Origin of the sequence: Moorella mulderi DSM 14980, from assembly GCF_001594015.1 — a bacterium.
Lineage (GTDB): Bacteria > Bacillota > DSM-521 > Neomoorellales > Neomoorellaceae > Neomoorella > Neomoorella mulderi.
Genome location: NZ_LTBC01000001.1, coordinates 565887 through 612036, shown reverse-complemented (window position 1 = coordinate 612036; position 46150 = coordinate 565887). Strand labels below are relative to the sequence as shown.

The 46150-nt window shown below is 52.3% G+C and carries 49 protein-coding genes, 1 rRNA gene and 1 pseudogene (1 of these 51 running past the window's edge); 2 read left to right on the top strand and 49 right to left on the bottom strand.

Annotated features, from left to right (window positions below; genetic code table 11):
• The 18 genes from MOMUL_RS03245 to MOMUL_RS16055 form a co-directional block, all read right to left on the bottom strand.
• Positions 1-91: ribosomal RNA gene (locus MOMUL_RS03245) — 16S ribosomal RNA — on the bottom strand; the annotation flags it as partial.
• A gap of 148 nt (positions 92-239) precedes the next feature.
• Complete coding sequence (locus MOMUL_RS16515; protein ID WP_062281369.1) at positions 240-431, bottom strand: hypothetical protein; 192 nt, start codon at positions 429-431, stop codon at positions 240-242.
• A 92-nt stretch (positions 432-523) separates the two neighbouring features.
• Positions 524-1987: a lysine--tRNA ligase gene (lysS, locus tag MOMUL_RS03235; protein WP_153018207.1), complete on the bottom strand. Its 1464-nt coding sequence runs from the start codon at positions 1985-1987 to the stop codon at positions 524-526.
• A gap of 13 nt (positions 1988-2000) precedes the next feature.
• Positions 2001-2483, bottom strand: a complete 483-nt coding sequence (greA, locus tag MOMUL_RS03230; RefSeq protein WP_062281363.1) for a transcription elongation factor GreA — start codon at positions 2481-2483, stop codon at positions 2001-2003.
• A 213-nt stretch (positions 2484-2696) separates the two neighbouring features.
• A complete protein-coding gene (locus MOMUL_RS03225) occupies positions 2697-3779 on the bottom strand; it encodes a polysaccharide biosynthesis protein (protein ID WP_062281360.1) in 1083 nt (360 codons plus the stop codon).
• Between the two features lie 95 nt (positions 3780-3874).
• Complete coding sequence (locus tag MOMUL_RS03220; RefSeq protein WP_062281358.1) at positions 3875-4777, bottom strand: DUF8754 domain-containing protein; 903 nt, start codon at positions 4775-4777, stop codon at positions 3875-3877.
• Positions 4774-5334 carry a helix-turn-helix domain-containing protein gene (locus MOMUL_RS03215; RefSeq protein WP_062281355.1) on the bottom strand — a complete coding sequence of 187 codons (561 nt, stop codon included), beginning with the start codon at positions 5332-5334 and terminating at the stop codon, positions 4774-4776. The genes MOMUL_RS03220 and MOMUL_RS03215 overlap by 4 nt, the downstream gene beginning before the upstream one ends.
• Before the next feature lie 108 nt (positions 5335-5442).
• Positions 5443-6438, bottom strand: a complete 996-nt coding sequence (gene dusB, locus MOMUL_RS03210) for a tRNA dihydrouridine synthase DusB (RefSeq protein ID WP_062281352.1) — start codon at positions 6436-6438, stop codon at positions 5443-5445.
• Positions 6422-7186, bottom strand: coding sequence for a type III pantothenate kinase (locus MOMUL_RS03205; RefSeq protein WP_062281351.1), 765 nt, complete (start codon positions 7184-7186; stop codon positions 6422-6424). Before MOMUL_RS03205 ends, dusB begins: the two co-directional genes overlap by 17 nt.
• Before the next feature lie 98 nt (positions 7187-7284).
• Entirely contained in the window at positions 7285-7680 is a 396-nt protein-coding gene (locus MOMUL_RS03200) for a DUF1284 domain-containing protein (RefSeq protein WP_153018224.1), read from the bottom strand.
• A gap of 27 nt (positions 7681-7707) precedes the next feature.
• Entirely contained in the window at positions 7708-8283 is a 576-nt protein-coding gene (locus MOMUL_RS03195; RefSeq protein ID WP_062281345.1) for a biotin transporter BioY, read from the bottom strand.
• A gap of 109 nt (positions 8284-8392) precedes the next feature.
• Entirely contained in the window at positions 8393-9385 is a 993-nt protein-coding gene (locus MOMUL_RS03190; protein ID WP_062281343.1) for a biotin--[acetyl-CoA-carboxylase] ligase, read from the bottom strand.
• Positions 9386-9467: 82 nt separating this feature from the next.
• Positions 9468-9854 carry an aspartate 1-decarboxylase gene (panD, locus tag MOMUL_RS03185; protein ID WP_062281340.1) on the bottom strand — a complete coding sequence of 129 codons (387 nt, stop codon included), beginning with the start codon at positions 9852-9854 and terminating at the stop codon, positions 9468-9470.
• Positions 9829-10704 (bottom strand): pantoate--beta-alanine ligase, encoded by an 876-nt coding sequence (gene panC, locus MOMUL_RS03180; protein ID WP_153018223.1) that lies wholly within the window; start codon positions 10702-10704, stop codon positions 9829-9831. The genes panD and panC overlap by 26 nt, the downstream gene beginning before the upstream one ends.
• A 29-nt stretch (positions 10705-10733) precedes the next feature.
• Entirely contained in the window at positions 10734-11648 is a 915-nt protein-coding gene (locus MOMUL_RS03175) for a Rossmann-like and DUF2520 domain-containing protein (protein WP_062281338.1), read from the bottom strand.
• Between the two features lie 166 nt (positions 11649-11814).
• A complete protein-coding gene (folK, locus tag MOMUL_RS03170; protein WP_062281336.1) occupies positions 11815-12330 on the bottom strand; it encodes a 2-amino-4-hydroxy-6-hydroxymethyldihydropteridine diphosphokinase in 516 nt (171 codons plus the stop codon).
• An 88-nt stretch (positions 12331-12418) separates the two neighbouring features.
• Entirely contained in the window at positions 12419-13129 is a 711-nt protein-coding gene (locus tag MOMUL_RS03165) for an HD-GYP domain-containing protein (protein WP_161484955.1), read from the bottom strand.
• Entirely contained in the window at positions 13104-13412 is a 309-nt protein-coding gene (locus MOMUL_RS16055; RefSeq protein WP_153018206.1) for a hypothetical protein, read from the bottom strand. The genes MOMUL_RS03165 and MOMUL_RS16055 overlap by 26 nt, the downstream gene beginning before the upstream one ends.
• A 238-nt stretch (positions 13413-13650) precedes the next feature.
• Between MOMUL_RS16055 and hcp the strand changes: the two genes are divergently transcribed.
• Positions 13651-14934 carry a hydroxylamine reductase gene (hcp, locus tag MOMUL_RS03160; RefSeq protein ID WP_062281478.1) on the top strand — a complete coding sequence of 428 codons (1284 nt, stop codon included), beginning with the start codon at positions 13651-13653 and terminating at the stop codon, positions 14932-14934.
• 60 nt (positions 14935-14994) lie between these two features.
• On the opposite strand, the gene MOMUL_RS03155 is transcribed toward hcp, so the two are convergent.
• The 27 genes from MOMUL_RS03155 to MOMUL_RS03020 all read right to left on the bottom strand — a co-directional run bounded on the left by MOMUL_RS03155 (position 14995) and on the right by MOMUL_RS03020 (position 43401).
• Positions 14995-16077 (bottom strand): DUF763 domain-containing protein, encoded by a 1083-nt coding sequence (locus MOMUL_RS03155; protein WP_062281330.1) that lies wholly within the window; start codon positions 16075-16077, stop codon positions 14995-14997.
• A 199-nt stretch (positions 16078-16276) separates the two neighbouring features.
• Complete coding sequence (locus tag MOMUL_RS03150; RefSeq protein ID WP_062281326.1) at positions 16277-16837, bottom strand: O-acetyl-ADP-ribose deacetylase; 561 nt, start codon at positions 16835-16837, stop codon at positions 16277-16279.
• A gap of 150 nt (positions 16838-16987) precedes the next feature.
• Positions 16988-17422 (bottom strand): hypothetical protein, encoded by a 435-nt coding sequence (locus MOMUL_RS03145; protein WP_062281323.1) that lies wholly within the window; start codon positions 17420-17422, stop codon positions 16988-16990.
• A complete protein-coding gene (gene dnaB, locus MOMUL_RS03140; RefSeq protein WP_062281320.1) occupies positions 17422-18756 on the bottom strand; it encodes a replicative DNA helicase in 1335 nt (444 codons plus the stop codon). The genes MOMUL_RS03145 and dnaB overlap by 1 nt, the downstream gene beginning before the upstream one ends.
• A gap of 5 nt (positions 18757-18761) precedes the next feature.
• Positions 18762-20726, bottom strand: a complete 1965-nt coding sequence (gene lonC / locus MOMUL_RS03135; protein WP_062281317.1) for a Lon family ATP-dependent protease — start codon at positions 20724-20726, stop codon at positions 18762-18764.
• 3 nt (positions 20727-20729) lie between these two features.
• On the bottom strand, positions 20730-21182 hold the full coding sequence (gene rplI / locus MOMUL_RS03130; protein ID WP_062281314.1) for a 50S ribosomal protein L9: 453 nt from the start codon (positions 21180-21182) through the stop codon (positions 20730-20732).
• A gap of 6 nt (positions 21183-21188) precedes the next feature.
• The gene (locus MOMUL_RS03125) at positions 21189-22175 is read right to left on the bottom strand and encodes a YybS family protein (protein WP_153018205.1); all 987 of its coding nucleotides are present in this window, start codon (positions 22173-22175) and stop codon (positions 21189-21191) included.
• A gap of 124 nt (positions 22176-22299) precedes the next feature.
• The gene (rpsR, locus tag MOMUL_RS03120; protein ID WP_054937888.1) at positions 22300-22527 is read right to left on the bottom strand and encodes a 30S ribosomal protein S18; all 228 of its coding nucleotides are present in this window, start codon (positions 22525-22527) and stop codon (positions 22300-22302) included.
• A gap of 19 nt (positions 22528-22546) precedes the next feature.
• Positions 22547-22987 (bottom strand): single-stranded DNA-binding protein, encoded by a 441-nt coding sequence (locus MOMUL_RS03115; protein WP_062281307.1) that lies wholly within the window; start codon positions 22985-22987, stop codon positions 22547-22549.
• 23 nt (positions 22988-23010) lie between these two features.
• The gene (gene rpsF / locus MOMUL_RS03110; protein ID WP_054937886.1) at positions 23011-23307 is read right to left on the bottom strand and encodes a 30S ribosomal protein S6; all 297 of its coding nucleotides are present in this window, start codon (positions 23305-23307) and stop codon (positions 23011-23013) included.
• Positions 23308-23516: 209 nt separating this feature from the next.
• Positions 23517-24800: a UbiD family decarboxylase gene (locus tag MOMUL_RS03105; RefSeq protein WP_062281304.1), complete on the bottom strand. Its 1284-nt coding sequence runs from the start codon at positions 24798-24800 to the stop codon at positions 23517-23519.
• Positions 24801-24813: 13 nt separating this feature from the next.
• On the bottom strand, positions 24814-25410 hold the full coding sequence (locus MOMUL_RS03100) for a cysteine hydrolase family protein (protein ID WP_062281302.1): 597 nt from the start codon (positions 25408-25410) through the stop codon (positions 24814-24816).
• Between the two features lie 13 nt (positions 25411-25423).
• Complete coding sequence (locus MOMUL_RS03095) at positions 25424-26194, bottom strand: creatininase family protein (RefSeq protein WP_064774316.1); 771 nt, start codon at positions 26192-26194, stop codon at positions 25424-25426.
• 6 nt (positions 26195-26200) lie between these two features.
• On the bottom strand, positions 26201-26983 hold the full coding sequence (locus MOMUL_RS03090; RefSeq protein ID WP_062281296.1) for an energy-coupling factor transporter transmembrane component T family protein: 783 nt from the start codon (positions 26981-26983) through the stop codon (positions 26201-26203).
• Positions 26970-28715: an ABC transporter ATP-binding protein gene (locus tag MOMUL_RS03085; RefSeq protein ID WP_062281294.1), complete on the bottom strand. Its 1746-nt coding sequence runs from the start codon at positions 28713-28715 to the stop codon at positions 26970-26972. Before MOMUL_RS03085 ends, MOMUL_RS03090 begins: the two co-directional genes overlap by 14 nt.
• A gap of 85 nt (positions 28716-28800) precedes the next feature.
• Positions 28801-29367, bottom strand: a complete 567-nt coding sequence (locus tag MOMUL_RS03080; protein ID WP_062281291.1) for a hypothetical protein — start codon at positions 29365-29367, stop codon at positions 28801-28803.
• 154 nt (positions 29368-29521) lie between these two features.
• Positions 29522-30139: a cyclodeaminase/cyclohydrolase family protein gene (locus MOMUL_RS03075; protein WP_062281289.1), complete on the bottom strand. Its 618-nt coding sequence runs from the start codon at positions 30137-30139 to the stop codon at positions 29522-29524.
• Between the two features lie 9 nt (positions 30140-30148).
• Positions 30149-31054, bottom strand: coding sequence for a glutamate formimidoyltransferase (ftcD, locus tag MOMUL_RS03070; protein WP_062281286.1), 906 nt, complete (start codon positions 31052-31054; stop codon positions 30149-30151).
• Between the two features lie 79 nt (positions 31055-31133).
• Complete coding sequence (locus MOMUL_RS03065) at positions 31134-32957, bottom strand: adenine deaminase (protein WP_062281283.1); 1824 nt, start codon at positions 32955-32957, stop codon at positions 31134-31136.
• Between the two features lie 707 nt (positions 32958-33664).
• The gene (locus tag MOMUL_RS03055; protein ID WP_062281280.1) at positions 33665-34402 is read right to left on the bottom strand and encodes a cyclase family protein; all 738 of its coding nucleotides are present in this window, start codon (positions 34400-34402) and stop codon (positions 33665-33667) included.
• Between the two features lie 57 nt (positions 34403-34459).
• On the bottom strand, positions 34460-35914 hold the full coding sequence (locus MOMUL_RS03050) for a purine-cytosine permease family protein (RefSeq protein ID WP_084785417.1): 1455 nt from the start codon (positions 35912-35914) through the stop codon (positions 34460-34462).
• 52 nt (positions 35915-35966) lie between these two features.
• On the bottom strand, positions 35967-37784 hold the full coding sequence (locus MOMUL_RS03045; RefSeq protein WP_062281277.1) for an adenine deaminase: 1818 nt from the start codon (positions 37782-37784) through the stop codon (positions 35967-35969).
• A 146-nt stretch (positions 37785-37930) separates the two neighbouring features.
• The gene (locus MOMUL_RS03040; RefSeq protein WP_062281273.1) at positions 37931-39295 is read right to left on the bottom strand and encodes a sigma-54-dependent transcriptional regulator; all 1365 of its coding nucleotides are present in this window, start codon (positions 39293-39295) and stop codon (positions 37931-37933) included.
• Positions 39270-41015 carry a transporter substrate-binding domain-containing protein gene (locus MOMUL_RS03035; RefSeq protein WP_062281261.1) on the bottom strand — a complete coding sequence of 582 codons (1746 nt, stop codon included), beginning with the start codon at positions 41013-41015 and terminating at the stop codon, positions 39270-39272. Before MOMUL_RS03035 ends, MOMUL_RS03040 begins: the two co-directional genes overlap by 26 nt.
• A 295-nt stretch (positions 41016-41310) precedes the next feature.
• On the bottom strand, positions 41311-41934 hold the full coding sequence (locus MOMUL_RS03030) for a Uma2 family endonuclease (RefSeq protein WP_062281471.1): 624 nt from the start codon (positions 41932-41934) through the stop codon (positions 41311-41313).
• A 382-nt stretch (positions 41935-42316) separates the two neighbouring features.
• Positions 42317-42577 (bottom strand): DUF5395 family protein, encoded by a 261-nt coding sequence (locus tag MOMUL_RS03025; protein WP_062281258.1) that lies wholly within the window; start codon positions 42575-42577, stop codon positions 42317-42319.
• Positions 42578-42636: 59 nt separating this feature from the next.
• Complete coding sequence (locus MOMUL_RS03020; RefSeq protein ID WP_269085176.1) at positions 42637-43401, bottom strand: acyl-[acyl-carrier-protein] thioesterase; 765 nt, start codon at positions 43399-43401, stop codon at positions 42637-42639.
• 377 nt (positions 43402-43778) lie between these two features.
• Between MOMUL_RS03020 and MOMUL_RS03015 the strand changes: the two genes are divergently transcribed.
• A complete protein-coding gene (locus tag MOMUL_RS03015; RefSeq protein ID WP_054937870.1) occupies positions 43779-44288 on the top strand; it encodes a CGGC domain-containing protein in 510 nt (169 codons plus the stop codon).
• Here the strand turns inward: MOMUL_RS03015 and MOMUL_RS17210 are convergent.
• From MOMUL_RS17210 to MOMUL_RS03000, 4 genes and pseudogenes are all read right to left on the bottom strand, one after another.
• The gene (locus MOMUL_RS17210; protein ID WP_156272728.1) at positions 44275-44460 is read right to left on the bottom strand and encodes a DUF951 domain-containing protein; all 186 of its coding nucleotides are present in this window, start codon (positions 44458-44460) and stop codon (positions 44275-44277) included. The genes MOMUL_RS03015 and MOMUL_RS17210 overlap by 14 nt on opposite strands.
• Before the next feature lie 43 nt (positions 44461-44503).
• Positions 44504-45349 (bottom strand): annotated as a pseudogene (locus MOMUL_RS17610) (HEAT repeat domain-containing protein); the annotation flags it as partial.
• A 7-nt stretch (positions 45350-45356) separates the two neighbouring features.
• On the bottom strand, positions 45357-45938 hold the full coding sequence (gene yedF, locus MOMUL_RS03005) for a sulfurtransferase-like selenium metabolism protein YedF (protein WP_064774290.1): 582 nt from the start codon (positions 45936-45938) through the stop codon (positions 45357-45359).
• Positions 45939-46052: 114 nt separating this feature from the next.
• Positions 46053-46150, bottom strand: partial view of an aminopeptidase gene (locus tag MOMUL_RS03000; protein WP_062281249.1) — the 3' end only. Its footprint extends 1333 nt past the window's final position; 98 of the gene's 1431 nt are visible here — the last part of the coding sequence; the start codon falls outside the window, past its right edge; the stop codon is at positions 46053-46055.

The window sequence follows — 46150 nt, the reverse complement described above, 5'->3', positions numbered from 1 at the left end:
CGAAGATTCCGCAAAGTAAAGACCGCTCGACTTGCATGTGTTAGGCACGCCGCCAGCGTTTGTCCTGAGCCAGGATCAAACTCTCCGTAAATATCTTCTCGCTACTCTCGTAGCGCCTTCTTCACGTTGGTTTGATCCCTGTCCTCTTCCTGTACAGGGTCCTCGCTTTTACGTCTGGCTCCTTCACCACTGTTCAGTTTTCAAAGACCAGCTTCGCTGAACGCGACTTTTTTATTCTATCACTTCTTTTGCCCGGTGTCAAGGACTTTCTTCGCCCAACTACCGGCGCCGGCGGATTTCCTGCCGGCAAGGTCGTATTTTACTACGGAACCCGTCACTTTGTCAAGGGTCTCTTCTGATTTTAGGTCTTTGGTGAGCGCCCCTGCCGGGACGCAGGAAATAATATAACACGCAAAACGGGTAGCGCGCAAGGCTTTTTAAAGCCCGCTAACGACTACCCGTTCTAGTTACCTTGATAAGATTCTGGCCTTCCTTGTTTTTTCTACCCGATACTCAAGTATGCTTATTCTTCCCTGGGTCGCATGGTGGGGAAAAGAATAACGTCCCTGATGGAGGGCGAATCCGTCAGGATCATCACCAGGCGATCAATGCCGATACCCATACCGCCGGCCGGGGGCATGCCATACTCCAGGGCGCGCAGGAAGTCTTCATCCAGCATGTGGGCTTCTTCATCACCTGCTGCCCTGGCGGCCATCTGGGCTTCAAAGCGCCGTCGCTGGTCCAGGGGGTCATTCAGTTCGGAGAAGGCATTGGCCAGTTCCCGCCCGGCAATAAAGGCTTCAAAGCGGTAAGTAAGTTCCGGGTTTTCTTTTTTCCTTTTGGCCAGGGGGGATATGGCTACCGGGTAATCAAGGATAAAGGTGGGCTGTACCAGGTGGGGTTCCACTCTGGCCTCAAAGACTTCGTTAACGATTTTTCCCCATTCCAGGCCGGGTTCGAGTTCCACCCCCAGGTCAGTTGCCGCCTCCCATGCCTCTTCCCTCGTTGTTAGCCCGGAAAAGTCCACTCCGGTATATTTCTCAATGGCCGCAAACATGGTTAACCTCGGCCAGGGAGGGGTTAAATCCAGTTCCTCACCCTGGTAGGTAACGGTGGTCGTCCCCAGGGCTTCCCTGGCAACAAAGGCCACCATCTCCTCCAGCAGGCTCATCATATCTTCATAGTCTGCATAGGCCTGGTACAACTCCAGCATGGTAAATTCAGGGTTGTGTTTGGTGGATATGCCTTCGTTGCGGAAAATACGTCCCATTTCATAGACCTTTTCCAGGCCGCCCACCAGCAGCCGCTTTAAGTGCAGCTCCAGGGCAATGCGTAAATAAAGATCGATATCCAGGGCGTTATGGTGGGTAATAAAGGGCCGGGCCGCCGCACCGCCGGGGATGGTGTGCATGCTCGGCGTTTCCACCTCTAAAAAGCCCCGGCTATCCAGAAAGGTGCGTATGGCCCGTAAAACCCCGGCCCTGGTAATAAATACCCGCCTTACTTCCGGGTTGACAATGAGGTCGAGGTAGCGCTGCCGGTAGCGCAAATCTACATCCCTCAAGCCGTGCCATTTCTCCGGCAGGGGACGTAAACTCTTACACAGTAAGGTCAGTTGATGGACTTCCAGGGAGATTTCCCCGCGGTGGGTACGAAAGACCCTGCCTTTAACACCAATAATGTCACCGATATCCAGCCTGCGGAAAAAATCGTAGGTTTCAGGGCCAACATTGTCTATCCGAACATAGAGCTGGATGCGGCCGTCCCGGTCCTGTAAATCGGCAAAAGAGGCTTTACCATGCCCCCTGATAGCCAGGATACGTCCCGCCAGGGTTACTTCTTGACCTGCCAGTTCGTCAAAATGCTGGTGAACGGCTGCCGTGGTATGGGTACGCTCAAAACGTCCCCCGTACGGGTCGATGCCCTCCTCCTGAAGCTCCTTCAACTTTTCCAGGCGCACCGCTATTAAATCGTTCTCAACTTCCAAACTATTGTTCCCCCTATTGCCCTCTGGTAATATTTACTATCTGGTAACGCAGGGTTCCGGCTGGTACCTGAATATTTATTATTTCTCCAATACGATGGCCCAGGATGGCCTTGCCTACCGGCGACTCGTTGGAAATCCGGTTCTCTGCCGGGTCGGCTTCCATGGAGCCGACAATTTCGTATTGCAGCTCCTCCCCTGCGTCCATGTCCTTTAAAGTGACCCGGGAGCCCAGGGAGACAACGTCACCCGGTACCTCGCTGGCGTCAATAACCCTGGCGTTACGCAGCTTTTTTTCCAGGGTAAGAATACGGCCTTCAATGAAGGCCTGCTCGTTTTTAGCGTCCTCGTATTCGGAGTTCTCGCTGATGTCGCCGAACTCAATGGCCTGCTTTAAACGTTCGGCGACCTCCCGCCTTTTTACAGATTTAAGGTACTCCAGCTCTTCTTCCAGTTTCTTCAACCCGCTCATGGTTAATAAGGTTTCTTTTTCTGCCATCCTCTGCTCGCTCCCCTTCAATTACCACATCGTTTTAGGGCACCGGTGCTATCTCAATATATGTCCTTTTTCGTTCCTTTATGCGGCCGGTCCACAGGTCCAAGTACCATAACAAGCACCGGAGGCTTCCTCCAGTGCTTGTTGTCCCATAGTCCGCTTTGTTTATAGGTATTATAGGCCTGCCCGGTTACCATGTCAATACCTTTCCGGCAGTTAACGGGCCAGGGCTTCTTTACGGCGGGCCCGCTCCCGGATGGCTGCCACCCTGGCTTCGGAAACCGGCAGCTCGAAACTGCGAAAGCCGGCCACGCGAAAGCCGTGTTTGGCCGCCAGGCGGTTGATGGTATCGATCTGTTCTACCGTTAACTCCCGGCCCAGGGTAAAGTTTTCAATTCTCCCCTCCAGGGCCAGGATCATGGTTTCAGCCATGCAGGCATAGGCTAAACCCGGCGGGTAACCGAAATTAAAGTTAAAGTTGACATTACCCGGCACCTCGACCACCCCGCCGTCAATCACCAGTACATCGTCGCGCATCTCGGCTACCCGCCGGGAGACGTCCCGGGGCCGGGCGACGTCGCAGACTACTGCCCCAGGTTTCAGGTCCTCGGGCTCGATGACGGTATCTACCGCCGAGGTAACGGTGATAATGACATCCGCGCGGCGGAGGGCTTCCCGGGAATGGCTGGTTATCCTGGCTTTTAAACCGCTAGTAGCCTTTATCTCACCGGCCAGGCGGGCCAGTTTTGTTTCATTGCGGGCAATAAGGGTTAGATTCTGGCAACGGCGGGCCAGGATTTTAGCACACACGGCGCCAATGGAACCTGTCGCTCCAACAATGGCCACCTCGGCCCCGGGCAGGTCGATATCCATCATGGCCGCCGCCTTTTCCGTAGCTTCTATGGCCGTAGCTACGGTATAACTGTTACCGCTGGTCACCGCTATATTTAAATTGCGGGCCACAGTAATCCCGGCATCGCCGACTACGGAAGTCATAGCCCCCAGCCCCAGGATTTCGGCTCCTAATTTTTCTGCCAGGCGGCCGGTGCGAATAATACGCTCGATAACAAATTTTTCCGGCAAGCTTAACATCTGACGCGTAGTCAGGGGACAGGCTACGAACCACCCCTCTGTTTCAGCGTAAGGGGAACGGACACCAGTAATGTACGAGGTTTTCAGGGGGGGCAGATAACGTGCCGCCCGTTCCAGGAGGCCGGAGGGCAAGTGGCGGGCGAGGGGAAATTTCCTGGTAATATCACTGATATCCAGGGGGTGGATCATAAAGGCAAATTTGTGCAAGGAATAGCCCTCCTATATAATATGAATGTAAGATGTGAGAGGTGAGAATGGGAACTCCGGACGGAAACTGGCTACGGAGCCTCGCCAGCCCTGGCTTAACTTAAATTAACGATGCGGGGTTTAAAGTCCAGTTGGTCCAGGAGGCGGTTATAGTCTTCCGGCGTAACTGCCTCCGGTTTTTTGCCACTCAAGGTTAAAAGAACACCTTCCATGACGTTGGTGCCGAAGGAGCGGCCGTTAAATTCCGGTGTAGTAGTGATCAAAGTTTTAATGCCCCGCCGGCGCAGTTCTTCGATATCGGCGCTGGTAACGGTATTGGTGATTATTACCCGGCCAGGCAACTCGGGGGGGAGGTAACGGCGGATAAAGAGGAAATCCCCGGCAATAATCTCTACCCCTTCATAATAACGCTGGTAGCGGTTGTCGATTTTCTCCTGTTCCCTGCCCGTGGGGTAAAGGAGTTTAAAGGGCAGCAGGCGTACAAAGGGTGCCGCCAGGTAGGCCACCCGCTGGAATTTTGCCAGGGAACGGATGGGTACGGGTATACCCAGGCCAAAAATCAGGTCGCCGCAAATAAGATCGGCTCCGGCAGCGTCCAGGGCTTCGGCCATACCAAAGCGGTCGACGGCGCTGACCACCAGCACCCTTTTCCCCCGGAAATCCACGATGCCTTCCCGGGCCAGGTAGGCTATCACCCGGCGCTCCAGGGTATCCTTTAAGCCGCCACCGTCTACCATGGGGGTCAGCCGGGCCGCCCGGGCAATTTTAGCCGCATCCCGGAGGAGATAACGCCTGGTACCAACCCTGATGTAGAGGTCCATACCCCCCAGGCCGAAGGCATCCACCTGCCCGTCCAGTTCCCGGATGAGGGCAATCATCCGCTCCATATCGCCGTCGGTACCAATGCGCTCGATGCGGAACTTTTCCCCCAGGAATTCTGCTTCCACCCGGTGATCCCGTTTGGAGGAACCCAGGCTGATGCTGACCACGCGTTTCATTTTTTATCCCATCCTTCTTTGTCCTTCCCAGTATCTTTTCCCAGCTGGCGTACCAGGGCGCGCAATCCCTCGACGTCTACCTCCCGGTCACCCTTGATGGGGGAAGAGCCGATCTCCACGCCCACCACTTCTCGTCCCAGCAGGGCTTCGCTGACCTTGATGCGGTAGTCGGAACCGATAATAATGACGACATCGTAATCCCGCACCCGGGCCACAATCTCCATCAGCTGGTTCAACAATTCCAGCCCACTTTTCTGGCGGACAAAATCCCAGCGTTCGGCATCAGTTAAAAGTAATATGTATTCCACACCCTCCTGCCGCAGCATATTTTCCAGCTCGGCTTTATTGGCTACCGGGAAACCCACCACAGCTATACGCCGGCCGCGCCGTACCTCGCCCAGGGTTTCTAACCGGGAGACAAAAGAGCGGTCGACGCCTACCTGCCGGGCGGTTTCCTGCTGGGAAAAACCCTGGCAGCGCAACTCAAAGATGCGCTCCAAGATGGAATTGATTTTGCGCCGGCTGATAAGCTTGTCGCCAATGCGGATCAAGTCCATTAGAAAGTCTACCCCTCTGTGCACAGAAATGTGCAAGGAAGATTATAGCAAAAAAATACCATCCTGGCAAGTAGTTTGGTAGGCCAAGATGGTGATAAAGGCGAAGTTTTACTCCCGCCTATCTACAGGATCATGCTGGCTATAGGCCGTCAGGGTGGCGATGACTTCCGCCGCGGTATCCAGGGTATAAAGGTGCTGGCGCAGGCGGGCTGCTCCCGGTAAACCCCGGATGTAACAAGCCAAGACTTTTCGCATTTCTTTTACTGCAGTCTTTTCCCCTTTCAGCTCCACCATCATGTTTAAATGGCGAATGGCCGTGGCGATTCTCGTGGCCACATCCGGCGGGGGAGGTACCGGCCGGCCTTCCAGGCGGGCGCGGATGGCCGTTAAAAGCCAGGGATTGCCTATGGCAGCCCGGCCCACCATGACGGCATCGCAACCTGTCTGCTCCAGCATGGCTACGGCGTCCTCCGGTGTCCTGATATCACCATTGCCAATGACCGGTACCGGTACGGCTTCCTTTACCTGGCGGATGCCATCCCAGTCGGCCCGGCCGCTGTAAAACTGGCTGCGGGTGCGGCCGTGGATGGCTACCGCTGCCGCCCCGGCTTCAACCACCGCCTGGGCCGCCTCGATAACATTTACGGAATCTTCATCCCAGCCCTTGCGCATCTTGACCGTTACCGGCACCGGGCCGGCAGCCTCCACCATGGCGGTGATAATGGCCGCCGCCAGGGGTAGATCGCGCATCAGGGCCGCTCCCTCGCCATTTTTCACTATCTTGGGTGTCGGGCAGCCCATATTTAAATCAACAATATCCGCCCCGGCGGCCACGGCTAGTTTAGTAGCCCTGGCCAGGATTTCCGGCTCCCGGCCAAAGAGCTGGACGGCTACCGGGCCCGGCTCGTCCTTTAAATCAAGGAGCGCCCAGGTAGCCTTGCTTTGATAGATAAGACCCTGGGCGCTGATCATTTCGGTATAGGTCAAGGCCGCCCCCGCTTCCCTGGCGAGGAGACGAAAGATGCGGTCGGAAAAACCCGCCATGGGCGCCGTCACCAGGGGGGCTGCCAGGGTAACCGGGCCAATTTTAACTGTTGCGCTCATAGACGATACGCAAACCCTCCAGGGTTAACAGGGGATCAACTTTATCGATGCAGCTAACTTCAGGTGCTATCAAACCGGCCAGGCCGCCGGTGGCTACCACCACGGCCCGCCCCCCCATCTCGGCCTGCATGCGCTTAACAATCCCTTCTACCTGGCCGATAAAGCCATACATTATCCCCGCCTGCATGCAGGCTACGGTATTTTTACCGATTACCTGGGGCGGCCTGATGAGTTCTACCCGGGGCAGTTTGGCCGCCCGGGCAAAAAGGGCATCCGTCGCGATGCCAATCCCGGGAGCGATGGCCCCGCCCAGGTATTCGCCGCTGGCGGAAATGGCGTCAAAGGTGGTAGCGGTGCCGAAGTCCACGACAATGGCCGGGCCACCATACAGTTCATAGACGGCCACACCGTTGACAATCCGGTCGGCACCTACTTCCCTGGGGTTGTCAAAACGAATGGGCATCCCGGTTCTTACCCCGGGGCCGATTACCAACGGCTGGCAATTAAACTGTTCTTTAAGCATCATGGTCAAAGTCTGGGTCAAAGTTGGCACAACAGAGGCCATGACCACGGCTTTGATGGCCTCCAAGCCCAGCCCCTCGTAATGGGCCAGTTGACGTAAAATCAGGCCGTATTCATCGGCTGTCTTCTGCCGGTCGCTGGCTACGCGCCAGTGGCACTGCAACTCCTTACCTTTATAAAGGCCAATGACAATATTAGTATTGCCGACATCTATGGCCATTAACATGGCCGCATCCCCTCCATTCTTTTCACTTCAATTATTCCACAATACCAGGCTTTATCCTCTTTCCTGCTGGTAAAAAAATAACCCCGTTAAGGGGTTAGTTACCAGCGGCAATAACCGCCGGCCAGCCAGGGGCAACCGGCGCAGAGGCGACCGGCCGCATTTTTATCAACTTTGCGGCCGACAAGTTCCCGGGCCGCGGCCCAGGTCAGGGCTGTACCGGGTACCAGGCCCAGATGTTTTAACACCAGGCTATCTCGCGCCACTGCAGTGGTACAGTTATCTGTACCCCGGTTGGGGCAGGCCCGGCACCAGGCATCATAATCATTAATGACGCTTAAAAGCGACTGGGTACGTCCCTGCCATAAAGCCAGGGTACGCCTCACCCGCCGGACAAAGGCCGGGCTGTAGCCGTAGCCCTGGAAGTGGCGGGCACAGAGTAAATGATGGGCGCGGACGGAATATAAAAGTGAGTTGGGGAAAAGGGCAGGTGCCATCTTGACACTAAACATTAGTACCCGTTTTTAATTTGTGGATTCTGGATTAGTGGTCCTGGCGGGCAGGTAACCCGCCTGCTGCAGTGCCCGCCGCGCCTGGAGGCTGACGGCTACCGCCAGGGCCAGTTTGGCCAGGTCCAGGGGGATGTAGGGCAGGACACCCAGGAGAAGACCTTTGACCAGATTAAGATGCAGGAGATACATTAACTGTATAGTACCCAGAATGTAGATTACTACCAGGCAGGTGAGCATGCCGGCAGCCAGGCGGCCGTAACCAGGTTCCCCTTTACCCCTTTCCAGGACCAGGCCCATGACGTAGACCCCCAGGGCAAAACCCCAGAGGTATCCCCCCGCCGGCCTGGCAAAGGCCGCCAGGCCGGCCCCGCCACGGGCAAAGACGGGCAAGCCAATGGCCCCCAGGAGTAAGTAAACGATTATAGCCAGGGTGCCTCTATTTTTACCCAGGATGGCACCGGCCAGGAATACTCCTAGGACCTGGCCGGTAATGGGTACAGGTGAAAAGGGCAGGGGAATGGCCACCTGGGCCAGGACGGCTACCAGGGCGGCAAAAAGGGCCACCAGGGCCATATCTTTAGTACGCACAGAAGATTCCTCCTCGTGAATAGCTCTTTTCGCAGCTGGCTTTGTTAGCAGGCGGCTATTATTGTTAACTATTCGCTGCTTATATAGTTAACATATGCGGCAAAAAATTTTAGCTTGCCGGTCGCAGGCTCACCTCACCGGAGTTAAAACGCCGGACCTCACCTCCCCCGCCCCTGACCAGCAGGGCGCCTTCAGCGTCAATATCTACGGCCACGCCCCGGAAAACTTCCCGCCAGGAATTAACCTCCACCTCCCGGCCCAGGGTCACGCTGGCCTCTTTCCAGGCCCGCCGGACAGGTTCGAAACCCTCTTCCTGCCAGCGCTCATACCATTTTTCCAGCTGGTACAATATCTCCTGGAACAATGGCAGTCGCGCCACAGGCCGGCCCAGTTCTAAAAATAAAGAGGTAGCCAGGGGTCTAACCTCGGGGCTAAAATCACCCGCCTCCAGGTTGACGTTTAAGCCTGTACCCAGGACAACATACTCGATGGCATCAATTTCGGCTTTAATCTCCGTCAGAATACCGCACACTTTACGCCCCCCGGCCAGGAGATCGTTGGGCCACTTTATGCCCGGCGGGAGTCCTGTGTGGCGGCGAATGGCTGCCGCCACGGCCACTGCCGCCAGCAGGGTCAGCTGGGACGCCAGGGCCGGAGTCACCCGGGGGCGTAAGATAACCGAGAACCAGATGCCTTTATGGGGCGGCGAGAGCCAGGAACGCCCCCGCCGGCCGCGGCCGCCTGTCTGGGCCTCGGCGATGACCACCGTCCCTTCCGGTGCCCCGCCATCGGCTAGCTCCTTGGCCACCTGGTTGGTAGAACCCACTTCGTCGTAATAGTAAAGGTTCCGTCCCAGCCAGGAGGTCTTGAGGCCTGCGGCCACCTCTTCGGGGTAAAAACAATCCGGGATGGACAGCAAGCAATAGCCGCGGCGGGTCTGGGCATCAATCTGGTACCCTTCCTGGCGTAAAGCCTGGATATGCTTCCACACGGCCGTCCTGGTGATGGCAAGCTTACGGCTCAGCTCTTCGCCGGAAATATACTCGCCCCAGTGATGGCGCAGATACTCTAAGACCTGTTGTTTACTGCCTTCTATTGCCATGATTATATTTTAATCTTCCTTTTTCTGGTTGTCAACTATTTATTTGTCGTTCAGGTTAACATATCTCCCCCAGTTTGCGTCTTTAAACCCAGATCTCCCCCGGCCGTTCCCCGCCCCTGACCCCGGTTATTTTGTTCTGGCCATCCAGGAGAATAACCCGCGGTTGGTAGGACCTGGCCTCGGCGTCGGTAAAAATGCCATAGGAAATAATGATAACAATATCGCCGGGCTGGACCAGCCTGGCGGCGGCCCCGTTGGCGCAGATAACCCCGCTGCCGGCAGGTCCGGGGATGGCGTAGGTCTCCAGCCGGGCGCCATTATTATTGTTGACCACCTGGACTTTCTCGTTGGGTAAAATATCGGCCGCGGCCATCAGCTCGCTATCAATGGTAATACTGCCGATATAATTCAGGTTGGCCTCGGTGACAGTTGCCCGGTGGAGCTTACTTTTCATCATGGTGCGCCACATCATCTTTCACCTCCAGGGTCAGGTTATCAATTAAACGGGTGTTGCCCACCCAGACGGCCAGGGCCAGCAGCACCCGGCCCTTGATTTCTTCTAAAGGTGCAAGGGTCTCAGCGTCATTTACCGCCACATAATCAACCCGCGTCCCGGGCCGGGCTAAAATTTCCCCGGCCATGGCTTCCCGGACCACAGCAGCGCGGCGTTCGCCGGAGCGGATGAGTTCCGCTCCCAGGTTTAAGGCGCGGTAAAGGGCCAGGGCGCTACGACGCTGGTCCGGGTCTAAGTATTTGTTCCGCGAACTCATAGCCAGGCCGTCGGGCTCCCGCACGGTGGGGACGGTGATTATGTCAACCGGGAAATTTAAATCCCTGACCAGGCGCTTGATGACTACCGCCTGCTGGTAATCCTTGAGGCCGAAATAGGCCCGGTCGGGCTGGACGATATTAAATAGCTTGCTGACCACGGTAGCCACGCCCCGGAAATGGCCCGGCCGGGAGGCGCCGCAGAGAACTTCTGTCAAGCCCTCGACCTGGACATAGGTGGCATAGCCGGGCGGGTACATTTCTGCTACCGCAGGGGCAAAAATGGCATCGACGCCCGCGCCGGCGGCCAGCTTTCGATCCCGTTCCAGGTCCCGGGGATAACGCTCCAGGTCTTCCCCGGGGCCAAACTGGGTCGGGTTGACAAAAATACTCATCATAACGACGTCATTCTGCTCCCTGGCCGTCCTGGCCAGGGTTAAATGGCCTTCGTGGAGATAACCCATGGTCGGGACCAGGCCGATGCTCTTGCCCTGCTGCCTGGCTGCCGCCACAAACTTGCGGGCGGCCGCAATTGTTGTCATTAACTCCAATACTGTCATCTCCTTCGCCTGTAGCTCTATCATTGGCCGGCTTTACCCCTGAGTCCTGCCCTCCTGCTTGCTGTCTCAAATTTGGCAGCCAGGATTTGACCGAACAGGGCCACCTTGCGGGCGTCAATGCTCCCTTTGCGGCCGGCCAGGCCGGCCGTGTAGCGCCCCAGGGCGCGGTAAAGCTCGCCCAGTTCGGGTACGGTGGTCTCCATGGCCTTTAAATGGTCCCTGACCGTGCCGAAATCGCCCCTGGCAATGGGGCCGGTCAGGGCCTGGGGTATGCCCTTTTCATCAATATTATCTAAAGTGCCTTTAATTAAAGGCGCCAGGGCCCGGGCCGCCATCTCCGGTTCCATACCGGCTGCCTGCATGAGCCGGCGACTCAAATCTATGAGGCTGACCAGGTAGTTGGAGGCGACACAGGCAGCTGCGTGGTAGAGGGGTTTGGCCTCGGGGCTGATAAGGAAATACTCACCCCCCAGCTCGGTCACCAGGCGTTTCCCCAGGGGCAGGGCTTCCCTGTCCCCTTCCAGGCTGAAAACCGACCCGGGGAGGTTGGCCACCGCCCGGTCGGCGTCGGCACAAGACTGGAGGGGATGGAGGCTTAAGGCCAGGGCACCGGCCTGCCGGGCCGGGTCCAGGACGGCGGAAGTTAAGGAACCGCTCATATGAATCACCGTTTGCCCGGGGCGAAAGCCCCCTTGAGCGGCTACGCTGGCGGCCACCTGTCCGATGGCCTGATCGCTGGTGGTGATAAAGACAACATCGGCCCGCCGGGCCACATCTACCGCCCCCTCAAAAGCCGGGCAGGCCAGCCTCTCCGCCGCCCGCCGGGCTGAAGCAGGGGTACGGCTGGCTACACCGGCGATGGTGTATCCCCGCCGGCGCAATAATATGCCCATCCCCGTACCGACGGCCCCGGCACCGATAATGCCTATCCGCATGGTAACCCCTCCTGGAACAAAAAAACTCCCGACGAGCTGCCGGAAGTTAATCCCTCATTCACCCGTCTCGGTCGCCAATGATCCAAGCGGTCTAAACCTGCAATTGATAAATTATTGGACTGGAACAGACCCGTGCACTCCTTGTACGGTAGCGCCCGGTTTTATTTTAACACCTGTTACCCCTGTAAGGCAATACTTCCTGCCCGGGAAAAGGACCTGCAGCGGCCACGCCTGCCGGCCGGCCGTCGGGTAAAATAAGCTCCGGGGCTATTTCGGCCAGGGGTATCAGGACGAAGGCCCGCTCCATCAGCCTGGGGTGGGGGATTGCCAGGTCCGGTTCATTAACTGTTAAATCATCGTAAAGCAAGATGTCGATATCAATATTCCGGGGTCCCCAGCGCTCCCGCCGCACCCGGCCCAGGCGCTGCTCTATAGCCAGGACAGTAAGCAGCAACTCCCGCGGGAGCATGGTGGTCTTGATTTTGGCCACCCCGTTTAAAAACCATCCCTGGTCGGTCTTGCCCACCGGGGCCGTCTCATACCAGGAAGAAAGGCGTTCCACCTCGATCCCTTCGGTGGCCGTAAGTATTGCTACGGCCCGCTGCAAATTCCCTTCCCGGTCACCCAGGTTGGAGCCCAAACCCAGGTAAGCCGTCGCAAAATCTTTTTCCCTAACCGGCATCCAATCATCTCCGCCATCCAGGTTGACCGGTACCCTAATATTAGCATACCCCTGCCGCCCCGCCAACACCCAGTTTTTACGAAATGAACTAGGGTTCAGCCTCGACAATTAAGATAGAAGGATTGGTCAGGAGGCGGATAATCTCACCGGCCCGGCGCCGGGGCTGCAGCACCTTGACCACCGGGCGCATGGGTACCTCCGGCTCCTGGGCTATTACCCGGGCGATTTCACCGGTCGTCAACCGTACCGTAGTCCCCACCGGGTAACTGGCAATGGCCTGCAAAAAGACCCGTACCAGCTCCAGGTCCAGGTTGCCCATGGTACTTTCTACCATTAACAATTCCATGCCTTCATGGGGGAGATACCTGGGCCGGTAGCAGCGGTCGGTAGTTACGGCGTCGTAAACATCGGCAATGGCGACGCACCGGGCGGCCAGGCTTAATTCTTCCCGGTTTAATCCTTTGGGGTAACCACTGCCGTTACAGCGTTCATGGTGATCCCGGGCCACCCGGCGAACCGCTTCGCTGACCACGCCGTCCAGCCGCTCATAACCGGCCTGGGGATGGCGCTTGATAATGGCAAACTCCTCGGCAGTTAGCTTGCCGGGCTTTAATAAAACTGCCGGCGGTACTTCCAATTTGCCCACGTCGTGGAGCATGGCGCCAACACCGATGACCAGGAGTTCATCCTGGGAGAGGCCTAATTTTGAACCGAGGAGGGTAGCCAGGACAGTTACATTCAGGGAATGGCGCGAAGAATATGGGTCCAGGTCCTTAAGCATGGCCATCTGCAAAAACATGTCCTGGTTGTCCTGCATCCGGTTGAGAAAGTCGGCTACTATCTCCTGGATAGTTTTTTACTTCCAGCTGATTACCCAGGCGGCAGCGGTGGTAGACATCGCTCAGGGCTTCCTGGGCTTCCTGGTAAATTTCCCCTACCGGCCCGTCGGGCACGCCTGTCATCCCTACCGGCTTCTCTATTGGTAACGGCTGATGATAACTCCCCAACGGCTGGCTGGTTGCCGGTTGAAAATGATATGTATCTAATCCAGCTCCCAATGGCCGGGGGGAATTTCCGTCCATACCGCAACCTCCGCCCTTTTTTGTTAATTACTGGCCGTATTTAAGGTTTTTCGACACCAATACTGGATTTCCTGCTAGTACCAGTTCTGATTTGCAAGAAGTTACTTGCTCCGGCGTCCGGGGGCGTCCGGGTATTTGATCAAATCTGGGTATAATTGTGACCCAGGTCACAGTTTATTTTAGCCCTTTCATTTATGATAAGGTCGTCCTGAAAAATTCCACCAAAGGGGGAGAAACCATGTTTTGTTACCAGTGCGAGCAGACAGCCGGCGGTACCGGCTGCACCAGGGCAGGCGTTTGCGGTAAGAACGAAGATATCGCCAGCCTGCAGGATACCATCCTCATCGGCCTTAAAGGTATTGCCGCCTATGCCTACCATGCCCGGGAACTGGGCGCCAGGGACGAAGAAGTAGACGCCTTTATGCATGAAGCTTTATTTACCACGCTAACCAACGTCGACTTTGATCTTAACCGTCATATAGAGATGGCCTTAAAAGTCGGGGCCGTGAACCTCAAGGTCATGGAATTATTGGATAAAGCACATGTAGAGCGTTTTGGCGCCCCGGTCCCGACGAAAGTATCTACCGGCACTAAGAAAGGTCCGGGTATTCTCGTTACCGGCCACGACCTGCTGGACCTCTATGAACTCCTGCGGCAGACGGAAGGTACGGGGATTAACGTCTATACCCACGGGGAAATGCTGCCGGCCCATGCCTACCCGGAACTGAAGAAGTTCCCCCACCTGGTGGGCAACTATGGCTCGGCCTGGCAGAACCAGAAAAAAGAATTTGAAGAGTTCCCCGGCGCCATCCTGGGTACGACTAACTGCGTGTTGATCCCCAAGGAATCTTACCGGGAGCGCATGTTTACCTGTGGCATTGCCGGCCTGCCGGGAGTAACCCATATTAAAAACCGCGACTTTACGCCGGTTATTGAAAAGGCGAAAGCCCTGCCGCCCCTGGAGGAAAAGGCCGGCGGCGAATTGACCACCGGTTTCCACCACACAGCTATCTTAAGCATAGCCGGCCAGGTGATCGATGCCGTCAAGGCCGGCAAGATCCGTCACTTCTTCCTGGTGGGCGGCTGCGACGGGGCCAAGCCAGGCCGTAATTACTACACTGAATTCGTGGAGAAGGTACCGGGGGACTGCGTGGTCCTGACCCTGGGCTGCGGCAAGTACCGCTTCAATCACCTCGAACTGGGCGATATTGGCGGCATCCCGCGCCTCATCGATATAGGACAGTGCAATAACGCCTATTCAGCCCTCCAGGTGGCCCTGGCCCTGGCCGGAGCCTTTAACTGCAGCGTCAACGAGCTGCCCTTGAGCCTGGTCCTGTCCTGGTTCGAGCAGAAAGCCGTGGCCATCCTGCTGACCCTGCTGCACCTTGGTATAAAGAACATCCGCATCGGCCCCTCCCTGCCGGCCTTCCTGACACCCAATGTGCTGAAGGTCCTGCAGGAAAACTACAACCTGAAGCCTATTACCACGCCGGAACAGGACCTGAAAGATATCCTGGGTTAATAATAAACCGCCACGTAGTTAAGGGCGCTACGTGGCGGTTTTTTTACCAGGGCAGGACCTTTACGGGGAAATTTTAGCCAGCCGTTTTAAGGCCTGGAGCTTGTCAGTCCGGCCAATCTTCGCTGCGGCCAGGGCCCGCTCCAGGACGGCGATGGAGTGATCATACACCCGGCGGTCTACCGGGTAGGGGTGGCCGTCCTTGCCGCCGTGGCTGAAGCTGTACCGGACGGGATCACGGAAGCTGGCCGGCGCGCCGTAGGCCACCTCGGCTACCATGGCCAGGGCGCGGACGGTTTTGGGGCCCACGCCTTCCACGCCCAGGACTGCGGCAAAATCCCGGGGCTGGGCGGCATATACTTTGAGCAGGGCTTTATTGAGGTAGCTCGCCCGGGGAACATCATGGCGCCAGGGGAGGGAGAGATTGGGCAACTCCCTTTCCAGGATGCGGTTAAACTCGGCTACTACCTTTTGCGGCCGCTGCCGGGCCAGCTCCGTCACCACCTGGCGGGAGGCCTGCCCCTCACTGGCCACCATGTTCAGCACCTCTCCCTTCGCATCGCAGCAAACAGCGGCATGGGGTTCGCAGACAAAGTCCTTTACCCCTTCGCCCAGCCAGTGGTAGCGGCGGGCCAGGCGCGTCATTTCATTCATCCCCTGCTGGACGACGGCCCACCGGCCGTCAAAGGTGAAGATAAAAACGTGATGGTAGAGCTGGTAGCCGTCCTGGAGGGCGGTATTGTCGACTTTAGCGGCCATCCTGCTGGCGTATACTAAATCTCCGGGTTGTAAAGAGGTCAGGGCCAGCCTGTCGGCCGCCGTGGCGATTTCCTCCGGTGTCCGGCGGGAAGTGCGGCCCTTGCCCCCGGCAATGACCAGGCCCAGGTCCTTTTCCCGGTCGCGTATACCCTCCTTAAGGGCGCCGCAGAGGGTGGTAGTTAAGCCCGAGGAATGCCAGTCAAAGCCCAGGACACAGCCAAAGGCCTGGAACCAGTGCGGATCGCTCAGGCGCCTTAAAACCTCCTGGGGGCCGTATTCCCGGACAATTACCTCCAGGATGGCCGGCCCCAGGCGTTTCATGCGTTCAAAAAGCCAGGGCGGGCAGTGGCCGCCATGCAGGGGCAGGCTGGCAGTACCAGTACGCATAGCAAATCATCCTTTTTTATTCGCTTCATCCAATGCCCTTAAACGATACTTAACTGCTTTGCCCCGCTTTTTCTCCACATCCTCGCCGCTTTCACTCCGCTTTTGTACCCGATTTCACAATTAAGTAATACTTAACTTACTGCGGTAGCGGCGCCATTGCAAGAAGCCCCGGCCACAAACGCTGTCTTATCACCGGGTATTATTGCGGGCCGGAAGCTAATACCTCCGCCAGGGCCTGTTCGTAGGCTACCAGAACCGGCCGGGAAAAAAGGACAAAACGTACTTCGCTAAAGGTACCCGGATTGGTAGTCAAAAAATCCTTTACCGTGGCCATGGCTATCCCGGCGGCTCGCTCCACTGGGAAGCGGTAAGCCCCGGTGCTGATGGAAGGAAAGGCCAGGGATTTGATTCCACGCTCCCGGGCAAGCTGGAGGCTGCTGCGGTAGGCACTGGCCAGCAGCTCATCTTCTCCTTGCCGGCCACCGTGCCAGATGGGACCTACGGTATGGATAACGTAGCGCGCCTTGAGGAAACCGCCGGAGGTGATGACCGCTCGGCCGGTGGGGCAGCCGCCCTGCTCCTCCCGGATGCGGCGGCACTCTGCCGCAATGGCCGGTCCCCCGGCCCGGTGGATGGCGCCGTCGACGCCACTGCCACCCCACAGGCCGGTATTGGCGGCATTGACAATGGCCTCGACATCCTGCTCGACAATATCCCCCTGGAGGAGTTTAAGCAGGGTACCGGCAATGTTGACTTCCATAAGACACCCCCTCACAAACCATACCGGCTAATACCGGCGTTTTCGGCGAGGAAATCCCTTTCTATCGCTTTTATTATTTCGTCTTTTTTCCAGCTATTCCTCCCAATAAAGCAAAAAGAAGCCGCGATCCCTCCAGACCGCGGCTTTACCTTAATCCTGGATAATTTTCGCAGCCCCGTTTTGCTCCATAATTTCCCGGATGCGGGCCAGTTCATGGCGCGGTGCCTCAACGGCTACCGCTACACCCTGCCCGGCAGAGGCTGCCAGGAAGTCCGTATAGGTATCGGTCCCCTCCTGCCAGAGTTCATCCCGTTCGGTTTTGAGGTAAGCTATTTCATCAGGATTTTCCCAGTCCGTAAAGGACCTGGACAAACTGGCGACAACCATATCCTTGCGGTCAAAACCGGCGTTTTTCAGGCTATCAATGAGCCCGCCCACCTGTTCCTGGTTGGGCATAATGCCAATGACCCTGGCCACCTGACTACCCCTTTCACTATTTACATTTCCGGGGATAGTCTGCGCCGGGGGAAAGAAAAAAATACTGGCCAGGGCAGCTACATATTTGGGCAGGGTGGGCATGGGCATCAGGGGGCAGGTTCCGGGGCCAGGTCGACAAATTTGGTAAATTCAGGCAAAAAGGCCATTTCCACCGTTCCTACCGGCCCATTGCGGTGCTTGGCCACGATAACTTCGGCAATCCCTTTTTTATCGGTGTCGGGGTCGTAATACTGGGGCCGGTAAAGGAAAATAATGACATCGGCATCAGCCTCAATGGCCCCGCTCTCCAGGAGGTCGGCCATAACCGGGCGTTTATCCTGGCGCTGCTCGACACCGCGGTTCAACTGGGATAGGACCAGGACGGGAACGTTTAGCTCCCGGGCCAGGGCCTTCATGGCCCGGGAGATAAGGGCAATTTCCTGCTGGCGGCTGTCCACCCGGCGGTGGGCCTGCATGAGCTGCAGGTAGTCGACTACCACCAGGCCCAGGCCGCTTTCTGATTGCAGCCGCCTGGCCTTGGCCCGCACCTCCAGGGCCGAGAGGGCCGGGGTATCGTCAATATAGATGGGGGCCTCCCCCAGGATACCGGCGGCATTGACCAGCCGCGCCCAGTCGTCTTCGGTTAAAAAGCCCGTCCGCAGGCGGTGCTGCTCCACCATGGCTTCAGCAGCCAGCATGCGCTGCACCACCTGCTCCCGGGACATCTCCAGGCTGAAAATGGCCACCGGCAGCTTTTGTTTGACAGCCACTTGCTGGGCAATATTCAGGCAGAAAGAGGTCTTACCCATCCCCGGCCGGGCAGCGCAGATAATCAGGTCGGAAGGCTGCAGGCCGGAAAGAAGGCGGTCCAGGTCATGGAAGGTGGGCACGCCGGTAACTTCACCCTTATGGGCGCTCAAACGCTCCAGTTGCTCAAAGGTTTGCAGCAGGACCTCTTTAATGGGCACAAAGCCGCTGCGGCGCCGGCCACCGGCCACCTCAAAAATTAGACGTTCAGCCTCATCTAAAATCTGGTCCACTTCCCCGGCTTCGCTCAAGGCCAGTTCGGTAATGCGGCCGGCTGCCTGCACCAGGGCCCTTAAAGTGGCTTTTTCCGCTACCAGGCGGGCATAATAGCCGGCATTAGCCACACTGGGTACATCGCCCGTCAGGGAGGTCAAATAAGCAGCCCCGCCTGCTACCTCCAGCTGGCCCTGGCGGCGGAGTTCTTCCGTTACCGTCAGGAGGTCGACGGCCTCACCGCGCTCATTGAGGTCCAGGATGGCGCGGTAAATCAACCGGTGGGCTTCCCGGTAAAAGTCTTCGACTTTAAGGATTTCCAGGACGGAAAGCAATGCCTCCCGGTCCAGCATAATGGCCCCCAGGACTGACTGCTCGGCCTCGAGGCTCTGGGGAGGGACTTTTTCCAGCTCGTCTGCCATAGCTTTCAGGCTCCCGCCCGCGACCGCCGCCGGCCTTTTGCCTTGGCCGTCGCCAGCAGCAGGTAATCCAGGGCCTCGGCCACAGTAGCCACGGGCCGGATGTCAATCCCCTTTATGCTGGCCGGCACCTCGGCCGCATTTTCTGCCGGGATTAAAACCATTTTCATCCCGGCCTGCTTGGCGCCATAGATTTTCTCCAGCACCCCGCCTACCGGCTTGACTTTTCCCTGGATGGAGATTTCCCCCGTCACGGCGATATCCTGGCGCACCGGCCGCTCCTGGACGGCACTGATAATGGCAGCGGTAATGGCCAGGCCGGCCGAGGGACCGTCGATATTGGCCCCGCCCACAATATTAACGTGGACGTCATAGTTGTATAAATCCTCCCCCGTCAGCAGGCGAAATACCACGGCGGCATTGAACACGGAGTCCCGGGCCATGCTACCGGCCGTCTCATTAAAGCGGATGTTGCCTTTCCCCGGTTCCCGGGCCGGGAAGGCCATGGCCTCAATCTCCAGGACCGAACCCACAAAGCCGGCCACGGCCAGGCCCAGCACCCGGCCGACTTCCGGCGTATCCTTGGCCTTAACGGTAGTATAGGGCGTCAGGCGGGCGCTTCTTAAGACCTGCATGACATGGTCTACCGTAATCAGCCGGCGCCGGCGGCCTTTCTTCCGCTGCTGCTGGTAGAGACTGAGGCCGTAAGCTTCTGCCAGGATATTGATGGCCTTGCGGCCTTCAATGGTATATTCGGAGATTAGTTCCGGTACCGCCGGTTCCAGTTTAACCCCCAGCCGGCCCGCGGCTTCTTTAATAATGGTCTGGATGTGGGCCGGCGTGAGGGGTTCAAAAAACACCTCAGCGCAGCGGGAGCGCAGGGCCGGGTTCAGTTCCTCCGGCTCCCGGGTCGTAGCGCCGATAAGGATAAAATCAGCCGGGGCTCCTTCTTCAAAGAGTTTTTTAATATAACGGGGCACACTTTCATCGCCCGGGTCATAGTAGGAGGAATCAAATTCTACCCGCTTATCTTCCAGGACCTTGAGGAGCTTGTTGAGGAGCAGGGGATCCATTTCCCCGATCTCGTCAATAAAGAGTATGCCGCCATGGGCCTCCGTCACCAGCCCCAGTTTGGGCTCCGGCACCCCGCTCTCGGCCAGGTCCCGCCGCGCTCCCTGGTAAATGGGATCATGGACCGAGCCCAAAAGAGGGTTGGTCACTTCCCGGGGATCCCAGCGCAAAGTGGTACCGTCCACCTCAACAAAGGGCGCCTGGGGTTTAAAGGGGGAACTGCTTATCTTCTTGGCTTCTTCCAGGGCCAGGCGGGCCGCCGTCGTTTTCCCTACCCCCGGCGGGCCGTAGATAATCATGTGCTGGGGAAAGGGAGAAGCGAGTTTAGCGAGTATGGCCTGCACGGCCTGGTCCTGGCCGACGATTTCCTCCAGGCGCCGGGGCCGCAGGGCTTCCAGGGCCGTCCGGGAAAGGGTTATCCGGGACATCTTTTCCAGAATAGCCAGTTTTTTAAGGGTCTGGGCGTTTTCCGGCCCGTTATTTTCCTTTAGAACCTGGCGGCGAATCTCCTGGATATACTCTTCATGGCGCTCCTGCATCCTTTCGGCAATGCGCTGCTCCAGCTTTTCTTCCACCGTCCGCCGGGCAATAAAGTCGGCTAATTCTTCCTGCAGGGCTGTCAGGACCTGGGGTATCTCTTCTTCGGCCGGCAAATCATTGATGGTGGGGTCCTCATAGATCAATTTTTCCAGGGCCAGGACCCTGGCCGCCAGGTCGCCGGAACGGATTAAATCCAGGGCTTCCAGCTTGCTGGCCCTTAAAACTACTTTGTCCGTGCCGTAAATATCACATAAAACACCGTATAAAGCGGCCACCTGGCGCTCCAGCAAATGACGGTCACTGGCCAGGACTGGCAGGACTTCTTTACCGGCGTCAATAGCTGCGGTTATATTTTCTGACATGGCTTAACTCCCCTCTGCCACCACCTGTACCCGCAGGCGGGCCTGGACCTCAGGATGCAATTTCAAGGTAACTTCATAATTACCCAGGGCCTTGATGGGCTCTTTAAGATCTATTTTACGCCTGTCGATGTCCAGATGAAAAGTGTTTTTAATTGCCTGGGCTATTTCTTTATTGGTAACCGAACCAAAAAGTTTGCCCTTATCACCGGCGCGGGTGGTCACCTGGACCAGGGCGCCGTTGAGCTGGCCGGCCTGGCGCCGGGCCTGTTCCAGTTCCTGGCTCTTTTTCTCTTCCTGGCGTTTCTTTTCCCGGTTTAATTCCTTCATGCGCCCGGCAGTAGCTTCCACCGCCAGGCCCCGGGGTAAGAGATAATTACGGGCGTAGCCCTCGGCTACTTCCACTACTGCCCCCCGGTTGCCCAGTTTGGGCACATCAGCAGTTAAAATAACCTTCATCACGCTTCACTCTCCTTTACCAGCCGTATTGATGCGCCGCCGGTAGCTGAAAAACGGGTCAAATAAGCCCAAGGTTACCAGGGAAACCAGGGCCACCGGCACATTCAGCAGGGCAATAATCACCAGCACCGCCTTGAGAAAGGGAGCCAGTTTCAGCTGGTAAAAAAGAAAGCTCACTGCTGCCAGGCCGTTACCCACCAGCAGGGGCAAATATACATAAAGGATATTCACCCCCGCCTGCCGGGCAAAAGCCAGGCCATAATAATCTCCCAGCTGCCATAGACCCAGGCCGGCAATTACCCCCCAGATGGCGTACCAGGGTAACTGCCAGTAACGGAAAGGCGGTAGCCCCCTCTCGATAAGGCCCAGGCGTTGCAGGATCTTTTCAGCTGCCAGGTAATTAACGAAGGCGGCCAGGATAGAAGCAGAGATTAAAATCCCCGGTAACAGGAGTTTTAGGAGATTGATCATGGTGGTCAGGGCGGCCTGGAACTGTTCCGGGGTCATCCCCGATTTACCCATATGCTCCAGCATCCCCGTACGGCGGTAAAATTCCAGGGTATAATTAACTGTAGCCTCAAATTCCTGGAGCAGCCCCCCCAGGGGTAGCCCTGTTAATTTTGAGGTCACGCCAAGGCTCAAAAGCAAAGAAAAGAGCGCAACAACCGCCCCCGCTGCCAGCACCTGGCCGGGCCGGGCCTTGACCTTGAAAAGGTAACCATAGACCAGTCCCAGGGCGGCAAACTGGATAAATAGCAACGCCGCATTTACCGGACCGGTAAAAAAAGCTATGGCCAGGCCGGCCACCAAGGTGGCCATTACCCCCAGGCGTAAGCTGCGGCGCACGATGAGGACGACAATGGGGACCGTCCAGATAATATTGGTGAATACCTGAAAAAGGGGGATAAAGTACCCCGTTAGCACCAGTACCACCGTCAGGGCTGCCATGAGGGCTCCTTCGGCCAGGGCTGCTACCCTACCTTCGGTGTGCATGTAATTATCACCCAAATTCCCCCTGATTTTAGCTCCAGTACTTTGCGCCGGCGGGGTAACTCCCCCTAACGGCGTATATAGAAAAGAGGGAGTTGCTGTCCTCCCTCCTGAAACTTGGCCGTTATTATTCGACCGTGTATGGCAACAGGGCCAGGGCCCGCGCCCGTTTGATAGCCGTGGTCAGCTGGCGCTGGTGATGGGCGCAATTGCCGGAAATACGGCGGGGTAAAATCTTACCCCGTTCGCTGATATAGCGGCGGAGGCGGTTTACATCTTTGTAGTCTACCTGTTCGATTTTATCGACACAGAAACTGCAAACCCGCTTCCGGGAACGTTTCTTGTCACGCCGCAATCTTATTTCACCTCTCTCGCTAGAAGGGCAAATCGTCTTCGCCCATATCTACTTCCGTGCCGATATCGCTAAAATCCTGGTTGAAGCTATCAGCACCCATACCGGTACCGGTACCCAAGCCGGTAGGACCTTTTCCATCCTTAGGCCAGTCCAGAAAACGGACATCGTCGGCTACCACATCGGTAGCCTGGCGTTTCTGGCCGTCGGGCGTTTCATAGGAACGCGTCTGGAGGCGGCCTTCAACGGCTACCAGGCGGCCCTTGTTCAGGTGGTTGGCGCAGGTTTCCGCGAGTTTCCGCCATACGGTGATGCGGATAAAATCAGTACCCCGTTCACCCTGCTGGTTGACATAATTCCTATCCACAGCCAGGGTAAAGGTTGTTACCGCTACGCCGCTGGCCGTGTAGCGCAGTTCGGGGTCCCGCGTCAGCCGGCCAATTAAAATTACCCGGTTTAACATCCTTCTCCCACCGCCTTTATCTTTTAGCTGGCTTCTTCTTCCAGGCGCGTTATCAGGTAGCGAATTACCTCGTCGGTAATCTTTAATACCCGCTCCAGTTCCTGGGCAACGGCCGGCGTACCTTTAAACTTCATGAGGACATAATAGCCCTCCCGGTACTTGCGCACCTCATAGGCCATCCGCTTTTTGCCCCACTGGTCTACCTCGGTAACCTGGCCGCCCTGATCAGCTATCAGCCTGGTAAATTTCTCTACCACTGCGGCAGTAGCTTCGGCTTCCAGGTCGGGCTTAATTACGAAAACAACTTCGTAATTACGCAAATGACAGCACCTCCTCCCTGTGGACTTATGGCCCCACCCGCCGGTGGAGCAGGGAAGCTTTTCCGGTTGATTATAGCATAATTGATCCCGGAGGGCAAGGTTGAGATTTGCCAAACAGGCCTGACGCATACCTAAAAAAGATAAAATGCTAAGGGCTAAGAAAAAAAAGAGGCAACTAGTTATACCGCCGTCGCAGGGCTATGAAAGGTTCATCGGGGTATAGCCCGTCTAAAGGCATTACCCGCGCCAGCCGGTATGGTGGCATCAATAATTAGTTTAGCCCGATGCACATTAAATGGGTCCCTGGGAAAACCATTAGTATTATTAAAAACAATGGCTTTATCCGGGGAGCTCCTAGTAGCTAACGCCCACAAGACGTCTTCCCAGTTAAAAATATCTACATCCGGGTCAACTGCGACACAATATTTTAACCATGGCGCCTGTTCCAGGGCAATTTCCAAAGCCCTGCGCACCTCGGCCTTATCTTTAGGCCTTAATGAAATAACCCCATTTAAAACTACAGGCGATAGGTTAACGCCTGCTACATCTATACCTTCCTCTTTTAGCGCTTTAAAAACAGCGGCTTCCCTGGAAAGCGCCAGCAATAAACTATCCTCCAGGGAACCCGCCCTTATTCCTTGAAAAACAGGATTTTCCCGATGCGTAATTGCCGTCAAATGAATAGCTGGATTTTCGCCGCGCGGTACGTAATATCCCATAAAGTCGCCAAATGGTCCCTCAGGAGCATCGTCCTCTGGATCTATATAACCTTCTAAAACAATTTCGGCCCAGGCCGGTACTTCTGCGTCGATAGTAACACATTTAGTTAACTGCAAAGGTTCACCCCTTATGGCACCGGCAATCTCCAGTTCATCAAACCCAAAATGAACTTTACTTACAGCAGCTATTATTTCCGCGGGGTGGTTGCCAATTGTTATAGCTACCTCAACTCTTTTCCCTAGTTCTCCAGCTTTTTTACGGATTAATTCCAGATGGGAACCGGGTTCCAGGCGAATGCCCAATTGTTGTTTCCCCTGGACCTGAAGTCTGTGTATGGAAACGTTACGTATTCCTGTTTCCGGATCCCTGGCCAGAACCACACCAGCAGTAATATAAGGACTGGCATCCAGAGCATTATATTTTACAACAGGCAGCTTGTACAAATCCACCTGCGAGCCAATATACTGGACCTCTTGAACACTGCCGCTTTTTATTAATACCGGTTTTACGGGGTTTGCCAGGCGCTTGAGATAGGCGGGCCATATTTCGTGTATGGTGCAACCAAAAACTATCGCATAATGATCTCTGCTGCTTAATACGTTAAACAAAAAGCCGCTTTCAAACCCTCTAACTTTTTTTATCCAGATTGTTTGTGGGCTTTTCCTGTTAGCAAATATTAAATTGGGGATATCTTCTATAGAAATGTCCTCTATTTCTTCCAATTTATTTTTGTGGTAAAGGTTACGCAGGTAATCTCTGAGACCTTCCTGCATAAATAATTCCCCTTTAACAAGAATGTATAGAGCTACCCGGGGTAGAAAGCCTCTTGATTATTTCTTCTGAGGTAATGACTTCACCAAGCACGTACTCGATATTTCTTAAAAAAGCGCGATGTAATTCCCTATCGGTACCAGCAACGCAATCAGAAATTACTACGACACGATAATCACGTTGCTGGGCGTCCAGAGCAGTAGCATAAACACATACGTTAGTCGCAACACCGGTAATAATAACAGTGTTCCTTTTGAGCCCTTTAAGCAAGATTTCCAGGTCGGTCAAATAAAAGCCGCTGTACCTGCGCTTAGCAACAATAAAATCTCCCTGTTCCGGCCTGAGTTCATCGATAAATTCTACTCCCTTCGTTTGTTCCAGGCAGTGCTCCGGCTCTTCGCGTTCCAATTCCATACCAAAGTCAACCCTTTCCGGCCTGTGCTTTTCCTGGGTATAAATTACAGGAATATTCTGGGCGCGCATAAAAGAGATTAATTCTTTTAATCGTGGTATAATCTCACGACCGCCAGGACATTCGATGGGAGCGCCCGCCTCTATAAAATCCGCTTGCATATCAATTACAAGCAAAGCACAATCCTCTTTTTTATACATTTACAGCCCCTCCCTATAACGACTGGATTTCCTGGATAATTTCAATAATCTTCCTGGCCGCAAACTCTACTAAAAGACGTCCCTTTTCGGAGGTAGCCTTGGTCGGGTCACCTATAACCCCGTTAGCCGAGATGTCCTCAGTTCTCCACCCCATAGTTACAGGGCCAAAAATGGTAACATATTTGTTGCTACGTAATGGTTCGGGGGGAAAGCTGGCAACAATTTGCTCTCTTTTAACCAGATGAGGAAAAGTGTACATAATAATAGAGGTTTCCAATTCGCAGGCGTGGAACACGCCATCTCGAGGAGATTCTTGAATTTCTTTCAAGATATCCTCCCAGAAATTAGTAAACCACCAGTCAATTACAAACACCTGGACATTCAATTGATCCCGCAAATCCCGGCATAAAGATGTCAAGGTATCTGTATTGCCGCCATGGGAGTTAAAAATAGCTATCTTTTTAAATCCATGCCGGGCAATGCTTTTACATATATCTTCTATCACGCCCCTTAATGTTGCATACGAAAAAGAAATGGTACCAATAAAATTCAGGTGCTCGTTACTCTTGCCAACCGGTATAACGGGGGTTATCAATAGTGGTATTTCTGGATCAATATCTTTTAATACGCGTTCTAGAACTGATTTTAAAATCATAGTGTCTGTTCCTACTGGTAAATGTTTACCGTGTTGTTCTGTAGCTCCTACTGGAAGTAAAACGATGGTTTCTTCCCTGTTAAACGCATCTACCTCTTGTGAAGTTAATTCTTCTAATAACCTGGCCATTTCCACTTACCCTCCATATCTCAGACTGACTGTAATTATAGTTAAAATAAAGAGCAGTAATAGCCCTATAAATATATAGTCATTGCCGGTTAATTGAAGTTCTTTGTAGTTCATCCTCTTTTTCCCGATGCCAAACTGGTACACGTGGAGACCAATACTTATGTTCTTACCCAGATTAATTGCGCGCATAACAAAAGGAAAAACAACTGAAGCATACTTCCTATACTTTTCTATCAGGCCACCCTGGTCAAGTTCGTACCCCCGGCTCCTTTGAGCGTTTAATATAGTCGTAATTTCACCGCTTAACAAAGGAATAGTTTGGAAAATGAGGGCTATCATAAAGGTTAAAGTATAAGGCAATCCCAGTTTTGATAAACCATAGGCCAGTTCACTAAAATCCGTCGTCAGGATCACGGTATAAAACACACTTATAGTGATAAAGATGTACAAGGCGACAGTAATGGCCTTTAAAATATCATTTCTCTCTAGTTGCAGGATCCCCAAAGAGAATAAAACTTCACCTCCTTCAGGCTTTAAGGCACCAAATATCATCCAGGTAACAGTCGCAATGCTCAGAAGCGGTAGGGCTTTGCGCATTAAAGATAATATTTCCGGTAAAATCTTTGCCGACAGCCAGGCTCCCAGCAAGCTTAGCACAACTAATACCATCACAGGTAATGTCCGGAATGCTAATGCCACAATGGTTATAACTATGAACCATATTATTTTTACCCGGGGATCAAGACTATGAAAGTAAGATTCCTTTTCAACGTAGCTAGCTAACTGCACACCCCATCTCCTCCCTCTCTGTAGCATTTGTTAAGCAAGAGTCAATGAATTCGTCGACGTTTAAAATGGCCGGCGCCCCGGCTTCCAAACCCAGCATGGTAATTTCAGGCAAAGGGATATTGATTTCTGCAAATATTTCCCTCTGACTAAATATCTCTCTAATTGTGCCGCATGCTTTCACTCTTCCTTTATCTAGCAACAAAACTGTATCTACTAAATCAGCCAGGAAAGGCAAATCATGGGAAACAATTATTATGGTACGACCAGCGTTTTTCCATTCCTTGATTAACATTGCCAGCTTTTCTTTATCAAACCTGTCCATACCATTGGTCGGCTCGTCTAAAACTAGAACGGCAGGGTTAACAGCTACAGCGGAGGCAATCATCAACCATCTTTTTTGGCCGGCTGATAAATTTACCGGTAATTCTTCGCGATACTCCAGCAAGCCGAATTCTGCCAGGAGCTTTTCCACTGTCTCCTTTTGTTCGGGACTTACTTGTCTATAAATGGCCCTAATGCCAAAAGTTGCTTCATCGTAGACCGTCTCTTCAAAGAGCATCTGGTCAGGATTCTGGAAAACAAAACCTATAATTTTAGCCATCGCGGCAATAGTTTCTTGATCAGGTCTTTTTCCATTAACCTCGATTGTTCCCCGGGTTGGTTTCAGCAAGCCATTGAGATGCTTTAATAACGTGCTTTTTCCCGAGCCGTTCTGGCCAATTAAACCGATAATGCGACCCCCTTGTAAATCAACATTTATACCTTCAAGGGCCTTGAACTGGCCGTACATAAAGGAGAGTTCTCTTATAGAAATTAAAGACGGTGCCTTGGGATTCTCTTTAATAGCGTTATTATAATTAACAGACCTTGTCCTTAATGTTGTATTCTTCCTTATGATGTTCTTTTCCCATAGGTAGCGTTTAGCTTCTGCGTAACTAACGAAAACAGGTAACCGGTATCCCTTTTCAACCAGGGTATGGTATAACTCATTTACTTGGGTGGTAGTGATGCCGGAAGCAATAACTTTATTTTTATCAGCAAAAAATTCCTCGGCCTGGTTATCTAAAACTATCTCTCCTTGATTCATAACGACAACTCGATCAAGCAGGGGGGCCACCCATCCCGCGTTGTTACCAATAACGATGATAGTCCGGCCTTCACGTTTCAGCCGGGCAACGGCCTCCTGAATCAGAAGGACGCCCCCCGGGTCCAGGGCCGAAACCGGTTCGTCCAAAACTAAAACCTTCGGTTCCATAGCCAGTATGGAGGCAAGACAGCATAACTGCTTCTGGCCACCGGATAGCTCGCCTGTAAATCTGTTTAAAAGATGTTCAATTTGGAGCTGCTTAGATACGCGTTCAATCCTCTTACCCATTTCTTCGCGGGATAAGCCGAGGTTTTCCATGCCAAAGGCCAGAGTGTCTTCTACTCTAAAGCCAAAAAGCTGGGTTTCAGGATTTTGCATTACCATGCCTACTAGCACATTGCTTGCATCTTTAACCTGGAAAGCATTAGTACCGGCTATTTTTAGTTCGCCTTCAATTATGCCGTTCCTGTAAAAATTTGGTATGATGCCGCTTAATATATAACCGAAAACGGATTTTCCTGAACCGCTGCGCCCAAATATGCCTACTACTTCACCCTCATTTATGGTCAGGGATATACTCTTGATCACCTGCGGAGAGCCGGGCCTAAATCTGTAAGACAAATTTTTCGCTTCCAGGATGGCCATGTTAATCCTCCTAAATGGTAACCCTACAGATATATTGCTTGCCTGGCAGGGAAAGCCCTGGTCGAACCTTCCCTGCCAGGAGTATTCAGGCTGAGATATTAGAGACATCGATCCTGGACAGGCGTTTGATAAACATCTTGACTATTACCGGTGTACCGATCATTAATGGAGGAACATCGCTTAAGCCCAGCCAGAATAATGCCCACCGGAAATCAAAGATGCCCAGGATAGATAAACTCAGGGAAACGGCTATTATCATGGCAATTCCGGAAAGGCCACACCACAAAACCGATTTCCATACCAGTGATTTATCGGTAGCGATTTCCTCCAGTGTTCTGCCTTTGCCGACCATAATTGCCGGTAACCAGCCCGTGAACCCTACCATGATCCCATCCACTAGCAGTGTGTGGGCGGGGATAAAGGCACCGCTAAGTAGCGACCAGACCAGGGTGCCAATATACCCGGAGGCGAAACCGGAAATAGGACCAAAAAAGATCCCTATTACCGCTGGTAGAAAAGCAAAAATACGCAAATGGATTACCCCGGGAACCAGGGTAATGGGGTTAACGTAGGCCCAGAGAACCCCCGTTAATACACCCCAAATTACCATGAATACGAGACCTGCAGTAGTGACTTTACTTTTTTTAGTCATGCTTTACCCTCCTCGTTTTTTTATAAAAATAGGCCCTTTGTAGACTGTTTCACTACAAAGGGCCCCGTTACCCCTCAGTCAAACACCATTGCCATAATAAAGGCGCATTCCGCCTAGGCGGCGCCTTCAGAAGGATATGATATAATGGTAAATACTACCCCATTTTCAGGGTACGTAAAAGGTGACTCATTAAATCTTGTTTTTCTTCATTTATTTGTGCTATCCTTTGTTCCAGCTCGAGGACATATTCTTTTTTGATCCCTTTGATATTAATTGCCACATTTAGCAGCGCCCCTTCAAGGCCGGCAGCAGCCAGATGGGCAGCGACCCCGGCATCGCTTACGGCGCCGGGAACGCCTTTGTCGATAACCACCGGTATTTTTTTGAGTAACTGCAAGCACTTCTCGGCGGTACGTAAAGGTACGAACGCTGCTTTTAAAGTTTCCTGTTTAATAGCCTCCTTACGTTTATTTGCTTCACAGGGATCTCTTCTGGGTAACCGGTAAGCATTAATTACTCCAGCAAAGGCAGCTGCGTCTTCATCCATTAAACCCAGCAGTTCGACTTTTAACTCTTCAATCTCACCTCCCACTTTATGCATGTCGGTATGGCTTGCTTCATATTGTTCCTTTGCTAGCGTTAAATAGCATACCTTAAGAGCCAGGGCGGCGCTAAGGTAGCCACACAGGGCGCTTACGGTTCCCCCTCCGGGTACGGGCGCCGTTGATGAAAGCTGGGCAGCAAAATCGATAAGGCTTTTTCCAGCAAGCATAGGTATCTCCTAATTAAGATCAAATAAATTGTTCTCCAGTATCTGGTTACGCTTGAAACTCTTAAGCTGTAAGAAATACTCAGCCACCATGATTAAACTTTCCTGGGGAACGGTTCCCACAAGCTGGGTCTCCAGAACCGTTACTCCATAGCGGGCAGCCTCTCTTTTTACCAGCTCAAAGGTTCGGTAAAGAGGGGTCAATTCATAATCAAAAATATTCATCGATACCGCAACCAGGTCGCGCTCTTCATATCTGAGGCCCACAGCCCTCACAGTACTGAAGCCCCCGCTTGGCCCGCGGACCGCTTTAGCTATCCCCTGCGCCAAACTCAAGTCACTGGAATTGAGAACGATATTATAAGCTACCAGGGGCCTGGTACCGGCGCTGACAATGACCGCCCCGGCAGTTGGGTGCAGGGCAGCCGGCCCGATGTCCGGAGCCCTTTCCGGCAAATGTACAACTTTTTTTAACCCCTCGTACTGCCCCCGGCGGATGAAGTCCAGGCTTTTTCTTTCCGGAGTGCGGGCATTTTCCCCGCTCAAGTAAACTGGCAATTGAAAACGGGCGTAAATCTCCTTTCCTAGTTCTTCCGCCAGAAGCTTACATTCTTCTAAGGATATATTCTTCAGTGGAAATAAGGGGATAGTATCCTGGGCTCCTATCCGGGGGTGGGCGCCGCTTTGCTCTTCCATATTAATCAATTCTACCGCTTTGCCGGTCATATTAAGCAGGGCCCTTTTTAAAGGTTCCGGCTCTCCTATCGCTTCAATGACAGTGCGGTTAAAATCGGGATCGGGATAATAGTCGATGAGTTTTACCCCGGGAATGTCCTTAAACTGCCCTACGATCGCCTCAATTACTTCTTTCCTGCGACCTTCACTAAAATTAGGTACTGTGTGGATATATTTCTTCACTTAGCGGCCCTCCACTGTCTTAATCCTCGTCAGTTAAAATAGCTACAGCTGATTTTCTTCGTGGGTCATATTTACCTCTTTATAAAACCTCCTTAATCGCTGAAAGTACGCAGTAATTATTGGCATCCACTACACCTTTATCGGTAAGCTTCCATTTGGGGCTGGTGGTAAGGGAGAGAAAAGCAAGGTGCATAAAAGGAGCGTGTACCTTGCACCCAAGTTCTTCTGCGGCCAAGCGATGCAGCAACGCCGTCCTGGCTATTAGTTCATGAGCTGTTAGGGCATCAGTCATTAAACCTCCAATCTCCAGTGGAAGCTCTCCCAGGACCTTGCCGCCTTTTACTACAGCCACACCCCCCTGCATTTTAATGACGTGATTAACCGCCACGGCCATATCGTTATAGTTTGTACCTACAACTATGATGTTGTGGGCGTCATGGGACACGCTTTCGGCAAACGCTCCATTTTTAAGGCCAAACCCTTTCACAAAGCTCCTTCCTATATCCTTTTGCCCGTACCTCCCTACTACGGCAATAGGCAACAAATCTTCGTCTAAAGAAGGGAGAATATAGCCATTGTCTACTTTCATTTCAACTTCGATAGCGTGGGACAGATTTTGATCGGGTATAAGACCTATACAGCGTACTATGGCTTTGGTGCCCCTTGCAGGCAACATCAACTCTGCGGCTGAGACGTAGTCCCGTTTGACAGATTTTTTTACTGTTGGAGGATAAGTATATAGCGGTAAATCAATAAGCAACTCGCCATCTTTCGCTATAAGTTCACCTTTTAGGTAAACCGCCTCTACCTCCATATCTTCGAGTTCACCCGCGATAACTACCAAATCTGCCAGTTTCCCCGGCGCCAGGACACCAAGATGATTTAAGCCCAACCAGGTGGCCGGATTAATAGTCGCCATTTGTATTGCTTCTACAGCACCTACACCCTGACGGATAGTACGGCGAATTATATCGTTCATATGGCCGCTTTTGACTATATCTTCCGCCAGCATGTCATCGGTAGCCAGGATCATACGACGCGAATCGAAACCTTCTTCAGTAAGAGCTTTAATACATTCAGCCATGTTGCGCTGGGTTGATCCCTCGCGCATTAATAGATAAACACCGTAACGCAGTTTTTCTATGGCTTCAGCTTTGGTTGTGGTTTCGTGGCAGGATACGTCCGTACCTCCGGCAATGATATGGGCTGCAAGTTCGGCGCCGAACAGCTCCGGTGCGTTGCCGTCAACTCCTTTGCCTATAGAGCGGGCATATATGGTAGAAGCCAGGGTATCTTTAATCACGTCCGGGTTGTGGGCAAAAACAAATTTAATTGCGCTGACCCCCTGGATCTCGCCGATGCCAGAAACAGATGGGTAAGACAACATTTCCGGTACTTCCCGTGAAGTTATATGATAACCCGGCGTTTCCAACCCCGGTGAGTCGGGTGTTAAAGCGGGGATGCGTAAGAATACGTGGTGAGGCATAAGGGCAGCTTCGGCGGCCATGGCCCTTACCCCTTCTGGTCCCAGGACGTTGCCTATCTCATGGGGATCACATATCAGACAGGTAGTGCCTGTGGGCAAGGATATCCTGGTAAATTCGGTAATCGTGAGCATGGCACTCTCAAAATGCATATGGGCGTCAATAAAAGCCGGTGTTACATACTTCCCGTTCAGATCAATGACCTCTGTTTCCGGTCCAATCAAGTTGTTACAATCACCAATCATTAAAATTACTTTCCCGTTGATAGCAATATCCGCCCTGTAGATTTCCCTGGTTAAGACATTAACTACGCGGGCGTTCTTTAAGACCTTAGTAGCGAACTTTTGCGGAGAAAGTAAAACTTCTATTGCCCGAAATCGCTCTTCTATAAGATTTTGCTCTTCCTGGCTTAAATTCATATTTCCACCTCCGTTAAGCCTTATATAGCAAGTTTCGTGCCAGGCCAGGCAACATCTTATTAGCCGATCGATAGGGGTTGCAAATTAAAAACAAATAGGGGAAGATATTTCCGCTATTTTTATAAATCAGGACTGTGAACCGGAAATTATATCCGCTTTTTTTCTATAATGGACCCAGAAAACTAGACACAAAAACAGGGGGGCCTAAGCGTCAAATGAGTGTACGGAAAAAATATCCAACAGATTTTAGGCCAAAGTTTTACTGGAAATTCTTAAAGAAGAGAAGTCTGTTTCCCAGTTATCTTCTGAATACGGTATTCACCCATCCATCCTTAACCGCTGGAGAAATATGGTGCTAGAAAAGTTGCCATCTTTCTTCACCGATGAGCAAAAAAATCTTGAAAACATAAAGGCTCAATACGAAAAGCAAATCCAGGACCTTTATGCCGAGGTTGGCTGCCTGACTACCGAGCACCGCAATAAGGTTTGCCTTTCTTCCGTTGATAATGGGCGAACATACAGGTACATGGTCTTTCTCCTCCCTTTAGGGAAGAGTTCGAGGTAAAATCCCAAAATCATCCTTTATCTTAAATTATTTTTTTGGAGCGGCACTAGATGTTTTAAATTTTTACTGTGTATTTATGGGCATAATCGGTGCCGAGGCTTTCGCCCGACACCTGTTTGCCCAATTATTTATTTACTGTCTCTTACTTGTTCTCTTTCTCCAGCAAGGCGATGGCGCGGATGGGGGAGCCGCTTCCCTCTTTGATCTTTAAGGGAAGCCCGATGTAGATAAAGCGCTTGCCCGCTACCTTACCCAGGTTGGCATAATGCTCGCTGTCGGTGATGCCGTAGCGCCCGCACACCCAGTGGCCGGAGAACTTGAGATCGTCCGGAGTTAGGTCGATGGCCGGAGCGTCGATGCCGATGTTGACAACTCCCTGCTCGGCTAGCCAGACTGCTGCCGCCTCGGATACGCCGGTGTAAGGTCCTTCAGCATATCTCTGACCCGGATAATACCGGTCATAGTGACCGGTCCACATGAGGAAGATATCCCCCTTGCGGATCTCGAGGCCAGCCTTTTCCACCGCTTCTTTAAGATCTTCGGGCTCAATGTATTTCGGATACTGAACATGGCGCAGATCAACGCAGATCGCGTCGCCGATGAAGAATTCAAACCCCATCTGTTCGATTGTCGGACCGGAAGGAAGGAACTCCCATACGGCGTCGACGTGCGTTCCGGCATGCTCGCTGATCAGCAGGTTCCTGGCGGAAAAGCCGAGGGTAGGGGAACCGGTCATGGCCTGGTTCTCCTCATGCGTCATGTTCTTCATGATAAATGTCTTCTGGTGCATGGGGAAAAGCGGCATGCCCTGGTAAATGGGTTGGCTTAAGTCGATGATCTCGTACTTCTGGTTAAAGTTACGCGGATCGATTTGAATCATTCGTGACACTCCTTTCTTTTTGTAAAACTAACCACTATTTTTAACTACATCTTTAAACTACTCCCAAACGGAGCCGTTTAAGGCGCGGGCACGCTTGAAGGTGTCATGCCCTTTGGCCAGCAGCCAGTAGAGAAGTCCGGCTACCAGGATACCCACCTCAAAGCTCAGGTCGGCGCCGCCAAAATACTTGGTCATCAGCGGGCTGGTGTACATCGAGGAGTTGGAGAAGAGGATAGCTACGCCCAAACCCACGATAAATGCGATAACTCCTGGCAAGAACACACCGCCGTTGTACCAGTACTCGCCTTCCTTCCATTTCATAAGGTCTTTGGCCACGTAATTGCCTTTTCTCATGAAGTAATCGAGCACCACGATCGCCACCCACGGACAGGTCCAAATGATGATGTAGGTCAGCCACTGCTGGTACAGGTCGAAGAAGTGACCGTAGAGCAGGGTCAGGATTCGGAAAACGAGGGTGAATGCCCCAATGAGCAGTATCGACTGCACACGGGACAGCGGAATACGCAGGGATAGTATTCCCAATCCTGCCGTATATCCATTGGGCACGTTGGTGGCTATGGAACCCAGCATGACCGCAATAAGGAAGGGAACCAGGTACCATGTAGGCAGGACGCTGGTCAATTTGGCTACCGGGTCAGCTCCCAGGGCGCCTTTAACTGCTACTGCAAACAGAACCCCGATCAGCTCACAGAAGGTGAGAGCGAGGAACTGTCCGAGTCCGGCATAGAAAGCCACTTCTTTCCAATCGGTGTCAGGATCCAGGTAACGGCTGTAATCGGAAGCAAAGTTGGTCCAAGAAATGGGGTAGGCGAATATTATGCCCATGGCCGCCAGCCAGGTTCCGGTGACGGAAACCCCCGGTCCTTCCTTGATGCTGGTTCCCCAGTTCCAGTCGACGTGTGGAACCACGAAGAAGAGCAGCCCCACAAATAACAAGCCCAAAATCACAGCCATGTACTTCTCAGCTGCAATAATCGTGGCATGACCGTAGATGGCCAGTAAGATTTCTCCGGCCAGCACCACGGCCAGGCATATCCACATCAGAATGTGGGTATCCCCGGCCCCGAAGGTTACTATGATCTGCTTTAACCCATCGGTAGCCACCACCGAGTTGATGGAAAACCAGCCCAGAACCGATAGGGTACTGATAAACACGGGTAAGAAAGAGCCTGCCTGTCCTAACGCGGTCCGGGAGCAGATTATGCCCGCACTGCCCGTCCTCGGCCCCATGATGGAAGATAGACCCAAAACTATGCAGCCCAAAATGTTTCCTATAAGTACCGCTAGGACTGAATCCCAGAGGCCAAGCCCCATGGTGATGGGCACGGTACCGGTAAGCAAAACCACGTAGTTGGTGTTGGCTCCAAACCACATTCGGGTCAGGTCTTTGGCCGACCCGTGCCGGTCCGAAAGCGGTATGGGGCGTATATCGTGCTGCTCTATACTGCCTACTTTATCAGCCTCAACAATTTTGCCTGCTGCATCTGCCATTCTGTTTCCTCCCCTCTCTTTAAGCGACTTCTGTCTATCTATTCTGTCCTGTCTATTCGATAACCACCGGGATTACGCAGTAATTGTTGGCGTCAACCAACCCTTTGTCTGTCATCTTCCATTTCGGGCTGGTGGTCAGGGACAGGAAAGCCAGGTGCATAAAGGGAGCGTGTGCTTTATATCCCAGTTCGGTCTTTACAAGCTCGGTCAAACGGGCCATGGTATCGCTCAAGGTGAAGGCATCCATCTCGTCGGTGATCAGGCCGGCCACCCTGAGAGGCAGATCGCCGATAACCTTTCCGTCCTTGACCACAGCCACGCCTCCCTGCATATCGATGACGTGGTTTACAGCCAAGGCCATATCTTCGTAGTTGGTACCCATGACGATTATGTTGTGGGTGTCATGAGAAACCGTTTCCGCTATGGCACCGCACTTTAAGCCGAAGCCCTTGACAAATCCATTGCCTATATCAGGCTGTCCGTGCCGGCCCACCACGCACATGGGCAGAATGTCGTTCTCCAGATCGGGCACGCAGTAGCCGTCAACGACCTTAACCTCGGCTTCGACGGCGTCGGTCAGGTTCTGGTCGAGTATCAGGCCCACAACCCGAACCTTAGCCTTATCGCCCTTAGCCGACACCTTCAGGTCAGACGGGCTGATGTGACCGCGTTTTACCGAATGTTTGACCTGGTCAGGGTAGGTGTAGCTGGGGATGTCAATGAGCAGTTTCCCGTTTTCGGCTACCTTCTTGCCGCCCAGGAAGACCATGCTCACGTTCATGTCCTTGAGTTCACCCTCGATAACAGCTATATCAGCCAGTTTGCCGGGGGCGAGAACTCCGATGTCCTTAAGGCCAAGCCAGGTAGCGGGATTGATGGTAGCCATCTGAATGGCTTCTACCGGGTCCACGCCCTCCCGAATGGTGCGGCGGATGATGTCGTTCATGTGGCCGGTTTTGGCAATGTCTTCGGCCAGCATGTCGTCGGTTGCCAAGATGGCTCTTCTCGAATCGAGCTTCTCCTCGGTGATGGCACGAATGCATTCAGGCATATTGCTTTGGGTCGAGCCCTGGCGCATCAGCATGTACACGCCGTAGCGCAGTTTTTCCACGGCTTCCTCTTTGGTTGTGGTTTCGTGGCAGGATACGTCCGTACCTCCGGCAATGATATGGGCTGCAAGTTCGGCGCCGAACAGCTCCGGTGCGTTGCCGTCAACTCCTTTGCCTATAGAGCGGGCATATATGGTAGAAGCCAGGGTATCTTTAATCACGTCCGGGTTGTGGGCAAAAACAAATTTAATTGCGCTGACCCCCTGGATCTCGCCGATGCCAGAAACAGATGGGTAAGACAACATTTCCGGTACTTCCCGTGAAGTTATATGATAACCCGGCGTTTCCAACCCCGGTGAGTCGGGTGTTAAAGCGGGGATGCGTAAGAATACGTGGTGAGGCATAAGGGCAGCTTCGGCGGCCATGGCCCTTACCCCTTCTGGTCCCAGGACGTTGCCTATCTCATGGGGATCACATATCAGACAGGTAGTGCCTGTGGGCAAGGATATCCTGGTAAATTCGGTAATCGTGAGCATGGCACTCTCAAAATGCATATGGGCGTCAATAAAAGCCGGTGTTACATACTTCCCGTTCAGATCAATGACCTCTGTTTCCGGTCCAATCAAGTTGTTACAATCACCAATCATTAAAATTACTTTCCCGTTGATAGCAATATCCGCCCTGTAGATTTCCCTGGTTAAGACATTAACTACGCGGGCGTTCTTTAAGACCTTAGTAGCGAACTTTTGCGGAGAAAGTAAAACTTCTATTGCCCGAAATCGCTCTTCTATAAGATTTTGCTCTTCCTGGCTTAAATTCATATTTCCACCTCCGTTAAGCCTTATATAGCAAGTTTCGTGCCAGGCCAGGCAACATCTTATTAGCCGATCGATAGGGGTTGCAAATTAAAAACAAATAGGGGAAGATATTTCCGCTATTTTTATAAATCAGGACTGTGAACCGGAAATTATATCCGCTTTATCCTGTACTTCTTCAGTTTATTCCTCAGAGTCCTGTCTGTTATGCCTAAAAGGATAGCAGCTTCTTTTTTTCTACCACCGGTTTTCTTTAGAGTTGAGAGGATCAACTTTTTTTCTACCTGGTCCAGGGTTTCGCCAATAAAAACAGGTATGGCGTCGGGAATGTCCATGGGCAACGGATCAGATAAAGGCTGAAGATTTGAAGGTAAATTGTCTGTTGTAATTTCCCTGCCCGTTGCCAGAGCCACACCACGTTCAATAATATTTTCCAGTTCTCTTATATTGCCGGGAAAATTATAGTTTAGTAATAAACGGAGAGCTTCAGGAGTAATAGAATCCACCTGACGCCCCAGCAGTGCCGAATATTTAGCAATAAAATGCTTTGCTAATAAGGGGATGTCCTCTTTGCGTTCCCGCAGGGGCGGTAGCTCAATATTAATTACATTCAGCCGGTAATACAGATCTTCACGAAAGTTATTCTGCTTAATAGCCTCGGGCAAATTCCTGTTGGTTGCCGCCAAGATACGTACATCAACCGGGTAGGTATTCTTGGAGCCCAGCGGTATCACGGTTTTATCTTGTAAAAAGCGTAAGACCTTGGCCTGGAGGACGAGGGACATCTCCCCAATTTCATCTAAAAAAATAGTACCACCATGGGCAGCCCGTAGTTTCCCCTCATAGCTGCGGTTGGCACCCGTAAAAGCTCCCTTCTGGTAACCGAAAAGCTCACTTTCCAACAAATTTTCCGGGATAGCAGCGCAATTTATAACCTCAAAAGGACCTTTTTGCCGCCGGCCGTAATAATGGATCGCCCGCGCCACCAGCTCTTTCCCGGTTCCACTCTCCCCGGTTATTAAAACGTTGCTATCAATATCCTTTACTTTTTCTATCAGAGTTAAAATCTTATTAATGGCCCTTGATTTCCCAATGATGCCATAAGATTCATATTGCTTTTTAAGTTCTTGGTTCAAGATTTCCAACCTGGCCTGAAGGTGGTACAATTCCAAACCCTTATTAACCAGGGCTTTGAGTTCCTCAATATCGACAGGTTTGGTCAGGTAATAAAAGGCACCTTCTTTAATAGCTTCTACTGAAGAACGTATACTACCATAAGCAGTTAAAACTATAACAACAGCGTGCGGATTAAACTGCCGAATCTTACGTAGTACCTGTAAACCATCAACTGGCCCGAGATATAAGTCAAGAATAGTGAGGGCAATCTCTTCATTCTGCAAACAGTAGAACCCTGCCGCCGGATCAGTGGCCGTAATTACTTCAAAATCATTCAGCAGGGCAAAGCTCAAAGAAGAACAAATGGCGGGGTCATCATCGATTATCAGAATTTTCTCCATAGCGTACCTCCTGGTAGAAAGTGATCTTGAAACGTGTCCCCCGGCCCTTCTGGCTAAATACCCTTATATCGCCATGATTCTCTTTAACAAGTTGGTAGGTAATAAAAAGACCCAGACCCGTTCCTTTTTCTTTTGTGGTATAAAAAGGATCAAATATGTGTCCAAGGTGCTCTGAAGAAATGCCGCAACCATCATCCTCTACCTCAATCCACACCCCATCCTGGCCTTTACCTGCTGTAATTTTTACCTTGCCTTTTTCTTTAATGGCTTCAGTAGCGTTTAAAATGAGGTTGATTAATATTTGTTTTAGCTGTTGCTCATCAGCCCATATCCTCAGAGAAGTGTCGATTTGAACATCAAAATCGATTCCACTGTTAACCTGCCCTTGAAATAAAACCATAACTGAATTTACGATTTCATTTAAATTACACCATTTTCGGACCGGTGCGCGGGGGCGGGCGTACTGTAATAGTTCCCCGACAAGCTTATTAAGGCGCTCAATCTCCATGGGCACATATTTTAACATCTCAGCGCGAAAACGGGGATTGCCATATTGTACAGGAAGAGCCTCAACAAAAGTTTTAATGGCCATAATCGGATTTCTAATTTCGTGGGCTATATTAGCTAAAAGCATACCCAGAGATTCCATTTTATCTTTACGGGCCAAATTTTCACGCAAGTGCTTTTCCAGGGTAATATCCCTTAAACTAATAACTACCCCGATGACTTTATTGCTTTCGCCGTATAGAGGAAAAATATTATAGCTCAGCAAAGATTGTTTGCCATTCTTAATTTCGATTTCGTGATCAACAAAAGCCTTACCAGTCGCCATTGTTTCATATACAATACCAAAATCAAAATAGCGAACCAGTTCTGTTTCCAAAGCGTATTTCCCGATTAAGTTATGGCTCTTTATGTTTAAAATTTTACAGGCATAAGAATTGATTGAGGTAATTATTCCCATACGATTTAATCCAATTACTCCTACATCTACGCTATCGATAATATGACTATTTAGATCTTCAGCTACCAGGCCAAACCACTTTTCGCAGATCCGATCGTAAACCCCATTTTCTTTTATCGCCCGTAATCCTTTATTAAAAATTTCTACTAGTTGCTTCCTGCCACGACTGACAGCTATAGCATAAGCCTGTGGCGAAATTGGCTGACCAACCAGCCTGATTTTATCTATGTGTCCCATCTTTTGGGCTAGATAAGTTCCTGTAAGCCTGTTGCCGATAAAGGCATCGACTTTTCCTTCAATTAATTCGTTTAAAGCTTCGCCTTGATCAGCAGTAAAGATATAGTGCAGAAAAGTTTTAGCGCTGCCAAGATGAGTGTTGATCAAATCATAAGATATGTCATCCTTTTGGACGGCTACTTTTAAACCCTTAAGATCGTTTAATGTTAAAATATCATACCGGTCCCTTAGAACAAAAACAGAATGGGAAACTACCAGGTATGCCTCGGTAAAATCAAAGATATCCTGACGCCTTGCACTTAAAGCCATACCCTGTATAGCATCAAAAATACCATCCTGAACGGCGCGTATAGCTTCTGACCAGGGCATGGCTCTGAAATAGATTTCCACCCCCACCTCTTTGCCAATGGCTTTTAAAATATCCACGTTAAATCCCTTGAAGACCCCGTCATCGTTTAAAAACTCAAAAGGAGGGTAGCGACAATCACCGCAAACGCGGAGAATAAGTTTAGTAAACATAAGAAAGTCCCACCTTTTTGAGTGCCTGTTTAGTTATAGATGCTATTTTCCTCATCGAAAAAAGTGCTACCAGCCAGCAGCTTAATGAAAAATCTGCCCGATAGCACCTTTGCTTTCTCACCCGGGGAAATGATATAACGAAAAAAGTTACCTGCCTTTTAACAAAACAGGTAACTTCATCGTCCTGTAAGCCTCTTTGCTTACCTAAACTATCACTTTTTAAACTATTATATTTGTATGCTTCTATAATGTCAATATTGAGGCAGAAAACCTTGCGAAATAGCCCTGGATCAAATTATTGGCTGCCACCATTTTCTTGCTTTCGGTCGGGATAATCCTCTATAAGAGGATTATAGAAAATATCTACAACATTAACACAAAAACCCTCTATTACCCGGGAACGGACAATTCCTTCTTTCTCAATTTCCTGGTCCAGTTTAAATTTGCCTTCCACCAGGGAAAAAACCTGAATGGATTTATCCTGGGGATCTATAATCCAGTACTCCTTGACGCCATGTTTTCCGTAAACCTTGTATTTCTGGCGCAGGTCATAATAGGCTGTCGTGGGGGAAAGGATTTCCACCACCAGGTCCGGGGCGCCCTCGATCTTTTCAGGTTTAATAATATCCATCCGGTCGTGGGCAATGAAAATAATGTCCGGCTGGTAGGTTTCAGTTTCCTCGAGATAAACATCCATAGGCGCATGTAAAACTATACCTAAATTCTTTGCGGTTACATAAGCGACCATTTTAGACACGAGCTGCATAGAAATTATCTGGTGGTAAGAAGTGGGCGATGGTGTCAATACCAGTTCTCCCCCGATGAGCTGGTAAGGAGCTCCCTCCGGTAGCCGGCAGTAATCGTCGTAGGTATAAACCTTATCTTTGCTAACTGCTATTTCCTTTAGGGCCAGGCTCACTATTACCACCTCCCGCCTTTTTGCCTGAAGATATTTTACCATAATTTTGCCAGGGAATCTATGCACTCTCCAGGCCTGCCAGGCATGACCCGGCCCCATGGTAATACCACGGGGCCGGGCTAAAAAATAATTATGCGACCGTGTTATTCAGGCAACCGTAAGCCCCGGCTAACACTTATAGCACGACGTCTTTTTAAACTCTAGTTGATAGGGGTTAAAAAAAAGAGAAGATATGATGACCAGTTATGCAAGGCGTGTACGTAAACGGGTCTAAAGTCCAGTAGAAAGGATAAAACCCGTCCCCTGGCTAAATAACCTGGAGCGACGGGTTTTTCATTCAGGCATGGCTTCGCTTGGTGGCCAACAACCTCTATTACCATTACTATAATTCCACTGCTAACACGCGGTTGAAATAAGCAGGCATATACTGCCGGACACGGGCATAATCGGGCATGGTTGCGTAATCAAATTTCATCAGGACCGTGACTTTTGTTCCCTGCTGAAATTTGCCGCTTTTCCGCAGGGCGTTTTTAATGCTCTGGTCCAGTTCAACCAGGGTACGACCCCTGGCCTCAAAATTAGCATCACCGGCTATCCATTCCCAGCCATTATGGATAAGCCTTACTTCCATATCTGCTCGCATTGAACCTTCGCTCCTTTGCCACGAAGAACATAAAATATGACCTGGTATCAATAAATTAGTTAGCGTTCCTGCCAGGTGGTCCGGGCCAGGGCTAGTTCTAGTTCTTTTTTCGGGCAGGTGAGGCGGTGGAGGTAACACCTGGTACCGTCCCCGGCCTTTAGCTCCTGACTCTCGCTCAAGATGTGATCCCCGTAGCGGGCGTCTTTTTTATAAACAATCTCGATGGTGGCCGGAAAGGCCTGCCGGTGGACTTCGAGGGGCACGCTCTCCAGCAGCCAGTTGATATACCTCTTGTTATTGGCGTGGTGATTGATATCCATGTCTGCTGCCCCCACGGTAAATTCTGCCGTAATAGATGGGCTTTCCAGAGTTGGTAGCTCGCTAAAGCCTGCCGGGATGGCCGCCTCAGGATAAAGCCCATAAGGTGCGCTTACCGCGGGCGGTATCCGCAGGGGCTTTTTACTGGCGATATCCAGGAAGATCCACACGGATGCGGCCCGGCCCAGGAGGTTACCCCCGGCATCATGGATATAAAAATTACGGTAGGCAAAACAGCGCTGGAAGCGTTCCACCCAGGTGGTGACGGTTATCTTTTCCTGCCAGCGGGGGTAGCGGCTCACCTGGAGATGATAGCGGTAGACGACCCAGCCCCGGCCGGCGGCGTTTAAGCTGGCAATGCTGTTGCCAGCTGTTTCAGAATGCCAGGTGGCCGTTTCTTCCAGGTAACCCAGGACAGTCACCGGTGAGGCTTCTAACATAAAATTGGTTTCATAATAGTGAACTTGATAGGACCTCTGGTATGTATTGAGCAACAAGTAGATCACCAGCGTTTAATTTGCCTTACCTGTTTATTATATTATACCAAGGATCCCGGAGGTAGCACCAACTATTATTATCAACTCCAGATAGAGAAAGGAACCAGGAAGGCATAGCCGCTAAATTAGCTTCCACCGTCATATATCTCGGGGGGCCGGGGCACCACTTAAGTTTTTATAGGGGCAACCGACTTTTAAGGGAAGAGATAATTAAAAGTAGAGGCCAGTTTTTTAAACATCCTTTATCTTTTCTTAAAATTATTAAGTTGGATTGTCGTCAGCTTCCGACATTTTTTTGAAGGCCGATATGTTAAACTGCTATCGTTGTGGAAAATCGATGCCAATCTGGTTAAATTATCATTTTCTATAAAAGAGGGCTTCTTAAAATGCACCGAGTTGGTATTATTGCCTGCCAGGATCACTGGAAGAAGGGATGCCCTGGCTACCAGGCCCATATCCTCTGTTTCCTGGCCCTGGAGAAAAAAAGGGGACCGCTAGGGGAGCTGCCGGGAGCTAAAATCGTGGCCATGCAGCCCTGCCCGGGCTGCCCGGGTACCGGCCGCCTGGATGTGGCCCGCCGCCTGGTTCGTCAAGAAGGAGTCGATTATTTCGTTTTTCCTTCCTGCACGTTTTTTGACAACCATTGCCCTACCGCCTTTGCCCAGGCAGAGGCCATTGAGGCCGAACTGGGCCGCCCGGTGCTCATGGGTAGTTACCTGGAGGCAGCTGCAGCCCGTTGCTGTTCGACCGTCAGTTTAAATCCAGGTGATATCCCCAGCCTCACCGAATGCCGGCAGCGCCTCCTCAACCTCAATTATTTGCGTTATTTATATGAAAAACAGGCCGCCACTCCCAGGAAGGCCCTGCAAATCCTGACCCTGCTCAAGGCAACTTAGAAATTACTTTTTTAATGCTCTTTTCCGCTTTCAGGCGAGGAATAAGGATTAAACGGCCGCATCCCAGGCAGCGCAGGCGAAAATCCATCCCTACCCGTAATATCTCCCACTGGTCGCTGCCGCAGGGGTGTTTCTTCCTGGTCTGGACGATATCGCCGACCTGCAGATCCATCCTGGTGTTCTCCTCCCATTGCTTGCTCTTCCCTTGCTGCACCCAGCTCGGCCAGGGCTGCGCCGACAGCCACCCGGACTTCCCAGGTTGCATCGGCCAGGCAACCTTTAAGCAGGTCCCCTGCCTCCCGGCACTTTAACCTCCCCAGGGAACGGGCGGCGGCGGCTCGCACTGCGGCCACTGGGTCGGCCAGGGCCTTCTTTAAACTTCCGGCGGCCTGGCCGCAGCCTGTTTCTCCAAGGGCCATGGCTGCCGCTCTGCGCACGGTAGCGGTCCCATTCTCAAGGCAATGCTCCAGGGCCGGCAAGACCCGGCCATCCTCAAAGAGGCCCAGGATATTTATCACCCGTAAGGAAATATCTTCCGGCCCCCGGGCCAGGAGATCCAGTAAAGGCGGGATGCTGGCTGTTCCTAAGGCTAACAACACTTCGGCCACCCGCGCCGGCGGCCAGCGCCGGGGTTCCGCCAGGGCTGCAAGCAACGGTTCCAGGCAGCGCCGGTCACGTAAGCGGGTAAGGGCGGCAGTTGCTGCCATCTGGACGCCTTCATCCCGGTCCCCCAGGGCCGCCAGGAGGGGGCCAAGGGCGCGTTTAACTTCCATCTCGCCCAGGATGGTGGCCGCCGCAGCTTTCTCGCCGGCTTTTCCCTGTTCCAGGGCCCGCAGCCACGCGTCAATAAAACCTTCTTCCTCCGCCAGAGCCGCCAGCTGCTCACGAGTAGCTTCCTCCAGGCGCGGCCAGAGGCCGGCAAGGAGCCGTGCCAGGGCCAGGGCGTCCAGCCGGCACAACTCCCGTCGCAAACCTTTAGCTATCTTGCCCCGGCAACCTGCCAGGGCTGCTGAAAGGCGCTGCTCGTCCTGGTAACGCCGGCGCTGCCAGAGCAAAGTCACCACTCCCCTAGAGGGTAATTACCTTTTCCGCAGCCATGAGGTGCTCAATAATGGTATACATATTGGTAACGCTACCGGCACACAATTTTTCCTTCAGGTGGTAATAGTCCAGGCAGGTGCCGCAGGCCAGGATTTCCACTCCCTTTTGCTCTAGGGTTAGCAGGCTGTCCAGCACTGGTGAACCCTGGCAGCAGAGCTGGACACCACTGTTGATAAAGAGTACCCGCCGGGGCAGCACTTCCGTTTCACCCAAGCTGTAAAAGAAGCTGCGCATGAGGGTGCTCCCCAGTTCTTCGGAACCGCGGCCCAGGTTGGCCGAGGTTACCAGTAATACCTGGCCCGGATTAACGCTTAACTGGGTAGCCGGTATGCTTTCCTTGCGAATATGGATATAGTACTCACTTCCCTGTTCCCTGACGCTGGTCTCACACTCCAGGCTCCGCGCCAGCTTTAAAACATTATCCCGGGCCACCTCATTATCGACAATAGTAACCAGCTCGCCATCCGGCTCCAAAGTTTCCAGGGCCTTTTTGGTCTGGATAACCGGTTGCGGGCAGGCCAGCCCGCGGGCATCTACTATTTTTTCCACCGTGTCAACCTCCCTTTTAAAAGAAAAGCACCTGGCGCCCATCCGCTCTCAAGGTACCAGGGCTTTTTATATACTTTTTCTCCATAAGGTTTTGCTTTTCCTGCTTAAAAATCCTTAACTGGCAAGAAAAGCCTTGTAGGCCAGGTAGGCCATATAAATATCCACCTTACTGGCTATCTCCAGGGGAGCGTGCATGGAGAGGAGGGCCGGGC

Excerpts from the sequence above, each read along its gene's own strand:
- MOMUL_RS03175 (WP_062281338.1), bottom strand. The coding sequence starts at position 11,648 with ATGCGGATAGGCATTATCGGTGCCGGGGCCGTCGGTACGGGGATGGGC.
- MOMUL_RS03200 (WP_153018224.1), bottom strand. The coding sequence starts at position 7,680 with ATGGCACCTGCCCTTTTCCCCAACTCACTTTTATATTCCGTCCGCGCC.
- MOMUL_RS03055 (WP_062281280.1), bottom strand. The coding sequence starts at position 34,402 with ATGATTCAAATCGATCCGCGTAACTTTAACCAGAAGTACGAGATCATC.
- MOMUL_RS03065 (WP_062281283.1), bottom strand. The coding sequence starts at position 32,957 with ATGAATTTAAGCCAGGAAGAGCAAAATCTTATAGAAGAGCGATTTCGG.
- MOMUL_RS03015 (WP_054937870.1), top strand. The coding sequence starts at position 43,779 with ATGCACCGAGTTGGTATTATTGCCTGCCAGGATCACTGGAAGAAGGGA.
- MOMUL_RS03100 (WP_062281302.1), bottom strand. The coding sequence starts at position 25,410 with ATGTATAAAAAAGAGGATTGTGCTTTGCTTGTAATTGATATGCAAGCG.
- dusB (WP_062281352.1), bottom strand. The coding sequence starts at position 6,438 with ATGAGCGCAACAGTTAAAATTGGCCCGGTTACCCTGGCAGCCCCCCTG.
- greA (WP_062281363.1), bottom strand. The coding sequence starts at position 2,483 with ATGGCAGAAAAAGAAACCTTATTAACCATGAGCGGGTTGAAGAAACTG.
- MOMUL_RS03095 (WP_064774316.1), bottom strand. The coding sequence starts at position 26,194 with ATGGCCAGGTTATTAGAAGAATTAACTTCACAAGAGGTAGATGCGTTT.
- MOMUL_RS03205 (WP_062281351.1), bottom strand. The coding sequence starts at position 7,186 with ATGTTAATGGCCATAGATGTCGGCAATACTAATATTGTCATTGGCCTT.
- panD (WP_062281340.1), bottom strand. The coding sequence starts at position 9,854 with ATGTGGCGCACCATGATGAAAAGTAAGCTCCACCGGGCAACTGTCACC.
- dnaB (WP_062281320.1), bottom strand. The coding sequence starts at position 18,756 with ATGGCAGACGAGCTGGAAAAAGTCCCTCCCCAGAGCCTCGAGGCCGAG.
- MOMUL_RS03165 (WP_161484955.1), bottom strand. The coding sequence starts at position 13,129 with ATGTTTTTGCAGATGGCCATGCTTAAGGACCTGGACCCATATTCTTCG.
- MOMUL_RS03105 (WP_062281304.1), bottom strand. The coding sequence starts at position 24,800 with ATGCAGGAAGGTCTCAGAGATTACCTGCGTAACCTTTACCACAAAAAT.
- MOMUL_RS03040 (WP_062281273.1), bottom strand. The coding sequence starts at position 39,295 with ATGGAGAAAATTCTGATAATCGATGATGACCCCGCCATTTGTTCTTCT.
- rplI (WP_062281314.1), bottom strand. The coding sequence starts at position 21,182 with ATGAAGGTTATTTTAACTGCTGATGTGCCCAAACTGGGCAACCGGGGG.
- MOMUL_RS03075 (WP_062281289.1), bottom strand. The coding sequence starts at position 30,139 with ATGCTTGCTGGAAAAAGCCTTATCGATTTTGCTGCCCAGCTTTCATCA.
- MOMUL_RS03085 (WP_062281294.1), bottom strand. The coding sequence starts at position 28,715 with ATGGCCATCCTGGAAGCGAAAAATTTGTCTTACAGATTTAGGCCCGGC.
- hcp (WP_062281478.1), top strand. The coding sequence starts at position 13,651 with ATGTTTTGTTACCAGTGCGAGCAGACAGCCGGCGGTACCGGCTGCACC.
- MOMUL_RS03080 (WP_062281291.1), bottom strand. The coding sequence starts at position 29,367 with ATGACTAAAAAAAGTAAAGTCACTACTGCAGGTCTCGTATTCATGGTA.
- MOMUL_RS16055 (WP_153018206.1), bottom strand. The coding sequence starts at position 13,412 with ATGGACGGAAATTCCCCCCGGCCATTGGGAGCTGGATTAGATACATAT.
- folK (WP_062281336.1), bottom strand. The coding sequence starts at position 12,330 with ATGCCGGTTAGGGAAAAAGATTTTGCGACGGCTTACCTGGGTTTGGGC.
- MOMUL_RS03190 (WP_062281343.1), bottom strand. The coding sequence starts at position 9,385 with ATGGCAATAGAAGGCAGTAAACAACAGGTCTTAGAGTATCTGCGCCAT.
- MOMUL_RS03050 (WP_084785417.1), bottom strand. The coding sequence starts at position 35,914 with ATGGCAGATGCAGCAGGCAAAATTGTTGAGGCTGATAAAGTAGGCAGT.
- lonC (WP_062281317.1), bottom strand. The coding sequence starts at position 20,726 with ATGTCAGAAAATATAACCGCAGCTATTGACGCCGGTAAAGAAGTCCTG.
- MOMUL_RS03150 (WP_062281326.1), bottom strand. The coding sequence starts at position 16,837 with ATGGAAGTCAACATTGCCGGTACCCTGCTTAAACTCCTCCAGGGGGAT.
- MOMUL_RS03025 (WP_062281258.1), bottom strand. The coding sequence starts at position 42,577 with ATGCGAGCAGATATGGAAGTAAGGCTTATCCATAATGGCTGGGAATGG.
- MOMUL_RS03045 (WP_062281277.1), bottom strand. The coding sequence starts at position 37,784 with ATGAATTTAAGCCAGGAAGAGCAAAATCTTATAGAAGAGCGATTTCGG.
- MOMUL_RS03035 (WP_062281261.1), bottom strand. The coding sequence starts at position 41,015 with ATGTTTACTAAACTTATTCTCCGCGTTTGCGGTGATTGTCGCTACCCT.
- MOMUL_RS03215 (WP_062281355.1), bottom strand. The coding sequence starts at position 5,334 with ATGGACTTGATCCGCATTGGCGACAAGCTTATCAGCCGGCGCAAAATC.
- MOMUL_RS03125 (WP_153018205.1), bottom strand. The coding sequence starts at position 22,175 with ATGCACACCGAAGGTAGGGTAGCAGCCCTGGCCGAAGGAGCCCTCATG.
- MOMUL_RS17210 (WP_156272728.1), bottom strand. The coding sequence starts at position 44,460 with ATGGATCTGCAGGTCGGCGATATCGTCCAGACCAGGAAGAAACACCCC.
- MOMUL_RS03115 (WP_062281307.1), bottom strand. The coding sequence starts at position 22,987 with ATGTTAAACCGGGTAATTTTAATTGGCCGGCTGACGCGGGACCCCGAA.
- MOMUL_RS03220 (WP_062281358.1), bottom strand. The coding sequence starts at position 4,777 with ATGAAACGCGTGGTCAGCATCAGCCTGGGTTCCTCCAAACGGGATCAC.
- MOMUL_RS03145 (WP_062281323.1), bottom strand. The coding sequence starts at position 17,422 with ATGCCCATGCCCACCCTGCCCAAATATGTAGCTGCCCTGGCCAGTATT.
- MOMUL_RS03155 (WP_062281330.1), bottom strand. The coding sequence starts at position 16,077 with ATGCGTACTGGTACTGCCAGCCTGCCCCTGCATGGCGGCCACTGCCCG.